The sequence below is a fragment of the Listeria weihenstephanensis genome (genome assembly GCF_003534205.1).
In the GTDB taxonomy this organism is placed as follows: domain Bacteria; phylum Bacillota; class Bacilli; order Lactobacillales; family Listeriaceae; genus Listeria_A; species Listeria_A weihenstephanensis.
Genome location: NZ_CP011102.1, coordinates 1 through 57,671, shown reverse-complemented (window position 1 = coordinate 57,671; position 57,671 = coordinate 1). Strand labels below are relative to the sequence as shown.

Genomic DNA, 57,671 nt, shown 5'->3' with positions numbered 1-57,671 from the left:
TCCGCACCCTTTCCATCCGTATGCAATGCCCAACCGCCAGCTGCAATCTCTGCATTTGTCGGCCATAGCCCTTTATTCTGCGTCGTCCAACTCGTCTTATTTCCAACATCAAATTCGACATCCTTTTTCCCGTCGAACATCGTCACGATATACCCTTCCGCATTCGCAACAGGTGCCCAGTTTACCTGTACATAGCCTGTATTCGTACCCGCCAAGTTGGCATAAGCCTTACCTGTCGGTGCTGCTGGCGTCTCAATCGGCATATACACATCCGTAACATCTGATGTCGGACTATCCCCACCCGGGAATGTCGCTAAAACACGTACGATATAGTTCTGTCGATTCCGGTAATCCGCGGTACTACCTGCCTGATAGCCATTGTCGTAGAGCTCTCGTGGATCATTCGCAAACTCCGAACCTTTTCCATCCGTATGGAACTCAAAGTCACCTTCATCCATTTCCGCCTGTGTCGGGAATATTTTCTTCCCTTTCGATGTCCAAGTGGTCACATTCCCAACTGGGATATGCTCATAATTGTAACCATTCCAAATCAATAGTCGGTATCCCGTTGCACCCGGCACCGCATTCCACGTCAAATCCATGTAACCCGTGCCAGTTCCCGGTCCATTCGAATACGTTTTCGCAACCGCTTTTTCCGGTTTTGCATACGTATATGTCACTTCCAAATACGGTACATTTTTCCCCGTTTCCGTTGCCGTGAACTTTTTCCAAAAACCTTGCGTGTTCGTCGTGTGCATCATGAAACCGTAGTTCACCCGCGTGCCCTGCGCCCATGCCTGCACCGTATCTTTCACGTTAAAACTAGCCCACTGCCCACGTCCGACATTCGTTTCTGCAATATTCGTCGCTGTCGGTTTCGTATTCCACGTCACCGCACCTGGCGTCCAGGCACTCTTCACCTCATCCAATTTCACCAAGTTCGGCGTCGATGGATAGTAATGCCATTTCGCATACGCCTTAAACGTCGCCGATTCAATCGAAGCTTTCGCTAGCGACGACACATCCGGCTTAATATACGCGTAATTAATCCCCGTCGTGCCATCATACTGACCAACCGACATCGTATACTCGCCTTGACCCGCGTCCCACAGCTTGCTTCCCGAATAATTCGCCGTCGGGTAAGCGCTCGCAATATGCGCATCCGTCACCTTCTTCAGCTGCACACTCGGATCAATATACACCGGGTACTCCCGATCTTCCGCCTTCAACCAGTCCGCATCCGCCACAATCTGCAGCGAATAAACCGTACTCGTCAAAGCCTCCAACTTAAACTCTACAGCATCCGAACTCACCGCGATGCCCGATTTCTCATCGATTTTCGAATCCGACATCACCGGCTTCGGCAATTCAAACACCACCGCGCCCTTGCGATTCGTAAAGCTGATCGAACCGTCTTCCAATTGTTCCACTTTCAATTTCGTGTCCAATCGGAAATTATAAATATTGAATCCATTATATTCATTAACCACGATGTCTTCCTTCACAGACGTGTTAAAATGCAAATTCCGCAAATCCGTGTTCGGTAACACCTCTTTAAATCGCGCTTCATTGCCGCCGACGCTAGCTTCCACGTCCGTCACAGCCGTTTTTTCCTTCTCACCTTCCGCAGATTCAAAACCAAACGTAATCGCTTCGTTTCCCTCTCCAAAAGTACTATATTTTCCTTTTTCCATCTTCGGCAGGAATTGCGCTTGAATCTCTGTATGTTCCGCCTCAATGACATCCTCATCCGTCGTCACCAAGTCATTGGAAACCCGCTCCCACTCGCCATCTTCCTTCACATTCACCGGTTCCGTAAAAATCTGTTTCGTGAAAGAACCGTTCTGATTATCAAAAACAAGCTCATTCTCCGTGCGTTCCTCGACCACTTCCACTGGCTTCGCTTCCGCCGTTGTTTTTGGTGTTGGTGCCACATCCCCCTTTGTTTCCTCCGCGCGTGGTTCAAATGCTGGCAATGTTGAAACAACCAACGCAAAAACCAACCACACTAATAACCCTTTTTTCAGCCACGTCTTCATGCAAAAACTCCTCCGCTTTTTGTATTTGTCTTACCATCTCTTTTTTGGTGAACGCTTTCACCAAACTACAAAATAACATAATTAACCTTGGAAAACAATGCTTTTTTCGTTTTTTTCTAATAAATTATTTTTTTCTTGCATTTCTAACTATGAATCTATTCAATCCCGCTATACCAAGCTCTCACCGTGCCAAATTGGCATCCCCACCTTTCTCGACCTCTTACCCATTATACGAACATATGTTTGAATTGTAAATAGCAAAAGTCTCCCAAGTTGAAAAGCTGAAACGGCCCGTTAGATCCGAAAAAATTTGTTAGGGGGCGCAGTAAAAGTCCTCTTTTGACTTTTTCGGAGGCACCGAAAATTTCGAGGATCTGGCCGTTGAAGCTGGATCCGAAGGCGCCAAACCCGACAGATAACACGATCCCCCGCCCCAATTTCACGCCCAAAACCCATTTAACAAACGACCACCCTTCAAATCCACAACAATTTTATCACAAAAAATAGTTGAAAAACCGTTTTAGTCCTAAACGCTTGATTTTTGATCCTGAACGCTTAATTTACCGCTGCGAATCCGATTTTTTAGCATCCCTTTATATAGTTTCTTCTTAGTTTAGCGCTCCATCCCAACTAATGGATGGCATGCTCGCTTTGCTCTCATGCATATTGAGGCTCTAATTCAGCACAAGACGCTTCATAAGACCCACAACAAAACATCATGTTTCACAAGTGAAACATATTCCAACTCACTGAAACATCAACCCAATTCCCCAATTCATATTTACATTTCACCCGAAACCGTTTACATTAATATCATACAGAAAGCCCGCAACACCGCTTTCTAATCAAGCTCGATAATTTTTCGGAGGTGCATTATGCAACACAAAACGTTAAAACCATTCCCAAAAGATTTTCTTTGGGGCTCGGCGTCCGCGGCTTACCAGGTCGAAGGTGCTTGGGACACAGAGGGTAAAGGCCCGTCTGTCTGGGATGAATTTGTCCGCATTCCTGGCAAAACTTTTAAAGGTACGAATGGCGATGTGGCAGTCGATCACTATCACCGCTTTAAGGAAGACGTTGCGCTGATGGCCGAACAAGGTCTGAAAGCTTACCGCTTCTCGATTGCGTGGAGTCGTATTTTCCCGAAAGGCCACGGCGAAGTGAACGAAGCTGGTCTCGCGTTTTATGACGCACTGGTTGATGAGCTCGTAGCAAACAACATTACGCCGATTATCACGCTTTACCATTGGGATATCCCGCAAGCCATTCAAGACGAGTACGGTGGCTGGGAATCGCGTCGTATTATCCAAGATTTCACCGACTACGCCGAGGTTTGCTTCAAGCGCTACGGCGATCGCGTCAAATACTGGGTTACGCTGAACGAACAGAACGTTTTCATCTCACACGGCTACAAATTGGCGCTACACCCGCCTGGCCTGACCGATGACAAACGGATGTTCCAAGCCAATCACATCGCCAATCTTTCCAACGCATCAGCTATCGCAAAATTCCGCGAACTAGGCATGGACGGCAAAATCGGTCCAAGTTTTGCATACGGTCCTAGTTACGCGATCGATGCTAAGCCAGAGAACGCCCTGGCAGCCGATGATAGCGAAGAATTCAACGCGCATTTTTGGATGGACGTTTACACTTGGGGCGAATATCCGATCGCCGTTTGGAATTGGCTTGAAGAGAACGGTTTTGCGCCAGAAGTTGAACCAGGCGACACCGAACTCCTCAAAAAAGGCAAACCAGATTTCATGGGTGTCAATTACTACCGCACAATGACGAACGCGGCGAATCCGCTAGATGGCGTTGGTGTTGGTAAAATGAACACTACTGGTGAAAAAGGCTCCACACAAGAAAGTGGACTTCCTGGCGTTTATCGTCACGTGAATAATCCATATCTTGAAAAAACAAACTGGGATTGGGATATCGATCCGACCGGTCTTCGCGTTGGCCTTCGCCGTATCGCAAGTCGTTACCGTTTGCCAATACTTATTACTGAGAACGGGCTCGGCGAATATGATACATTAGAAGAAGGCAACGAAATCCATGATGAGTACCGCATCGACTACATTCGCGCCCATTCCATTGCGATTCAAGAAGCAATTACCGATGGCGTGGAAATGCTTGGCTACTGCACATGGTCGTTTACAGATCTACTCAGCTGGCTCAACGGCTATCAAAAACGTTACGGCTTCGTTTACGTCGACCGCGATGAAAATGATGAAAAAGAGTTAGCACGCTATAAAAAAGACAGTTTCTACTGGTATAAAAAGACGATTGAAGAAAATGGGGCAAATTTGATTACAGAGTAAAAGTTAGAGAGTCAAGTTTGCGAAACGTATCTATGGTGGGTTTCGTGGACTTGATTAATAGTTAATTAAAGAAAGCGTTAACAAGGGGTTGTGTCATGTGGGGCGTCGAGTGAGGCGCCTTCGGATCCAGCTTCAGAAGCCAGACCCTCGAAATTTTCGTGGCCTTCGCAAAAGTCAAAAGAGGACTTTTACTGCGCCCCCTAACAATTTTTTTCGGGTCTAACGGGCTTCTTCAGCTTTTCAAATTGGGAGGTTTTCAAATGAGTTTAATGACAAAGTTCGAACATGGTATGGAAAGAGCGTTAGTACCTATTGCCAACAAATTGAATTCACAGCGGCATATTGCTGCCATTCGTGATGCATTTATTTTAGTTTTCCCTTTAATCATGGCAGGTTCGATTATTCTTTTAATCAACTTCGCGGTGCTTAGTCCAGATGGCTTTATCGCCAAAATACTATTCTTAGGTAAGATTTTTCCAAACTTAGCAGATGCGCAGGCTATTTTCGCGCCAGTTTTGCAGGGTTCCACCAATATTATGGCCATACTTATCACCTTTTTAGTAGCACGGAATCTTGCCATCTTCTTCCAACAGGATGATCTTCTATGTGGTTTGACAGCTGTGGGCTCATTCTTCATTATTTACACGCCTTATGTTGTTATCGATAACCAAGCTTTCATGACTACAAAATTCCTAGGAGCGCAAGGTCTGTTCGTAGCGCTTATCGTTGGTATTATTACTGGGGAAGTTTTCAGCCGTCTTGCACGTGCGCCGAGACTGACCATCAAAATGCCAGCCCAAGTGCCACCAGCAGTTTCTCGTTCTTTTAAAGTTCTAATTCCAGTTATTCTTGTGATGATCTTGTTCTCCGTTTTGAACTATTTGATCACTTTAATTGCTCCAGAAGGCTTGCATGACCTCGTTTATACGGTTATTCAATCGCCGCTAAAAGATATGGGTACGAATATTTATTCTGTCCTATTACTTGGCTTTATTTCCAACTTACTATGGGTTCTCGGGATTCACGGTCCGAACACGATCGCTGCAATCCGCGATACCATTTTCACAGAGCCTAACTTGGCAAACTTAAACTACGTTGCAGCGCACGGTTCTTCATGGGGCGCGCCTTACCCAACAACTTGGGCAGGTCTAAATGACGCTTTTGCAAACTACGGTGGTTCTGGGATGACGCTCGGTCTTTTGATCGCGATTTTCCTTGCTTCCAAACGTGCGGATCATCGTGATATCGCCAAACTATCGATCGCGCCAGGGCTTTTCAACATCAATGAACCGGTTATCTTCGGTCTGCCAATCGTGCTGAATCCGATCATGGTTATTCCGTTCATCTTTGTACCAGCGATCAATACGTTAATCGGTTATTTCTTCATTCACTTCAAAATTATCCCGCCAGTAGCGTATCAAGTGCCTTGGACAACTCCAGGACCGCTGATTCCGTTCCTTGGTACCGGAGGAAATTGGCTCGCATTACTCGTAGGTCTGCTATGTTTGGCCGTCGCGACCATCTGTTACCTACCGTTCGTTCTCGTATCCAATAAAGTAGCAGCAAGTGACGCGCAAATGGACGCAAACGCGACGGAATCTGCAGCAGCTACAGAAAAATAGGAGTTGAAAAAATTGGAAACCATTGCGGCATTTGATATCGGCGGAACAACCTTAAAAATGGGACTTGTTTCGAGTGAAGGCGATATTCTCCAACACGAAAAAATGACAACCCCTGATTTTGACGGTGAACTGATATTAGCAGGGATTTCAGAGTATACAAAAAAACATGATGTGGCGGGCGTTGCAATCAGCGCGCCCGGCTACATCAATCCAAAAACCGGTTTCATCACGATGGGTGGCGCGATTCGTGCCTTTGATAATTTTCCCATCCGTGAATATTTAGAAGAAAAAACAGGTCTTCCCGTCACCGTTGAAAATGACGCCAATTGTGTCGCCCTATGCGAAAAATGGGTTGGCGGTGCGCAAGACTTAGATAACTTTTTATGTATGACAATCGGAACTGGCATCGGCGGTGGTATTTTCATTGATGGCAAGCTTTACAGCGGCTCCAGATTCCGCGCTGGCGAGTTCGGTTACCTATTTAGCGACCGACCTGGCAGCTACGAGCCTGGTTCCTATACGATGAATCAAACCACAACCATGCTCGTTTTGCGTCGTCAATACGCGGCACATACAGGTAAAAGCCTGAACGAGGTCACAGGTGAAGAAATATTCGCAGCCTACGACAATCATGACCCTATTGCTGGGAAACTGATTCACGACTTCTACACAGGGCTTTGCACTGGCCTATACAATCTGATTTACTGCTTTGACCCAAGCCACATCTTCATCGGCGGCGGCATCACCGATCGACCAACATTCCTAGATGAGCTCAAACATCACATGGAATTCTTCGGTCTACGTGACACCAAACTTGAACTCGTCTCACACAAAAACCAAGCAGGCTTGCTCGGCGCGGTATATCATCATTTACTACTGACTGAAATCTAAAAATAAGGCGGAAAACTCCTAGTTTGGAGTTTTCCGCCTTATTTTATATTTGATGCCTATTATACGTCTTCTTCGCCATCGCTTCCAGCAAGAACAACACAGGAATTTGCGTCGTAATATTCGTTTCATGAATCATTTCCTGCGTCACATAATAAGGAATATTAATATCCGATAATCCCGCCAACGTATTTTTGCTTGAATTCGTAATACTAATGATCTTGCTACCGAACTCCCTCATGTTCTGCGCCTGCAAAATAACCTGCGGCGTCTCACCCGATACCGACAGAATCACCATCACAGCATTATCAAACTGTTGCGCTGCATTCGGATAAAATGGATCTTTAATATAAAACGTCCGCTTCTGCAAATTCGAGAAAAATCGCGATCCATATTCCGCCAAAATCCCTGATGTCCCGATCCCAACAAACACAACCAACTGCGCATCATCTATAATATCTACAGCCTTATCCAAACTCACATCATAATCCCGACGCAACGTCCGCTCAAAAAATTCCTCCAGAACTTCAATCGTGTCCGCCGTCTTCTTCTTACCCTTTTCCTTTGATGCCTGTTTCAACTGCACCTTAAACTCCGAAAAACCGTCATAACCCAGTTTTCTCGTAAACCGAACAATCGTAGCCGCTGACACATGCGTTTCATCCGCCAATTCGCGGACCCGCATGTACATCACCTTTTCAGTATTGTCCATTATGTATCTGTATAAATGCAACTCTGTCTCAGTAAACTTACTCACTACTTCATAAGGAAACATTCGTCATACACTCCTTCTATATAAAGGCTTCACGAATTTATTATGTCATACTACAAAACGAAAAGCTAGCCGTCCAGAAAGAAATAACACGATATTTCCCGGGAAATATTCAAAAATCACTGCACAAAAAAACAGCTCCTCCAACAAGAAGAGCTGCGTATCCTTCATGTATTTAGCTCACACGACCACTTTCAACTGGTTCAGCCTTACTTGCAATCTCGCTTTCAAACTCACGCTTCGTTTTAACATCGCTCACATTAAGATTGACTTCAACAACTTGTAAGCCAGTCATTTGTGCAATAGCTCCCTCAATTTTTGCAACTACAGCCTCAAAAATTGCTGGAATACTTTTGCCATATTCAACAGTAGCAACAAGATCAATCGCCACTTGTTTTTCGCCAACTTCTACATTAATACCCTTCGTAATGTCGCCTTTAGATTTGAATTTATCCGTTAAGCCGCTAATAAAACCGCCTTCTAAAGCTAGAATCCCGTCAACATCATTTGCAGCAATACCAGTAATTTTCTTAATCACTTGATCATCAAACGTTAGCGAATTTTTGTGTACTTCAACCTCATTATTTTTAATTGCTTCTACCATTTCAAATCATTCCTCTCCTATTTAGTTAAAAATTTCAACCAATCATTTATATCCAATTGGCCGTCTTTCCATTTACCAATGAGAAAACCAATTCCAGCAATAAGTAGTAGTAATAGTGTGTACCCGAAACCAATCGTCATAAACAAAACAGCGATAACAAGTCCTACAATGACACCAATTATACGCCATTTATACGGTTGTAAAAGCTCTGGTAAATTCATTGTATCCCTCCTATATCACCCGTGCATGGCTACCTTTAGCCTCACGTTTATTTGTTTTATGAATTTTGATATCCGCCTCAACCATTTCAATCTCCAACATATCCTTTAACTTCTCTTCAATCTTACTTTGCAGCTCGGCACCGTTCGTTTGGAGCCTTGATGTTTGGATCGCATCTCCCATCACAAAAACCTTGACTGCCTTTTTACGATTAAATAATTTCGCAGACACTACCGGATTTCGTAACATATTTTCTTCCACAACAACATACATAACTGTCGATTCAATTGTCCTATCCGTAATTTCTATCTCACCGTACTTGGTCGGCAACACAATCGATCGCTCATTTCTCTTCGTCAAAAGCCCAATAAAAAAGAACAAGAAGAAAATAATAAACATGAGGATACCAACAAAAATCGCGACATTAGAAAACCACATTTTTTCCTGATATTCCGTGACGACATCGGAGAACACGCCAAGTTGATAAGCCATCCCCGCAAAAACCGCGCTTCCAATCATCCCAATAAGGCCGACAAGGACAAAAAGTATCTTTGCTAAACCATTCATCGTAAACCTCCCTTCTGCTTTGCTTGGTACATTAAGTATCACGTAGCGCCAACTTTTACTGCCTGAATGAAAAATAGGCGTATATCGTTTTAGAACATAGAATCTCTACAATCTTTCCAACAATAATACCCCATCGTAATTCAATATAAATAAAAAATCGGCCTACGTGACTATATCCTTAAACTGGATCGTCGAAACATAGACCGATATGAATATATTTTCCTAATCTTGTCATTATCACAAAATATTCCGTAACTCCATCGCCTTCACTAATTTCCCATAATAATCATTTTCCTCTAACGTAAATTGACGCATACCAAGAATCTCGTTCACAATCTCAATTCCAGTATCGCCCAATTTAAATCCTTCCACGCGAAGCCCATCTGACTCACCCGTGAAAAATGCGCGAAACTCCTTTAAATCAGCCGTCACCATTCCGCCAACTTCTTCTTTCTGCAATCTAAAATCGGCTAAAGGTCCTCCAAATTTATATAAAAACACATGGCAAAATTCGCGATCAACAAAACCTGGTGAAACATAGCTCGTATCAATCACACCAAGCGATATGAGTTCATCAAAAGCCACATCTACTCCAAGCTCCTCTTTCACCTCACGAATGCCGTCTTGCACCGTCTCGTCCACCGTCAAATGCCCCGCCGCCGTGATATCATAGAGCCCCGCAAAATCCTTCTTCCGCTCACTCCGATACTGAATAAAAATCCGCGTCAAATCCGCCGACACAAACCAGCAGTGAAACGTCTCATGCCACAGCCCCTTGTGGTGCACATCATCCCGACTCGCCGTCCCAATCTGCTGATGCTCCAAATTAAAAATCTTCAATTTTTCTACCATTAGAATCATCCTTTCTATCAAAAGATGCTGTTCCTAATTAAGAAACAGCATCAACATCATTTATAAATTCGGGATATTTTTCTTTTTCTTCATATAATAGCGTAAAGCTAGAAGCAACGCACCAACAATAACAGTCGGATACGGATCCAACGCAATATTCCATTTCGCCGGAACAAGCACTTGCACCAACGTCATAATCGTCATCCACACAAGAATAACAACCATCGCAATCGCTAGATACTTCCACGTTCCACCTTTTTCACCTTGACGCATTGCACCAGCATATTTACGCAATACCATCATTGCGCCACCACCGACAAGGAACGTCACGAATAACACAGCGAGTCCTAGCGTTTGTCCTTGGAAAATCGCGCTCACACCGCTGATTAGCATCATCGCACCAAGTACGAGCAAACCACCATCTAACGCGATCCACCATTTCCCAGCAACTTCACCAACTGGCGCCGCTTTCACTGCTAAAGCTTTCACATATTCTGTAGGCGTCACGTCGAATAATTTCCGAGCCGTCACACCTTGTTTTTGATTCTCAAGTACTTTCTCCGTCATTTCATAAACTAACTCCGCCTGTTGCGCCTCACCGTACTGACCTAACTCGCGGAGATGTTTTTCCACCTCTTGGACATATTGCAAATTACGTTTCGTCAAATTCGCCTTCAACTCATCAATTTGCGGTTTTACTGTTTCTGCTTCTGTTGTCACCGATAAAATCCTCCCTCAAACATACTATTTCTATTATAACCTAAGATAGTTCCCAGAAGAAATATAATTATAAAAAATTAAAAACGTTTCCCGTAAATAAATCGAATCCCGACAATCACAGAAGCCATTACGCTCACACCAAATATCGCTAAAAATCCAACAAAACCGGCCGTTCCAGATAGTTTCACAAAATCCTGAACCATATTCGCCACCAACATCCCAATCAAAATCGCTGTAACACCAATTCCCCATGCCCGCATTTTTTGGAAAACAAATAATCGTCCATTCGTCTCAAGTGACTCCCTCTCTGCGACAATACCCGCAAAAATCAACGCTCCAATCAATAATCCCACTTGCAAAATGAGTGGTCCGTAAGCTGGCCGAATGAATCCCAACGGCTCCAAAATCCGACAAAAATCGCTCCAATACGATAAATCACCCGAGGCACCCTTGTTCATAAAATGCTCCATGTGAGCCACAAAAGTCAAAATGGTACTTGGCAACAATACTAATCCCGCCGTCGCAAGGATACCACCCAGCGGAGAACCAATCACATAACCCACAACAATCGGCAGCAAGAATAACAATAGATACGCCAGCCAACTCCCCAGCACATCCATGATTAATTTTTGGTGGTGAAAATCAATAAACTCTGCTGGCACTTGCGACGTAAAGTACCACACACCCAACCCCAAACTCACAAAATAACTCACTGTGATGACCGCAAAACCAAGCAGTACCTTCACGCCAAGAATCGCTTTCTTAGAATAAGGCATCACCGCCGTAAAATGGTTCCCGCGCGTATACCGCTCCAAAATCACCGAACACATCCCCAGAATCACAGCCAGCACAAGCGTCAACGTAAACGGCACACTCACCGTAAAACTAAAGAAAAAATATGTATACTGATCCACTTTATCCGACAACTTCGTCTCATACGCCAAGTAACGCACCGTCAAATCATCCCGAATCTCCTGTTTCGTCATCGCAAAATCCGGATCAAGCTCCTGCTCCACCTGGAAATCCTCCGACTTATAATGCGCCTGACTCTTATTCCAAGCATCCGACTCATTCACCAATCCCACAAAAAAAGCTAACAAAAACACCAGAAAAACAAGCGGAACAACCCACCTGATTCCCCGCCATTCCTTATACCAAAGTCCCTTTTGCCACATAAAAGCCCTCCTATCTCCGCACCCACGCATTTCTATAAAGCACCATATAACAAATAATTAAGCACCCAATAAATGACCCGATACTGATAATGAATAAACCTGTTAACGCTGGACCATCCACTGATCCTCCGCCCATCCAAAAATTGGTGATCAAAACCGCCCCACCGAACGATACCAAAATCGCACTTGGAATACGCAAATACGAGAACGCCAAAACCTTTCCATTATTCTCAATCGAATACCGCTTATAGAAAAATACCGAACCAACTCCAAACAAAATAAGCAAAATCATCTGCCAAATAAACGGCCCGTACTCAAATTCACTATTTCCAAAAACAAGAAACACATTCGTGTAGGACGTCCAATTAGAAAATTTCTCCGAACCAATATCAGGATGCAATAATTGCATGAAAGTCCACCAAACCACGTAAACATACCGCGGCATAATCATGATAATCAGTAACGCAATAACCATCGACAATAATTCTCCCATAACTGTTCCAACAAAAATAGTTACCACAAAGAGCAATAAAAAAGCTCCCAAATTACCAAGCAGTCCTAAATACACCTTTTGCATATCCAAATCTATAAATTCGCTTGGAATTACCTGAAATAAACGCATCAATCCCAACCATAAGCTAACCCCATAGGCCACAGTAATCGCCAAAAAACCAAGCAACAGCTTCGTTCCAATCATACTACTACGCTTAAACGGTGCCGCCAACGCAAAATGATCCTTCCTCGTATACCGTTCCCAGCCAACCATCGCCAGCCCCAAAATAACGACCAAAATACTTAGCGTAAAGTAAGGTTGAGACATCGTGTACTGCGTCGAAAATACATCACCAGGAAAACCCGTTGTCAAATAACGAAACGTGAGCGTTGTTTTCACATCATTCGGAGACATTTTTGCATCGCCAGCCGCCTGTTGCTCTTTTTGAAAACCATCCGACTGATAATAATCATATCGCGTTTGCCAAGTCTCTGCATCCGAGTAAAGTCCACCAGTTTGCGCATAAAGAAATAACAACATCAAAACAACCACAATCCACCTTACACCGCGCCATTCCTTCAACCATAAATGCTTATTAAACAATGTCCCTCACCCCTCACATCTCGTAGTAATCGACCTTATCATCCGCCAATCGAATTGTAAAAACATCCTCAATCGTAATCGCCATTTCCTGATACAAAATCGGTTCTTCCATCTTAATCTTACTAACGAAATCATCCGTATTTTCAGTCACCAACAACGTATAAATCCGCCCATTACGCTGCAAAAGCTCTGATTCCTCCTTCACAAACACCGGCACATGCTTCGCTTTAAAAGCCACTTGAAGCTTCAACGCCGTATCACGCAACGACTCCAAATAATAATCCAGCTCTAGCGTCGTCCCCTTCAAAACCAGTACTCGATCCGCCACCATTTCCAGCTCATCCAAGCGATGCGAGGCAATCAATACACTCGTTTTCCGATCCGCCACCGTCTCCAAAATAAACTGCAACAACTGTTTCTTCACAATCACATCCAGCCCATCCATCGGCTCATCCAGCAACAAATAACGCACATCCAAAGAAAACGCCAAAATCATGAAAAATAACGCCTTACGTCCCTTTGAGAACGACATCACTTTCGCTTTTTTCGGCAATTCAAAGCGTTCCATCAACGTATCAAAAAATGCTTCATCAAACGTCGCGTATACATTTTTATAGATTTTCACAACCGATTTCACACTATAAGAATTAAAATAGTTCATATTATCTTCCAAAAAGAAAATATTCTTCTTGAGCGCCGGATTCTTGCGTAAATCTTGCCCATCCACCGTCACTTGACCAGCGTCCGCCAAATACATCCCCGCGATAATTGAGAATAGCGTCGTCTTACCAACACCATTCCTCCCAATCAGCGCCGTAATTTCACCCGATTTCAACTCAAAAGAAATATCCTCCAACACCAAGTTGCCCTCAATACGCTTCGTTACACCGTCAATAATCATCTATTCTCTCCCTCCAAACTTCTATAATGCTGCTTCACAAAGTTTTGAAGCTCCTGTTCCTCAATCCGTAAATAATTCGCTTCCAAAACCAATTCCTCTAAATTCCGTCTAAATAAAGCAAGCGCCTCTTCGTTCGGCCTATTATCACTAGCATACGCTACATACGAACCTCTTCCAAGCTTGGTCTCAATAATCCCCAGTCTCTCTAATTCCTTATACGCCTTACCCACCGTATTTGGATTCACTAAAAGATGCGTCGACATTTCACGCACACTCATTAATTTTTCTCCTGGTTGCAAAATTCCGCTGATGCAATAGCTTCTAATTAAGCCCACAATCTGCTCATAAATCGGAACATGGCTTTGAGAATCTAACGTATACATCCCCATCACTCTCCTCATGTGTCCTATTATAACTAGTACACTCAAAAAAGTAAAGAATTTATATTACAAATGTTTCAAAAATGTTTCTTTTAAGTTTCAAATCGAAATATTGGTAATCTAAAACCATTTTCTATACTATTGACCATAATTATTGTAAGATAAACCTATTGAACAAAATGGACTACAAGAAGGTGAAATCGTGTTATATAAAAATGACAACCTGTTTCCAATACTAGAACAACATGCCGATTTGAAAAAAAGGCTGTTTAATGGAAACTTTGGACTTGAAAAAGAAAATGTGCGAGTAGATGAAAACGGAAATTTATCGCTTACACCACACCCCGCCATTTTTGGCCTAAAAGAAGAAAATCCTTATATCAAAACCGATTTTTCAGAAAGTCAAATTGAAATGATCACACCCGTTAGCAGTTCTGTTGACGAAGTATATACATCCATGGAAAACTTGCAAAATATCGTATCAGATCGAATTCGCGACGAATATCTATGGCCAAGTAGCAATCCGCCAATCCTTCCAGCAGAACAAGTTATCCCAATAGCCGTTTACCAAGATCCGAATTCGGCGAGCAGACTCTATCGTGAGCATCTAGCCCGCGAATACGGTAAGAAGATTCAACTTTTCTCCGGTATTCACTATAATTTCTCGTTCTCAGATGACTTTTTAGAGCGACTACACACAAGCATGGGCGGCGAAAAAACACTACAAGACTTCAAAAACCAGATTTACCTCAAAGTCGCGAAATACTTCATGCAAAATCGCTGGTTCCTACTCTATCTTACAGGAGCAAGCCCAGTTTACCTGCCAAATTTTCTGAATAAAACTCCCGACAACGAAGTTTCACGTGAAACATCTGACCTCGCGCTTAACAACGGTATCTCATTGCGCAACAGTCACGCCGGGTATAAAAATAAATGCTCCCTCCACGTCGACTACGACAGCTTTGACGGCTATATCTCAAGCATCGAGTCATGGATCGACCAAGGTAAAATCGACAGTATGCGCGAACTCTACAACCCCATTCGGTTGAAAAATGCCCATACCGATCAATCACTCGCAGGCCTTGCCAAAGCTGGCGTCGAGTACATTGAGATCCGTTCGTTGGACTTAAACCCATTCGATCCAAACGGTATCACAAAAGAAACGCTGCATTTTATCCAGTTACTCCTAGTTACAGGCCTACTGTCCGAGAGCACCGCTTTTGACAAAATACAGCAAGAACAATCCGACCAAAACGAAGAGAGAATCGCGAGTAACGGCTTAACCAAGCCAGATATATACGTTAACGGCACAGAAATCCCATTCGACCAAGCAGTTGAAAAACTCCTAACCGAAATGGAACACGTCGCAAAACTAACGGATACAACCGATTTCCAAAGTATCATCAACGCACAGCGCGATATCAGTAAACATCCTGAGAAAACAATCGCGTCACAAATAACAGCAACATCCGAATCATTCGTATCCTTCAACCTTGAAAAAGCAAAAACCTACCTAGAAAAGAGCTTGCAGAACGCATACAAGCTCATCGGTTACGAAGATATGGAACTCTCAACCCAGATCGTTATGAAGTCCGCGGTAACAAAAGGATTATCGGTTGAACTCCTAGACCGCGAAGAAAACTTCATTCGCCTCGAAAAAGGAAATCAAGTCGAATATATCAAACAAGCAACAAAAACCGCTCGTGACAGCTACATCAGCGCTCTCATCATGGAAAATAAAGTTGTCACGAAACAAATTCTAGCCGAACACGATATCGAAGTTCCACAAGGTCAGAATTTTTCAGACATTGAGATTGCGCGTGCGAGCTTCGAACTATTCGCTGATAAACCAATCGTTATCAAGCCAAAGTCAACCAATTTTGGCATCGGAATTAGTATTTTCAAAGATGGATTCACCCAAGAAAACTACGAAGAAGCCCTGAAAATCGCTTTTAGCTACGATTCATCTGTCATCATTGAGACCTATATTCCTGGTGACGAATACCGCTTCCTAGTTATCGACGGCAAAATCGCGGGTATCCTAAAACGCGTGCCAGCCAATATTACAGGTGACGGTACTCGTACTATTGCCGAACTCATCGATGAAAAGAACCTAGATCCATTGCGCGGTACCGATCATCTCAAACCTTTAGAAATAATCCAAAAAGGTCCAGAAGAAACGCTCATGCTTTCCATGCAAGGATTCAGCATGTCGGACGTTCCAGATGAAGGCCAAATCGTGTACCTACGTGAAAACTCCAATATAAGTACTGGCGGTGACAGCATTGATGTTACTGATCTGATTCATCCCTACTATCAAGAGTTAGCGATTAAATGTGCCAAAGCCGTTGACGCGAATCTTTGCGGCGTTGATATCATTGTTTCACGTGAAACAACCCCAAACGGCCCTTACGCTGTGATTGAGCTCAATTTCAACCCAGCAATACAAATCCATTCCTTCCCCTACCAAGGCGAAAATCGGCGGATTGGTGACATTATTCTAGACTTTCTATTTAAAGAAACAATTTAATACATGCATGCCTCATATCTCAATCGATATGAGGCATTTTTCTATCCTTGTCTCAATTGATTTTTATATAAATTATATTTAACAAACAACAACTCGGCGACTATATAAAGTGTCGCCGTAGCTTCAAATGAATGTGTACTCTGGTTGTCAAAATGTATTTCTGACGTTGAAATATAAATATTCTCCGCACTCAGCCTTGCCAGCGTACTATTTTTCATTTTTGAAATCGAGATCACCGGTACACCCATTAATTTCAACTCCATAGCCGTCGAAACAATCGCCTCAGACTCCCCATTTAGCGAGATTAAAATCACTAAATCATTTGGTTTCACGATCTTAAAAAACTCCTTATTAATCGTAATCGAATCTACATCGTATAAACAATCCCCACCATGCAAAAATAGACGCTTCAAATGCTTTGCCGCAGCCATCTGAAAATCTCCTGAACCAAATACAAAGATACGCCCAGCCCCATAAATTAATCTACAAATCGGCTGGAAATCTTTTTTCGTTATTTCATTAATGACATCGATATAACCCGCGCTAATTACCTCTGTTACTTCGTCCGCCATGTTAATACTGTACTCTAAATCCCATTTCAAATGCACCTTTAACTCACTATAACCCTCTAAAGAAAGCTTCTTTGCAAAGCGAAGAATCGTTGTACGAGAAACGTTGCACAGCTTAGCCATTTCGTTAATACTCATACTGCTACAAGCTTTTTTATGTGCCTGAATATACTTCCAAATATGCAAATCATTTTGGTTCAGCAATTCGTAATTTTTATTCACTAGTTCCTCTAATCTCATTACACTCATTCCCCACTCCATCAATTATGTCAGCGTTTTCATACATATTGTATCACTAAAAACTTAACCGTGCGACCCGATTGTGAAATATCACAGTTTTTGTGAAAGATTCCTGTTCTTGTAACTAGGAGATAAAACGCCTAAAGGGATTGTAAAGCGCCAGACTAGTCGCTAGAATAAAACACATAGACGTCTTAAAAAATAAAAAGGAGGTTTTCAAAAGATATGATGAAAAAGATTCAACGTTTTGGAGGCGCGATGCTAGCCCCAGCCCTTCTGTTTTCTTTTGCAGGTATTGTGGTTGGTTTCTCAATCTTGTTTATGAATCCTGATATCATGGGAGGACTTGCCAACCCAAATGGCTTATGGTTTAAAATGTGGAATGTCATCGCCGAGGGAGCTTGGGCGGTATTCAGACAAATTCCCCTACTATTCGTCATCGGTTTACCAATCGGCCTTGCAAAATCACAAAGTGGGCGCGCTTGTTTAGAAGCTTTGGTTACCTACGTCACATTCAACTATTTTCTATCAGCTATACTCACAACTTGGAGTTCATTTTTCGGTGTAGATATGACACAAGAAGTGGGCGGTACCAGTGGTCTTGCTAACATCGCCGGCATCAAAACACTAGATACAGGTATGGTTGGTGCACTTATTATTTCCGGGATTGTCGTTTATCTTCACAATCGCTATTTCGACAAAGAATTACCCGAAGTACTCGGCGTTTTCCGCGGCACATCCTTTATCGTTATTTTAGGATTCCTAGTTATGTTACCGGTTGCATTTCTATTCGCCTTCATCTGGCCGCACTTCCAATCAGTCATGCTAGATATGCAAAAATTCTTTATCTCATCCGGCGTATTCGGCGTTTGGATATATTCCTTCCTGGAAAAAATTCTGATCCCGACCGGTTTACATCACTTCATTTATTCTCCTTTTGCCTACGATAATGCCGTCGTTCCAGGTGGTATGGCCGCTTACTGGGCAACACATTTAGGAGAATTCCAAACAACTGAACACACACTAAAAGAGATGTATCCTGCAGGCGGTTTCGCACTATCCGGCATGTCGAAAGTATTCGGCTCTATCGGAATTACACTAGCCTTCTATAAAACCGCTAAACCAGAAAAACGCAAAGCCGTACTCGGTTTAATGATCCCCGTCGCTGCAACAGCCGTTTTCGCGGGAATCACAGAGCCACTTGAGTTCACATTCCTATTTTTTGCACCAATTTTATTCGTCATTCATGCCCTACTCGCCGCAACCATTTCTACAGTCGCCTATGCATTTGGCGTCGTTGGTGATTTCGGCGGTGGTCTCATTAATTGGTTCGCCATCAACTGGTTACCGCTTTGGAAATACCACTGGCCTACCTACCTTACGCAAATTGCCATCGGTATCGTGTTCATCTTCATCTGGTACTTCATTTTCAGTTTCCTCATCAAAAAAATGGATCTGAAAACGCCAGGTAGAGAAGACGAAAGCGATGAAATGAAGCTTTACAGTAAGTCCGACTACAAAGAGAAGAAATCTGGAAAAGGCAATGCTAACGCGGATAAAGCAGCGCACTTTCTCGAATACCTTGGAGGAAAAGACAACATTGTAGACGTGACAAACTGCGCTACAAGACTCCGACTGACCGTTAAAGATCCCGATCTTGTCGCCTCCGATGCCGTATTTAGACAAGTCGGAGCCCAAGGTTTAGTCAAAAACGGAGGCGCTATTCAAATTATTGTAGGCCTATCCGTCCCATCCTTACGAGATGAATTCGAAAAACTATTATAAGAAGAGGAGTTTTTAAAAATGAAAAAAAGTTCTGTTTTAATCGCCGGTGGAGGAAGTACTTATACTGCAGGAATCGTAGTTATGCTTCTAGAATCAGTCAAGGAATTCCCAGTACGCAAAATTAAATTATATGATAACGATGCAGAACGCCAACAAAAAGTAGCCGAGGCCTGCGCTATCATCGTGAAAGAATACGATCCAGAAATCGAGTTTTCTTATTCTACAGATCCCGAAGAATCCTTCACAGATGTAGACTTTGTCATGGCACAACTACGCGTTGGAAAATACGCCATGCGCGAACAAGATGAAAAAATACCATTCAAGCACGGCGTCGTAGGACAAGAAACATGCGGACCTGGTGGAATTGCATACGGCCTGCGCTCTATCGGTCCAATTATCGGACTAGTCGACTATATGGAGAAATACTCTCCCGATGCTTGGCTGCTAAACTACTCGAATCCCGCTGCCATTGTTGCAGAAGGAACTCGCCGTTTAAGACCGAACTCTAAAATCATCAACATTTGCGATATGCCAATCTGTTTGGAAGACATTATGGCTCGGGCAATCGGGCTGCAAAACAGAAAAGCGATGGAAGTCCGTTATTTCGGCCTAAATCACTTTGGTTGGTGGACAAGCATTAAAGACCACGACGGCAACGATCTCATGGAAAAAATTAAAGCTCACGTTGGCAAACAAGGCTACACCGAAAACACGCCAGCCGGTCAACATAAAGAAGCAAGCTGGTTAGACGCCATGCGCGCTGGGAAAGAATTGCTTGATATCGAGCCTAAGTTCCTTTCGAACACGTATTTAAAATATTATTTGATGGCTGATGAAACAGTAGCACACGCTAACAAAGAATATACACGCGCAAACGAAATTATCGACGGTCGCGAAAAAGAAGTATTTGCAGAATGCGCCCGAATCGTCGAAGCAAAAACCGCGAAAGGCACAACACTGCACTCTAACGAACACGCATCATTCATTGTCGACCTAGCCAAAGCACTCACTTTCAACACTAAAGAAAGAATGCTACTCATCACAGAAAACAATGGCGCAATCAGCAATTTCAGCGATGACGCAATGGTTGAAGTCCCATGTATCGTAGGTAAGAACGGCTACGAACCACTGACAATGGGCAAAATTCCTACTTTCCAAAAAGGCTTAATGGAACAGCAAATTGCCTCCGAAAAATTAGCAATCGAAGGCTGGATTGAAGGCTCATATCAAAAAGTTTGGCAATCCCTAACAATGAGCAAAACCGTCCCAAGCGCGAAAGTAGCCAAAGATATTTTGGACGACTTCATCGAGGTAAATAAAGAATTCTGGCCTGAACTAAAATAAAAGAATAAGCATCCCGTCGACGTATTTTTCATCATTAAAATACGTCGACAGCTGGGTGTTACTATCACGAAAGGAAGTGTCGCAATGAAAACCATCGTTCTATCCAAATTCCAAACCTTAAAAATGCAGATTACCTCAACAAAAATTTTGTACGTCACAGAACTCCTTTTCATCATTTTCCCGTTGCTATTCCTGAGCTTATTGGGCTTTGTATCTTGGAAAACTGGCGCTGATATGATGGAACCTGTACGCTTAAATCCCGTTTACGCCCTCTATTTCATCTTATTTTTGAGCTTCTTCTTTTGTGCCTTTATTGTCAGGAATATGAAAAAATCATTTGCTAATACACAAAGTCAAGATCTCATTAAAATCGCTTTATTAGCCTTAATAGTCACAGAATTGCTCACGATGAACTTGATTTGCGGCTGGTTATTACTATGGTTCGCAAAAAAAGAATACGGCATGACTGTATTCCGAATTAGCTGGAATGGGCTAAAACAAGCACCACAAAAATGGTTGCTTCTATTCAGCGGATATACGCTTTTCATCTCACTATTCGTATGTATCATCCGATTTAGCTTATAAATTACATAGAAAGAAGGAATAAAGATGTTTTCATTCAAAAAAAAGAAACCAAAAACGACTATTCTACTCTCTCCTGTCACCGGAAAATGCATTTCATTAGAGGAAGTTCCCGATGAAGTTTTTTCCACCAAAATGATGGGTGACGGTATCGCTTTTGACCTAACTGATAGTAAAGTTGTAGCACCAGCGGATGGACAAGTAACTTTCATCGCAGAAACTAAACACGCAATCGGCCTGACACTCTCATCAGGAATGGAGATTTTAATCCATGTAGGTCTTGATACGGTGACATTGGCTGGAAAAGGATTCAATGTACTCGTCGAAAACGGTCAAAAAGTGACAGCGGGCGCAGTGTTGTTGGAAATTGACCTTGCCCTAATGGCGGAACATCATTTGCAGTTGACCACACCCTTGATTGTGATGTCAAACGATGCCGGAACGCTTGTACCAATGGCTCTCAATGAAATGGTTGTCGGCGGAGAAACTGCTGTACTGACTTTTAAATGAGGTTTGCCCGTTCCATATTGAATCGATAACTTAACCAGAATGGAGATTTTCTCTGTGAATCCAGAAAGAGAACGAAGACTTTTTAGCTGGCTTTATGTATGCATGTATATGGCTTTTTCCTTTGGTTTAACGCAATTTACTCCGTTTTTATCAAAGATTGGCTATGATGAAATGGAACGCGGTATTTTATTGTCTTCCTATGCCTTAATTACGATTTTTTTACAGATGTTCATCGGTTTTTTCGCGGACAAATATCAGACGATTAAGCGATTCATTGTCGTGCTGATGATCATCTATTTACTAACTACCTGCCTGTTTTATCTAACGGAATCCAAGCTCTTTTTCCTGCATCTATTATTGCTAGCAATAAGTGGTGGCCTCATTAATACTTGCACTGGACTAAGCGACACCTGGATTTTGAAAAGTAGCCCTTACCTACGAAATAACTTCCCATTTATCAAAGCATTCGGCTCCATCGGCTGGGCTTGCGGTAGTATTTTATTGTCTTTTTTAATCGCAAAAGCTGGTTATACAGGGCTTAGTTTTGGGATTTTTATATTATCCATGTTTAGTTTAATACTCATTTTCTTTTTGAAAGACGTTGGTAAATCTGCCCAACATAGCGCAAAAGTAACGCTGGCTGATTTCAAGGAAATTATTTTTAATAGGGACTACCGTTTGTTAGTCTTTATCTTATTTTTACTTTACAGCGTCATCATTGCGAACAACATCACCGTGGTCGATAAAATGTTGCAACTCGGTGCCTCCGACTTACAAATCGGTTATAAATGGTCGATTCAATCGTTGCTTGAGATACCGGCCTATTTATTCGGAGCTACTTTTTTGCGCAAGTATAGTAATTTTACCTTGTTGATGATTTGTGCCGTAGCGCTTACAACGCAATTTATTGGTTTTTCACTCACAGAGAACGTCTGGGTCATTATTTTGCTGAGTGGGTTGCAATTCTTAACCACGCCGATCATCATGATTGCATCGAAACAGTTAATTTTCCACATGACGACAGAACGAATGCAGTCGACCAGCCAATTATTTGCGCTAAGCATCTTCACCGGGCTATCCTCGTTACTCGTGCCGATTGTTGCTGGATCGCTCATAAAATACTTGAACGTAAATCTGACTTTACTATTATTAGCGCTACTCCCCGTCATTGCCTTCGTATGCATCTTCTTCTTGAAAAAACGGGTCATTATTCACACATAAAAAAACGGATTCACTAGTCTATGATGCTGACCAGTGAATCCTGTTTTTGTGGTTCTATAATAAATGTTGGGGTAGAAAATAATCTACCTCAGCATTTTTTTGTTCTCATTTCAAGACAAAAAAATACACAGTAATATCAACATCCTTTAAGATAAAAGTGACGAAACCCAATCCAAAGGAGCGATATTACCATGCCAGACCATTTTATCATACAACTCATCGGTTTAGAAAATAAAAACATCCAACTTCTTGATTATTCGATTGAAAATCATATCTGCCACATTCATATCCAACTAAAACGAAAAAAACATGCCTGCCCCTCTTGTAAAACACGGACAGATCGCATTAAAGACTATCGTACGCACACTTTCCAACATCTAAAAGTCGCAGAAAAACGTGTCTATGTGTACTATCGAAAACGCAGATATGTTTGTTCCTGCGGAAAATCATTTGATGAAAAAAATCAAGGACTTGTGGCACGCTATCAGCGTTTTTCAACGCTTTGGCACCAAGCGGCCCTTTTTCATAGTATTTCCGCTCCGTCCTTTACCTATACTGCTAAAACATTTGGAACAACCGCACCTAAAATTATGCGCCTATTCGACGCGCGCACAGAAACCTTTTCCTCGCCTCCCGTCGCTCTTCCTAAGGTGATCGCTATCGATGAGTTCAAGGGAGATACCGACAAAGGTAAATTCCAACTCATTATCGCTGCCCCCATGACTCGTCGCCCCATTGATATCTTAGAAAACCGTCGCGCCAAAACCATTCAACGTTATTTAAGAGAACGCGGGCAGCAGGTAGAGATGGTTATCATGGATTTGAGTTCGACCTTCAAAAACGCTGTGCAACAAGCCCTTGACAAACCAGTTATTATTGCCGATTCTTTCCACTTCTCTCGCTACATCTATTGGGCACTGAATAAAGTCCGCATTCGTGTTCAACAACATTTTTCAGAAAAAGATCGCAAGCACGGCAAACGCATACAAAAACTCCTTTTTAAGCGATCTCACAAGCTGGACACAGCGCAAAAAAGCATCATTCGCCGTTACTTAAGCTTGCACCCTGATCTACAAACCGCCTACACCATCAAGGAAGCCTATCAGGCTTGGTTTGATGCCAATAAAGCACAAGAACGCCACGACGTTCGTCAATCCTTACACGATTTCTATCAACTCGTACAAGACAAACAGCTTCCAGAATTCATAAAAGCTATCGGCACTTTTCGACGCTGGGAAACAGAAATCATCAATGCCTTCATTTACCCACATCTGTCCAATGGCTTCGTAGAAGGAATTAACAACCGAACCAAAGTTATCAAGCGCACTTCTTATGGCTATCAAAACTTTTCACGATTCCGCGCCAAAATACTTGCCCAGCACTTTATCAAAGATTTTGACATTTCTGTAGGCTAAAAAGAGATACAAGCCATTGTTCCCCTAGCTTGTACCTCGATATTTCACCCCAACAATTGACAAAGAGCCGTTTTTGTTTATACGTTGAATAGGAAATGAACGACGTCTCCATCCTTCATCACGTACTCTTTACCTTCCGAGCGCAGTCGACCAGCCACTTTTGCGGCTTGTTCAGAACCATGCTCTAACAAATCATCATAAGAAACCACTTCGGCACGGATAAATCCACGTTCGAAATCGGTGTGAATAACGCCAGCACAGGCCGGAGCCTTCATGCCATTGCGGAATGTCCAAGCACGAACTTCTTGAACACCAGCCGTAAAGTAAGTAGACAAGCCAAGTAGCGTATACGCCGCACGAATCAATTGATCCAGGCCAGACTCTTCAATTCCTAGTGCTTCCAAGAATTCCGCTTTATCTTCATCATCAAGCTCCGCAATTTCTTCCTCCGCACGCGCACAAATAACGATAACCTCAGAACCTTCAGAAGCTGCGAATTCACGTACTTGTTGCACATATTTATTGTTCTCTGGATCGCTAACCTCATCCTCAGCAACGTTCGCTACATATAAAACCGGTTTACGAGTCAATAAGAACAATCCACGAACAATTTTATCCTCATCTTCATTAAATTCTACCGAACGCGCTGGCTTTTCATTTTCCAACGCCTCTTTTAATTTCAAAAGAACGTTATATTCCGCGATCGCGTCTTTATCTTTTTGCTTCGTTGCCAGCTTTTCAACACGGCTAATACGCTTATCAACCGTCTCTAAATCTGCCAAAATAAGCTCTAAATTAATAACCGAAATATCGTCCAGTGGATCAATTCGGCCTTCCACGTGCGTAATGTTTTCATCTTCAAAACAACGCGTTACGTGACAAATCGCGTCCACTTGGCGAATGTGAGATAAGAACTGGTTACCAAGCCCCTCACCTTTACTCGCGCCTTTCACAATTCCTGCAATATCCGTAAATTCGAATGTTGTCGGTACTGTTTTCTTTGGTTTTACAAGCTCCGTCAATTTATTCAGACGCGCATCAGGAACCTCAACAATTCCCATATTCGGTTCAATCGTCGCGAAAGGATAGTTTGCCGCTTCCACTTTTGATTTCGTAATTGCGTTAAAAAGTGTCGATTTCCCAACGTTCGGAAGACCAACAATACCAGCTGTTAATGCCATTTAAATGAACTCCTTTGATCGAAAAGCACAGTCGCTTTCCTCATTTTATAATACACTCATGTCTCCATTATAAAGGTTTTCCCACTAAAAAGACACAAGAATTTGCCATACGTCACCTAAACCGTATTTCCGATATCATTCAGCTTGTTAATCTCCGCATTCATACTCCCCAACATATCAATCGACAGCTCGTCCATCACCTGCACCAACCGCTTCACGACCGCATTATAATTATCCAACTCCTTGCGAAACCCCTTCGCATCCCCGACCAAAAGCTCATGTTCCATCGTGCTCAAATATTTATTGCTATAATTAAACGTCGACACAATCAACTTCACCTTCTCCAAATCATCCGGAAAATAAATACTCATCAACTCAATCTCATGAATATATTTCTCCGTCTCATTCCGATTCTCAATCAACCGCGCCCGCAACTTCTCACTATCTAAAATCTGCCCAATATCCTTAATAAAACGCATAATTTCCTCATTCTTATAAATCGCCGTGTTCAGCAATCCATACGTCTTCTCTATCTTCTGAAAAAGCAATTCCTTGTATAAAAATTCAGCCTGAATCTGCCGCTCTTTCCGCGCGTTCAAATCAATCTCATCCCGTAACGCCTTATTCTGCTGCTTCGTCTCACTAAAAGCAAGCATCACCGCACCGATAATTCCAAAAAACGAGCCGATAAAGTTATACATACCATCAATCGTCAGCTCATTATCAATACTCCGCGTCAAAACAGGCACAATAATGAAGAGCAACCCAACGATCATAATAATCAGCATTAGCCAATGGTCTTTTAGAAATCGAATCATATGCCTCATCTCCCTTTTGCGTTCCCTATCTTATTCCCCAGAAAGATACGACAAAAACTAGTTTAATATTAGATTACTGACCTCTTCCTTACCATGGAAGTGCTCTTATATGTAAGAAAAACCGACAGAGCATCACGCCCCATCGGTCCATCCTATATTATTTCAAATCAGCAATATGTTTCTCCAAGTCAACGCCAGTTCCTTTTGCTACGCGTTCTGCAAATACCGGCTCCACTTGATAGAAATTGCGCAGGTTACGGATTTTGATATCCTCACGAACGCCTTCCCAATCACCAACAATATTGTTCACTAGCGCATCACGTTCGCCGTCAGAATAACGGTTCCAAACTTCGCGCGCATGGCCAAAGTTATTCGGTTTCTCTTGCTCCAAACGTCCAACTTTACCAGCGATCAAATCTTGCTCATCTTCCACATAACGTGGCTTCTCTTTTGGCGTCGTATCATAACTATTTGGCTCATAGTTAATCGAGCTCGTTTGCTGCTTGAACGGCATCGCGCCATCACGCTGATTGTTATTCACATCCACTTTTGGACTATTAATCGGCAATTGCAAGTAGTTCGGGCCAACGCGGTGACGCTGCGTATCCGAATACGAGAACAGACGACCTTGCAACATACGATCCTCCGACGGCAAAATTCCAGGTACAAGTACGCCAGGATTGAAACCAACCGATTCCGTTTCCGCAAAAATGTTCTCCGGATTGCGATTCAACACCATTGTCCCAACGTGCTCATATGGGAAAACATCCTCAAACCAATCTTTCGTCGCATCAAGCGGGTTGAAATCATAGTTATCGATGTCAGCAGGGTCAAGCACTTGAATGTAAAGCTCCCACTCAGGGAAATCACCGTTTTCAATCGCTTCATAAAGATCGCGAGTCGCATGGCTAAACTCTTTCGCTTGGATTTGCGCCGCTTGGTCCGTCGAAAGGTTCACGATACCCGCTTTTGGCACCCAACGCATTTTGATGTAAACCGTTTTGCCCTCTTCATTTGTCCATTTAAAAGCATGAACACTCGAACCACGAATTTGGCGGAACGAAGCAGGAATACCCTCATCACTAAATAGGTATGTAATCATCGTCGTAGCCTCAGGAGTCAAGCTGAAAAAGTCCCAATAACGGTTCGCATCTTGCATGTTTGTACTTGGATCTGGCTTCAAAGAATGAATAACATCCGGGAATTTAATCGCATCACGAATAAAGAATACAGGCAAGTTATTACCAACAAAATCGTAATTTCCCTCTTCCGTGTAAAATTTAACCGCAAAACCACGTGGATCACGCAACGTTTCAGGAGAATGTAAGCCATGAATTACAGTAGAAAAACGAGCGAAAACCTCTGTCTCTTGCCCTTCTTCTTGTAAAAATGCAGCTTTCGTGTATTTCTTCATACTATTCTTAACTGTAAATACGCCATGCGCGCCGATTCCACGAGCATGTACCACACGTTCCGGAACACGTTCCCGATCAAAATGAGCTAGCTTCTCGATTAACACGTAATCTTCCAATAATGTAGGACCACGATGCCCAGCCGTCATTGAATTCTGATTATCACCGATTGGAACACCTTGGTTTGTTGTTAGTTTTTTTGTCATACACACATACCTCCGTTTTTATAATTATTATAAAGTAATACTAACTCCATTCTACAAAACATACGCTCGGAAAACAACTATTAGACCTTATCAATACAAGTTTTTGCAGAATGTAAACGAATCATTAATTGTATTTTGTTTCCACAAAAACACCATTATTTACATTAATATCACGCTTTCGTATACTTTCTTTCATTATCAGATCTGAACGCGAAATTTGTTCTCCAATCTGTCACCCCCTCCCCTAATTTTATATGTTATCTTTAAGATGTCTTTGTGATATGCTTAGAAATTTTAGATTTTACAGTATATTGCGCGCGACAAAAATCAAAAGGAGTGGTTACATTTATGAATAAGAACACAGTCAAATTAAGTTTATCAGTTTTAACAGCTGCAGCAGTTCTCGTGGCACCTTTACAATTATCTGCAGACGGAGGAGTAAAATCTCTTTCTAGCATTACAGCCCAAGCTGACACGTACACTGTAAACAGCTTTGCGGAACTAAAAAGTGCATTAGAACAAAAATCAACATCTGACACGATTGTTTTAGGTGCTGATATCAAAGCAACAGCCAACGTTTCTGTTACAACGAACCGTGCTGCCGTTATCGAAGGAAACGATTACAAATTAGACATGGGTGCCTACATGCTTAACTTTACACAAGGCGGTATGTACTATATTAAAGATCTAGACATTAGCTCGACTGGTAGTTACGGCGCTTTCCGTTCTGACGTCTTTGCTAACCTAACTTTCGACAACATCACTTTCACAGGAAAACAACTAGCTTACATTCCAAAAGGAGCTATCAATTTTGATAACACAAATACATTAGAAACAAACTCAACACTAGAAATCGCAAAAGTAAATAGCCTTTCTTTTAGTGCTGGATCCGTATTTAACGCTACTACAAAAGCAGATGCCTTCTTAATGGCACAAGCAAATCCACAAGTTACTGTAGATCAAAACGCTACTGTAAACATTACATCTGCGAAAAAAGCCTTCAACTTGACTGGCGCAACAGGAAAATTCCAAACAGCTACAGGATCTTCTTTGACAACAGATACAGTGGACGTAGCTTTATACATCAACGGCTCTCCGACATTTGGCGCCAATTCAAACACAGAGCTTTCACAACAAGCAACAGGTACGTTAGGCCTTATTTATGCATCAACAGGCTTGAATGTTGAAAAAGATGCTAACTTTGTTTTAAATGGTAGCGTAAAATCAACACAACTTATCAGAACTGCTAAAGCCGCTATTAATTTTAACGACGTAAGCAATGTATACTTGAAATCCAACAACACAAAAGGCAATATCTTCAGCCTAGGATCTGGAAGCTTGGTAACTTTTGATGCGCCACAAACACTAACTCTTGGCAAGAAAACAACAGACGATATCTATACAGCGACAAATCTACGCGCATCTTTAGCTGGATCTGGGACAAACCTATCCGTTCAATCATTCGCGGGCAATAACTCTATTGTCTCTTATGACTTCAAAACAATGGGTTCGTTCAAATTAACAAAATAAGGCCGACCTTGCGCTAGACATGAAATCATGCTATTCTAAAGGTAATTCATATTCTCGTTCCCGATAAGGGGAGTAGCAGCAATAGTAGAGTCGTCAGTACGGGGCAACCCCGGCTCTACTAGCAATGATGTCATTGTTTGCGAGACCTTACGTTTCTTACGTAAGGTCTTTTTTGCGTACTTTTTTCGGGAAACGCAGTCTATGAAAATCGCACAAAAGGAGACGATAGTATGGCTTTATTCGATTTTTTGAAAGATATGGCAACAGAAAAAGTAACAGATTTACTCGGCGGTGCAGGTGATGTCGTCAATCAAGTAACAGGCGGCGCAACAGATCTCACAGAGCAAGCACAAAACTTAACAGAACAAATCAACCCCGAAGAAATCACAGGTCAAATCAGCGAACAAGCTGGCGGCCTCGTTGACCAAGTAACAGAAAACGCAAATGTCACAGAATCTCTAGGTGATGTTGGAAATATCGTGAGTGGGATTAAAGATTTGTTTGGTGGGAAATAAGTAATTGGGCTTTTATGTAATTAGAAAATATAAAGGTACTATCGGAATTTGATAGTACCTTTATATTTTTTCTAGAATTTTGCGACTAATTCCTCATAATTTTCCTTGCTTCCAATTCTGGCTTACATTAACTGATACAAACAATCATCATAACCACCCATTTTTTCATTTTAATCTCTCTTTTCTACGTAAATTTATCAAATGTATGATACTATGTTCATATTAATACATTATCAAATATTACAGACGAGGGTGGATAATTTATGAAAAAATATATCTTTACGGGATTAATAATTATGGTCGTTGGGCTTGCTGCATACTTTACCTATCAATATTACCATACTAAAAATATGGCTATTGAATCTTATGAACAATACATGAAAAACCAAGGTGTCCCTAAATCAGACATAAAAGAATCCTCAACCACTTTGAATATACTTTCTGGGAATTTTGAGACAACAACATACTATACTAGCGATCCTGATTACAAATATGAATATATCTACTTTAAAAAATCCAATGAAACCATTCTTCTTGTATATTCCATTCCTCTTGGTGGAAATTCTGGTGTGGACAAGGGTATGAAATATAAAATTTTAGAAAATGAATAAAACCAGATACTTCATCAAAATTATAAGGAGTGCACTCATGTGAGTATTTCAAAAATAATTTCCAGTATTTTTCTAGTTGCATATGCTATCCTCTTTATAAATATAATGTATAGCATTATTCAAACACAAGAAGGCTTTGCGTATCCTATTTGGATTCAAATACTACTCGGCCTCTCCTTTTTAGCCGTAGCATTGCTAAATTTCACTAATAAACGCTACATTTTTGGCGGTGTCCTAGCAAGCGCAGTTCTCATGCTTGGAATTAGCATCATCGTTACTTCCATGCCATGACAAGAAGCATCTGGGACAAAACGCGAGATAGGGCAAAAACGCCCTTCCCTTTACTTCGGGTAGGACGAAAAATTTTGCTTTACACAAATCGAGCGAAAGCGTTTGTATTCAGGGAGTTTGGTGGAAGCCGGAAGCGGATCATACTTGTGTATGTGATGACTGAAAACAGGGAGAGGGTAGTTTCCTCGACCATGTAAGAAGTTACGCGAAGCGCAGCGTAGAAGAACCGCAAAGATGTAACGCATCCTTGTTCTAAGTCTCCTACAGGAACGCCTATTCGCGATGCTCGCTCATAGGCATATTGGGGCTGTAACTCACTCTGTTTCGTACAGCCCCAACAATGCGAACGCTTGCCGCCGATTTATCTGGGTTATGTCCCAGACCTTTCTATTTTATATCCACTATTCCTCCGCCTTCTCCAAAACTCGCTTCACTTTCTTCGTAAACTCGCGTCTTGGAATCATCACGCTATGTCCGCAACCTTCGCACTTTATTCGGATATCCATTCCGAGTCGAATAATACGCCAACGATTGGTACCACAAGGGTGAGGCTTCTTCATTTCTACGATATCGTTTAAATTAAAAGTATGCTCCATAACACTTAATCCTCATCAAATTTAATATCTAAAATATCTAAAATACGACCAAGATCATCCTCAGACAAGAACTCAATCTCGATTTTACCTTTATTATCGCGACGTTTAATCGAAACGGCCGTTTTAAATTTATCGCGTAATTGAGATTCACTTTCTTTGATAAAAATGGGTATTTTTTCTTGTTTCTTCGGTGTTTCACGTGAAACATTGTCGTTTAAATCTCCGACTAATTTCTCCACTTGGCGAACCGTTAAGCCTTCTGCAACCGCCTTTTTTGCAACTGGTTTGATATTTTTCTTATCTTTCAAACCTAGTAACGCACGCGCATGTCCCATTGATAAGGAACCATCGCGAAGCATCACCTGAACTTCTGCTGGTAAAGAAAGCAGGCGTACCATATTTGCAATATAAGGACGGCTTTTTCCTAAACGATCTGCTAATTTGGCTTGGGTCAAGTCTAGGTTTTTCATTAGGAGATCGTAGGATTCAGCTTCTTCAAGCACAGATAAATCCTCGCGTTGTAAGTTTTCTAAAACGGCTAATTCCATCATTTCACGGTCGTCCAGGGTACGAACAACGGCTGGAATGGCTTCCAATCCCGCTTCTTTTGCAGCTCGGAAACGGCGCTCACCGACAACAATTTCGTAGCCTTTAGGTTCTGACTTGCGCAGGATGATTGGTTGCAGGATTCCATGAAGCTTGATTGAATCACGAAGTTCGCGAAGAGCTGTAGGATCAAATGTTTTACGTGGTTGATATGGATTCGGGCGTATTTCGCTGACAGGAATGTTTTGAACTGCTTCTTCATTCTGATCGACGTTGTTGAACAACGCGCTAATACCTTTTCCTAATCCTTTAGCCATGTGCAATCACTTCCTTTGCAAGATCTAGGTATACTTCTGATCCGCGAGATTTCGCATCGTATAAAATAATTGGTTTGCCGTGACTTGGCGCTTCACTCAAACGGATATTACGCGGAATAATTGTTTCAAAAACTTTATTTTGGAAGTATTTCTTCACTTCGTCAATGACTTGAATTCCCAAATTGGTTCTGGCATCAAGCATTGTCAGTAAGACTCCTTCTATTTGTAAGTCTGCATTCAGATGTTTTTGCACGATTCGAATTGTGTTTAATAGTTGGCTCAAGCCTTCTAAAGCGTAATACTCGCACTGAACTGGGATTAAAACTGTGTCAGAAGCGGTAAGAGCGTTTAGCGTAAGCAAGCCCAAGGATGGCGGACAATCAATAATCACATAATCATAGTTATCACGCACGGAATCGATCGCCTTTTTCAGACGGATTTCACGTGATATCGCAGGAACAAGTTCAACCTCTGCACCAGCAAGTTGAATCGTCGCAGGAACCACTTCTAATGTTTCCATCGCTGTTGGTTTAATAACATCTTTGAGGGCAACGTCATCCACAAGTACATCATAGATACAATGCTCGATCTCACCTTTATTAATGCCAACTCCGCTCGATGCATTCCCCTGAGGATCAATGTCCACAAGTAGTACTTTTTTACCTAGAAACGCAAGACTGGAACTTAAGTTAACCGATGTCGTCGTCTTGCCTACGCCACCTTTTTGATTTGCCAGTGCGATCACTTTGCTCAATCTATTTCACCAACCCTCACATATTAATTTTATAACACCAGAACGAGGAAAACTTATTCCATGATTCATAAACGTGTCAATGCGCTTAATTTTACTACGCTTCTCATACTCTATTCTATCAAAAAAAGAAGCTTTAGTCTTACTTTAAGCGAAAATAAATTTTTAAGTATGAAAAAGCTGCACCTAAATATGAAAGGTACAGCTTTTTTCTTATGCTTTTTTGCGAATAAATAAGGCAATAACTAAGCCGATAATCGCCATCACAAGTCCGAAAGTAAAGGCGCTACGTGCTCCTTCAACGAGTGATGCTGCTACATCTTGTGGTCCTGGATTCGTCACAGCGGCCATATAAGATTTTTGTCCTGCCGACATAATCGTGATCGCAACTGCCGTACCAATTGCTCCTGATACTTGTTGCAGCGTGTTCATTACCGCTGTACCATCTGGATACATTTTTGGTGGTAGTTGGTTCAAACCGTTCGTTTGCGCTGGCATCATGATCATACATACGCCGATCATTAGTGCGCTGTGCAAGAGAATGATTGTGCCCGCAGATGTGTCGAGTGTGATTTGCGTCAGGAACCATAGCGTGATCACTGACACGATAAAACCTGGAATAACGAGTACACGCGCTCCGAATGCATCGAATAAACGCCCTGTAACTGGTGATAGTAAGCCGTTTATGACCCCACCTGGCAAAAGTACTAACCCCGCCGAGAATGCTGCTAAGGCGAGCCCTGTTTGCAAATAGATCGGTAACAAAATCATCGTGGATAGGATAATCATAAACGCGATGAAAACGATCAAAAGTCCGACCGTGAACATTGGAAACTTGAAAACGCGCAAGTCCATCATCGGCTGATCCATTGTAAGTTGGCGCCATGCAAATAGGCCTAGGCTGACTAAACCAATGATCATCGTCGTGATAACAAGTGCGCTACCCCAACCACTTTCACCAGCACTACTAAAGCCATATACAATTCCCCCGAAACCAAGCGTCGACAATACAATCGATAAAATATCAATGCGCGGTCTCGTTACTTCTGATACATTTTTCATATAACGTAGTCCGAAAAGTAAAGCAAAGATGAGGAACGGTAATGAAATCCAGAAAATCCAGTTCCATGTTAAGTTTTCGATAATAAGACCTGAAATTGTTGGTCCAACAGCTGGCGCGAACATGATAACGAGGCCAATTAACCCCATTGCCGATCCGCGTTTATGCTCTGGAAAAATGACTAAAATCGTGTTGAACATAAGTGGTAGCAAGAGTCCTGTTCCAATCGCTTGGATAACCCGAGCGATTAATAAAATTCCGAAATCTGGTGCTATTGCTGCTATAAATGTTCCGACAATTGAAAATCCAACTGATGCAAAAAATAGTTTCCTCGTTGTGAACCATTGTAAAAGTAGTCCTGATACTGGTACTAAAATCCCTAATGTAAGCAAATATCCAGTCGTTAACCACTGAATGGTTGCTGGTGTTACATCAAAAACGCGAGTCAAATCGGTAAGTGCCATATTTAAAGCTGTTTCACTGAACAAGCCTATAAATCCTGCAATTAGAAAAGCCGTGACGATTGGTACTGTTTTAAATCCTTGTCTTTCTTCTGCTGTTACTCTTCTACTCAAAGAAATTCCCCCTTTTCACCTCAAATGCGTGAAGGTTTAATTTTAAAGGTTTTATCGAGTAAAGTCAAGCAAACAAGAACATACGTTTTTACTTAGATACTTGCATGCTTACCTCTTCAACAAAAAATAAAGCATTTAAAAAGCAGCCATACATGATACTTCGCTAAAATTCAGCGCGTCGGAAAATTCTTACTATAGTACTTATCTACTTCCACAATAATTAAAGATAGCTCCTAATTTAATTAGAAGCCATCGCCTTGCTTATTATACTATGTTTAGTGAATCGTCAAATGATCCTCTTTGAAATCCGTTGATACATCTAGCACTTCACATGCTTTTTGATACATGCGCACTGTCATATCAGGATCACCCGCTTCTAATCGCGAAATAACAAGTGGTGATAAATCTGATTTCAGACCTAAATCAAGCTGCGACCATTTCTTCTTCACTCGTTTTGCAAAGATAAATTGACCTAAGCGAGCTGAGAAACTTTCTAAGTAATGCACGATTGCCTCGTTCTTCCACGCTAAATCTTTCAGCGTTTCGAATTCGTAATCGTCTTTTCCAATGCTTAATTTCGCTTCAGAACGGCGCAAAAAGATACGTTTTACTTCTTCACGATACGCTCCCATGTTGTCATTAAACGGGTTACGATCTTTAAAATAGCCTTTTACAAAGCAATAATATGTTTCTGTCTCTGAAAAAGCGGTGAAGTAGAGTAACCGACAATTTTTATCTTTAAAATGCACTTTCATTTCTTGAATTGGTTGATCCACCGATGTTTCAATTTTATTTGTTTGCAGAGAATAGGATTGATTTTTACCGATTGTTAAATGTATTTCAGGTAGAATCTGCTTTCCGGTGGTTAATTTTCTCGTTTCTGCCTTTTCGAGTTGTAGTAATCCTTGAAGCAGTAAGGTCGACATTAAAGGTTGTTCGCTGATTAGATTGTGTAGGAAATCATATGCTTGAAATTCATCTTGTTCATCTCTTACAAAAATTATTTTCGCCATATTGTTCGCAGTAACATTTCACATGCACTGCTACCCTCCTTTATCTATCGTTCTACCTTTATTGTATCGGTTTTCATAAAAAATTGCACCTTCCATGCGTGACTAATCGTAATTCTTCATTTTAAGTAGAAATAAAAAAACAGAAATTCTATGTCGAAAATCTGTTTTTGAAGAATTATTTTGCTTTTTGCTTCGGGATTTGGATAGTGATTTGGTAGAAATCATCGGATTCTTCCTCTTCTACTTGTAGATCCATTCCGTTATCTTGCACCATCGTAACAGACTGCTTGATCGTGTTAACTGCGATTCGCACGTCTCGACTGATTGCCTGGCGTTTTGGTTTTGCTTTTTTGGGTTTTGGCTTCGCGGTCAATGTCTGAATATGCGCTTCCGTTTCTTTCACGTTCCATTTGTTTTCGATCACTTTTGCGAGGACATCCAGTTGCTGTTCTTCGGTTTCGAGTGCAAGCAGGGACCTTCCATGTCGTTCTGAAATTTGCTTGTCTAAAACGGCTTGCTGTGCGGCTTCTGGTAACCGTAGCAGACGTAATTTATTCGCAATTGCAGACTGACTTTTACCCACGCGTTGAGCCAGCGCTTCTTGTGTGACATCTTGCATATCGAGCAAACTCTGGTACGCTTTAGCTTCTTCAATTGGCGTGAGCTCTTCGCGTTGAAGGTTTTCAATGAGAGCAATAGACGCCACTTCGTCATCCGTTAAATTTTGAACGATAGCTGGAATACTGTCCCATTCTAGTGAAGAAACTGCGCGAAACCTACGTTCACCAGCGATAATCTCGTATTTTTCAGGCTCATATTCGCGCACAACAATCGGCTGAATAACACCATGAATACGAATTGTTCTGGCCAACTCCTCAATTTTGGACGCATCAAAGACTGTTCTAGGTTGGTAACGATTCGGAATGATTGCTGCAATAGGAAGTTCCACGATTTGCTGTAAAAACTCCTCTACTTTTTCTTCCGTTTCAATCTCAATATATTCCTTATCTTTCTTTCCGAATAAGCGCGAAAAAGGCATTTCAATCATCCCTTCTAAAGTTAAACGTGAGCTACATCACGCTCTATCTACTTCTCTATTCTAGCAGAAAGTTATGCATAAATATATCCTTTTCATTCAATTGGTTGCTTATTTGGCGTCCCAGCTTTGCGCGGATACTTATTCGGCGTCTCTTTGACTTTTTCAATCAAATATAAATTGCGCTCGCTCTCCTCGATCGGTAGCAAGAACTCATAGTGATCTTTGACTTTTCCGCCAAGTGTTGCGATCGCTTTTGCACCAATTTTCAGCTCCTGCTCAGCTTGCATACCTTTCATCGCTAAGAAAAATCCGCCTTTTTTGACAAGCGGTAAGCATAATTCTGCGAGGACGCTCATTCTCGCCACAGCACGCGCTGTCACAAGATCAAACTTGCCGCGAAACGCTTTGTTCTGGCCAAATTCTTCGGCTCTTGCGTGGTGGAAATGGACATCGCTTAACTTCAATTCCGTCGCCAAAGCATCTAAAAAAGTCATCCGTTTTTGCAAGGAATCCACGATCGTCACATCCAAATCAGGGAAACAAATCTTGATTGGGATACTCGGAAAACCAGCTCCAGCTCCAACATCACAAACCGTTCGTACACCTTTAAAATCAACATAAAAAGCCGCTGAAATCGAGTCATAAAAATGTTTCAAATAAACCTCATCACGCTCTAAAATTGCCGTCAAATTCATTTTTTCGTTCCATTCTACAAGCATCTTAAAATACAGATCAAACTGTGCCATTTGTTCATCAGATAACTCGATGCCTTTTTGCAATAATTGCTCTCTAAACTGTTCTGGATTCACGTTTTTCCCTCACTTCGTTTTTGCGATTTTGCCTTGCTCAATATATACTAACAAAATGGAAATATCGGCTGGATTCACACCTGAAATACGGCTAGCTTGGGCGATCGATAGGGGTTGGATTTTTTTCAATTTCTCCAAAGCTTCCGTTGCTAAGCTCCCAATCGCGTCGTAATCGATGTTTTCAGGGATTTTCTTGTTCTCCATACGTTTCATTTTATCCACTTGGTTCAGTGATTTTTCGATATAACCTTCATACTTAATCTGAATTTCCACCTGTTCTTCAATGTCAGGAGTTAGCGATGTTTCACGTGAAACAATTCCCTTCAAAATATCATACGTGATCTCCGGACGGCGTAAGAAATCCGCTGCCAAAACACCATCTTTGAGCTCTGTGCTACCCATATCGACAAGCATTTTTTGCACGTCCGCAGTTGGCTTAATCCGCGTCGTTTTCAAGCGTTTTTTCTCTGCTTCAATGGCTTCTCTTTTCGCGACAAAACGAGCATAACGCTCATCACTGATAAGACCAATTTCGTGTCCAATTTCCGTTAAACGCAAGTCCGCATTATCATGACGAAGCAATAAGCGATATTCCGCGCGGGAAGTAAGCAAGCGGTAAGGTTCTTCCGTTCCTTTTGTCACGAGATCATCAATCAAAACGCCGATATAAGCTTGATCGCGACCAAGAACGATCGGTTCCTTCCCAGAAGCACGGCGAGCCGCATTGATTCCAGCCATCAGGCCTTGCCCTGCCGCCTCTTCATAACCACTCGTGCCGTTTAATTGGCCCGCTGTATATAAGTTTTCGATCCGTTTCGTTTCAAGCGATGGCCACAATTGCTCCGGCATCACCGCGTCATATTCAATCGCATAACCAACGCGCATCATTTCAACATTTTCCAAGCCAGGAATCGTCGACAACATTTCGCGTTGCACGTCCTCTGGCAAACTCGTCGACAAGCCTTGTACATAGACTTCTTCCGTGTTCCGACCCTCAGGCTCTAAGAAAATTTGATGGCGCGGCTTATCATTAAATCGCACAATTTTATCTTCAATCGACGGACAATAACGCGCGCCGGTTCCTTTTTTAGTAGCCGTAAACATCGGTGAACGATGCAGATTTTTCTCGATAATTTTATGTGTTGCCTCGTTCGTATACGTCAACCAACATGGCAACTGATCCATGATAAAATCTACCGTTTCATAGCTAAATGCACGCGGAACATCATCTCCAGGCTGTTCTTCCGTTTGCGAATAATCGATCGAACTTGATTTCACGCGTGGCGGGGTCCCCGTTTTAAAACGACGAAGCTCAAAACCTAGCTCCTCCAAATGTTCCGAAAGCTTGATCGATGGCTGCTGATTGTTCGGGCCACTCGAATAACGCAGTTCCCCAACAATAATCTCCCCACGTGAAAAAGTTCCAGTCGTCAGTACAACGGTTTTAGCATAATAAATCGCGCCGCTGTTCGTGATAACACCTTTACAAACGCCATCTTCTATCACAAGACGATCTACTAAACCTTGACGTAGCGTGATATTTTTCTCTTTTTCAATCGTATGCTTCATTTCGTGTTGATAATCCCATTTATCCGATTGCGCACGCAAAGCACGAACCGCAGGACCTTTTCCGGTATTTAGCATTCGCATTTGAATGTGCGTTTTATCCGTATTTCGTCCCATTTCGCCACCAAGCGCATCGATTTCACGCACAACCACGCCTTTTGCAGGGCCTCCAACAGAAGGATTACACGGCATGAACGCCACCATATCTAAATTAATTGTGAGCATCAACGTTTTCGCGCCAATTCGACCACTTGCCAAGCCCGCTTCCACGCCCGCATGTCCCGCACCGACCACAATCACATCGTAATGTCCCGCATCATAAGTTTGCATATTTTAACACATCACTTTCCTAAACAAAATTGATTAAATAATTGATCAAGCAGTTCACCCTGCACTGATTCTCCGATAATTTCTCCAAGTAAATCCCAAGCTCGCGTCATGTCAATCTGAACAATATCCACTGGCATTCCAGCATCCACGCCATCAATAACCGCGTCAATCGCCCCAATCGCCTCATGTAAAAGCGCAATATGACGTGCATTCGACACATACGTCGCATCCCCAGCATCAATCTCTCCCGCGAAAAATAAATCCCGAATCGCGACTTCAAGCTGCGCAAGTCCCGCATCATTCACAAGCGATGTCTCGACCACCGGATTCTCCCCAGCAAGCTTCCGAACCCGCACCACATCAATCTCCTGCGCCAAATCCGTCTTATTCAAAACGACCACAAAATTATGTCCCGCGACCGCCTCAAACAACGCTTCATCTTCCACACTCAGCGGCTCATTTTGGTTCAATACCAGCAAAATAAAATCCGCATCCTGCAAAGCTTTGCGCGAACGCTCCACGCCAATTTTTTCAACAATATCTTCCGTCTCGCGAATACCGGCCGTATCAATCAGGCGTAATGGAACCCCGCGAACATTCACATACTCTTCAATAATATCACGCGTCGTACCCGCAATATCCGTCACGATCGCCTTTTCCTCCTGAATCAACTGGTTCAAAAGCGATGATTTCCCAACATTCGGCCGACCAATAATCGCCGTCGCCAGTCCCTCACGCAAAATCTTGCCCTGTTGCGCCGTCAACAATAACTGCTCCACCGAAGCTCTCACCAATTGCGCCTTCTCCACCAACATCCGCTGCGTCATCTCTTCCACATCGTCATATTCCGGATAATCTATGTTCACTTCGACCTGCGCCAAAGCATCTAAAATTTCCTGTCTTAAATTACGAATTAAGCGCGACAAACTACCGTCCATCTGCTGTAGCGCAACACCCATCGCACGGTCCGTTTTCGCCCGAATCAAGTCCATCACGGCTTCCGCTTGCGACAAATCAATCCGTCCATTCAAGAACGCCCGTTTCGTAAATTCACCAGGTTCCGCCAATTTCGCCCCATTTCGAAGCAATAATTGCAACACCCGATTTACCGAAACTATCCCGCCATGCGCATTAATCTCGACCACATCTTCCCGAGTAAACGTCCGCGGCGCACGCATGACCGTAACCATGACCTCCTCGACCGTCTCCTCCGTGCTCGGATCCACAATATGACCATAATGAATCGTGTGACTCTCGACCTCACGTAACGATTTCTGCGCATAAAAAATACGATCCGCTATCTGAATCGCCTCAACACCGCTCAAACGAATAATAGCAATGGCTCCTTCGCCGGGCGGTGTTGAGATCGCAGCAATTGTATCAAATTCCATACTTTACCCTCTCTTTCCTAGGAAAATTCCGCTCACAAATAAGCCCGACTTCCTAACTCGAATAAATTTTGGCACATGACCTGTGCGTATCATCAACATTTGCTCCGCTTTCACCAAAGCTAATAATGATTGACCTTCTATAAAAAAAGTTATCCACATACCCGAAAACTTTTCTATTTTTAAAAATATCATATCCTTTATTTTAACTTATCCACATGTGAATAACAATAGTTTTGGATTAAGTTCTTTAGTTATCCACAATTTTTATATGTACTATATTTAAAACAAACGCAGTCCAAATCCTACTGCGCTTGTTTATACACAACTTTCAATAAAATACTATGGCATAACAACCATTTTACCTGTACCCCAATAACCTACTAGTTCTCGCCATGCTGTTTCTTTATCATTTCTACTATGTTCACTAAATGCGCCTAAAAATCCTTTTGGCTTATAGTTATACGAAACACTTACATTGACTACTGATCCATAGGTATTTCCTACAAATGATTTTGTATACGACGATCCTTCGCCATAACTACTTCCATACCTTGCATTTGCCTTTGTCCACTCTGTATTATTGCTACTCCAAGATACCCGATCTACTGTTGTACCAGCGACAAAATACTCATATCCTCTTTGATTATTATACCAGTAGTTCATTCCTTGAACTCCACCATCACGATTCCCTAAATAACGAAAACTCTGCCAATCTGCCTCTCCTTGAATTGGTATTAAAAGCGTAATTGAAATCACCAGTAAACAAATTATCGCCCCAACTTTTTTCATTTTTTTCTTCATAAATGTTACCTCCATTTTTTTTATATAAAATCATTTACTCACCTTTTAGTTTTTTTGTAAAAGTTCCTGGAATTTCAAGCCAAGCTGTTTCCTGATCATTCCTACTATGCTCACTATACGCACCTAAAAAACCTCTAGGATTTATGTCATATCGCATTATCACAACAGCATAGTGATCTCCAGGGCTATTATCTGTATAAGATGATCCTTGCCCATAATATGAACCATACCTAGCATGTGCCTTAGTCCAAGGATCGTTATTACTACTCCAGCCTGCATATTTTATTTTGGTATTGGCTTCAAAAATCTCACTACTAGAACCTGGAGAAACTTCCCAATTGTTTCTCCCTACAACACCAGCCCCTAAATCTTGATAATCTTTAAAAGCAGCCTGAGCGCTTATAGGTATTAACATCATGCTAACCAATAATAAAATGACACCCATTCGCTTAAACCTTATGAATCTCCTCTTCATATTTTACTCTCTCCTTTTTACCATTACCAACGTCCCGCAAGCTCTCTCCATGCGGTTTCCTTGTCATTTCGACTATGCTCAGAATAAGCTCCTAAAAAACCTTTAGGGTGATCTTTATAATAGATCTCAACAGTTGGAATACACCTTGCCGCATTCCCTTTAAATTCCACAGAATAAGATGACCCTGCACCATATGTCGAACCATATCTAGCATGCGATTTAGTCCACTGTTCATTATTACTACTCCACTTTACACTATCAACTTTTGTAGAACCTCCAAAATACTCTGTTCCCCAGTTGTCTGTATACCAAGAATTCGATCCTTGTACCCCAGCATGATCTGTTCCAATGTATAAATATCTATAATCATTCTGAGCAGCTTTCCCCATAGTTGGAGCCAACACAGCAAGGACTACCAACACAGCCGCAACAATCAAAAGCCCAACTCGCTTCATTTTTCTCCTCATCTCTTCTCCTCCTTTTCAACTTTCCCATCTAACAAATAAATCATCCTGCTTGAATACTGCTTTGCCAACCCAATATCGTGTGTTACCAACAAAACTGTATGCCCTCTCTGGTGATATTTCCTCAACAATTCCATCACAATCAATCCTGCCTTACTATCCAAAGCCCCAGTTGGTTCATCTGCTAGTATAATTCTCGGCTGATTCACCAATGACCTAGCAATTGCTACACGCTGTTGTTCACCACCACTCAACTTTGAGGCCAGCACTTCCTTCTTATCTGCTATCTCTAAGTCAGATAAGATCGCGTTAACTACCTCTTCACCTCCCTTCTTTCGTTTTGCATATTCTAAAGGCAATTGTACATTCTCAAAAACACTATAATCAGGAATCAATCCAAAATTTTGCAATACAAAACCAATATTCTTATTTCTAAATTTCGCTTTTTTCCGATCCGTCAATTCTGCCGTATTTTGTCCATCAAAATGATACGAACCACTTGTCAAATTATCAAGTAATCCTAGCGTATAAAGTAGCGTAGACTTGCCGCTACCGCTTGGGCCAACAATCGTAACGAATTCTCCTTCTTCAATAGTTAATGAAATATTATTCACCGCCTTAATACTATCAACGCCATTACTAAATTCTTTCATCATCTTATCGCATGTAATCAAGCTCATTTTGTCACCCTTTCGTTATTAAATTAATCGCGTGTTCTCTTATCACTTTCCGAGCTATTAAAAGCATAATTACAGTAATTAGTACTACATTAAAAGTCATGAATTGTAGCATATGACATGTTGAAAAATTCACAATAATTGGCTCAATTACTACCTTAAAAGTAGTCTTACTAATCATAATATAGGCCATACTTATCGCAAGCGCTGTACCAAAATAACTAAGTAATTCATATCCCAGACGCCGAATAATATCCCCCTTGCTCGCACCACATAGCAAATGAATCCCGTTCTCTTTTCGTTCTAAATCCAACTTTCTATAGAAAAATTGAATAACAACTAGAAAAGTAAAGGCAACAAATATCAAAGCTTGCACAAGTTCAAAATAAATCGCATCCTGCATACTTTCATTACTAAAACTTACATCCAAAGCTTTATTCGTCTTACTTAAGTCATAATCTGAGCCAAAAAGTTTCTCCTCATACTGAGATAATAATTTCTGAGCACGCTTGTTTACTTGAACTGTAAAACTCGTATCATTCAATGGTATATCCCTATCAGGCATTGCAACATATATGTTATTAATACTAACCATTCCACTACTATTCATTGTCGGAAACGCGCTATTTTTCTCAATGTAGCCCACAATTTTGATACTTATATTTTTCTTAGACCCATTTTGAGTGGTTAGTACCGCCGACATCTTTTGACCCAACACTGTTTTATCCATCAATGTTTCATCTAGAATAGCTGCAAAATTCTCCGCTTTTTTAAAATCATCATTTTTAAAGTTTCGTCCATCCGATATCGAAAGCTTACTCAACTCACTGTTATGTTGTAAAGATACCACTTGATAAGAATCGTTCAAATCAAGTTCTGCTAACAGATAATTAGATTTTGTATAAACGATATCATGCTTTAATAAGTATGCTTCAAAATCAGAAGGCCTCTTTTTCCCATCCCGATCGGGTAATAGAGCAAATTGATAACCCCACACACCATCTAATCGTTCCACTTTGTCTACTTTCATATTCTCATACTCTGTAAACTTGAATAAAAAAACATATACTTGTACCATCATGAATGAAATAAGAATGGTGATAAGGATAGCTAGCAACGGATGTCTACTTATTTTTGCGAATACATGCATAACTTACATTCTCTCCCTTACACACTCAACTGCACTAATTCTCCTAAAAATAAGAGAAAGTAAAGCTGCCAAAGTTGTTGCAAATAGAATACTATATATTAAGAATATCGGATAAAAATTCAGTCTCACTTGGTTTAAAAATGGTAAATCAAAGAAAATCGCTAGCATATGTACACAACTCCCTATAGCAAATGCAAGCAATGCGATCACAATCATTTCTTTCAATGTCCTCCAAAACAGTGATAAGTTTGTTGAACCAACCAATTTTCTAACAGCAAACTCCATCCTATGTTCTTCAATCCAAAAATAAGAAAGCATAATAACCGAAATGAACAACATAATAAACATGCTAAACAAGAAATTCTTCATCCCAATCATCAATGTCTCAGAATCTTTCGTTTTCATATTTAAAATTTGAACTACATCAACACCTTCTTGGTAATTTTTGAAATAGGGTTGGACGATCTTTATTACTGCATCATTGTTGTTAGTGCCGTACACCGAAATATTATTCGCAGCGCTTGTATAACTATACTCATCAGGTACATACGCCTCATAAGGAATAACAATACTAGCATCAAAAGATCCATTTATTACGCCTTTCGCTCCTAAAGTACCAATGACTTTATACATGATCCCATTGATATCTATACGTTCCTTATTCGCCAATTTATTCCTTACATTTTTTCCAACTAGAGCTACTTTATTTGTATAATTTAAAATAGATTTCCCCCTCAAAATTGGAAAATTAAAATATTGTACTTGTTTGGAAGGAACCATTAGGAGCTCCATCCTTTGATTATTTATATTTGCCTCTTCTTGAAAAATAGTAGCATCGAATTTATTTAACACCTCTTTATATAGCGCTTTCTTTTTTTCTAAATAAGCAACTTTCGTATCATTCCTATCTCTGGTGAAATCAATAGAGCTAATAGGTCCTTCATATAAATTCTGCTGATGCTTCGTGACAAAATACATACGGTCATTATAATTAATAAATTGAATGGCTACTAAAAATAGTATAATAAGAACAAATAATAAAAATTTATTTTTTTTTATAGTATGCATATGTGTCCTCCAAATCCCTCTAATTAGAAATATAATACAGGTATTTATTTGTATTATATACTATTGTTAATTTATGAGCAAGTCGATATATATATTTGAATCAATTTCATAACTCCGCTTTTGTTTTTGAAGGAATAATAATCCATTTTATTTTGAAATAGCTCAGGCAAAGAGATTTGAAAACCTCGCATTAGTGATTTTATGGTATTCACATGAATGACATGGGAGGTAGACTTTTTTGACGTTCTGAAAGTCACTGTGCCGCAACGCTTTTGAATTATGAAATTGGTTCATTTATTATTTTACATGAATATTCATTTTTTAATGGGGACTGTAGTACACATAGGTCAGACTCAAACAAAAATAGAGCAGTATCCAGTATATCCAGATACTTACTCTATCCACCTAAAATTATTCTTCTGTTATATCATTCTCTACATCTTCAACTGGTGTTGTTTCCACCGCATCATCTTCCTCATCCACAAACTCGTCCTCTTCTTCTTTCGGAACTTTTGCTACTGTTGCAACAAATTCCTCATCATCAAGGCGAATCAGTTTCACACCCATTGCGCTACGGCCGGTTTGTGAAATATCTCCAACTGAGAAGCGAATCAGAACGCCACCAATAGTCATCAGCATCAAGTCTTCCTCGCCAGTTACGGTTTTAAGAGCGACAAGATTTCCGTTTTTCTCCGTGATAGTTACGGTTTTAACACCCATACCGCCACGATTACGAAGCGGATACTGTGCAGCTAACGTTTGCTTGCCATAGCCCTTCTCCGTCACGACAAGCACTTTCTCGTCGTCTTCAAGGATTTCCATACCAATAACCTCATCGTCTTCACGAAGGCGTATACCACGCACACCAGCCGCTGTACGACCCATGACACGGATATCCGTTTCCTCAAAGTAAATCGATTGGCCAAATTTCGTTCCAATGATGATTTTCTTGCTACCATCTGTCATTTGAACAGAAATCAACTCATCATTTTCGCGAAGTTCAACGGCACGCAAACCACTTTGACGAATTTTCGCGAATTGCGTTAACGTACTACGCTTCACGACGCCAAGTTTTGTTGTAAAGAACAGGTACTGATCATCTGTGAACTCACGCAAGTTAATCACGGCATTCACTTTTTCCTGACTCTCAATTCCTAGCAAGTTAATGATCGGAATCCCTTTTGCAGTACGGCTATATTCAGGAATTTCATACCCTTTCGCGCGGTAAACTTTCCCAGTATTCGTAAAGAATAGCAGCGTATCATGCGTACTCGTAGCAACAAGATGCTCTACGAAATCATCTTCATGCGTGCCCATTCCTTGCACACCACGACCACCACGGCGCTGACTACGATAAGTAGAAAGTGGCAAACGCTTGATATAGCCTTTATTCGTAAGTGTAATCGCAACTTCCTCTTCAGGAATCAAATCTTCATCTTCCAAGCTTACCAAATCACCCGCCAAAATTTCTGTACGGCGTTTATCAGCATACTTCTCTTTGATTTCCGTTAGTTCTTCACGAATAATCTCTAAAATGCGCTCTTCATTTCCTAAAATTTCTTTTAGATCTGTGATAAGAGCCATCAAACTATTAAATTCGTCTTCAATTTTATCGCGTTCCAAACCTGTTAAACGTTGCAAACGCATATCAAGAATCGCTTGTGCTTGTTTATCAGAAAGATTAAATTGTGTCATCAAACCTTCTTTGGCAACATCTGCTGTTTTCGAAGCACGAATCAATTTTATAACTGCATCAATATTATCAAGAGCAATTCGCAAACCTTCAAGAATATGTGCGCGAGCCTCAGCTTTACGCAGTTCAAATTCCGTACGGCGGCGAATAACGATTTTTTGATGCTCTAAATAATGATATAAGATCTCTTTCAAGTTCAGCACTTTTGGATGATTCGCAACCAGCGCCAACATGTTAATACCAAAAGTCGTTTGAAGAGCTGTCATTTTATACAAGTTGTTAATAATAACGCTAGCACTAACATCACGACGAACCTCGATAACCATCCGCATACCAGTACGATCAGACTCATCATTTGCTGATGTAATACCATCAATTTTCTTCTCACGCGCAAGTTCAGCAATACGCTCAAGCAGACGCGCCTTATTCACTTGGTACGGAAGCTCCGTAATAACAATTGTTTCCTTACCATTGCTCTTCGTTTCAATCTCTACACGAGCACGAAGCGTGATAGAACCACGACCAGTTTCATATGCACGACGGATTCCAGAGCGTCCCATAATCATCCCAGCAGTAGGGAAATCAGGACCAGGAATATACTCCATCAATTCACGAATTTCAATATCAGGATCATGACTTAACGCGAGAACACCATCAATAACCTCACCAAGATGATGCGTTGGAATATTTGTCGCCATCCCAACCGCAATACCTGAGGAACCATTGACAAGCAAGTTAGGAAAACGAGCTGGCAAAATATTAGGCTCACGCTCTGAACCATCATAGTTATCAACATAATCGATTGTATCTTTATTAATATCACGCAAAAGTTCCATCGAAATTTTGGACATTCTAGCCTCTGTATAACGCATCGCAGCCGCCATATCTCCATCGACAGACCCGAAGTTACCATGCCCATCAACAAGCATATTACGGTAACTAAAATCTTGCGCCATCCGAACCATCGTGAAATAAACCGCCGTATCACCATGTGGATGATACTTACCGATAACTTCACCAACAATACGCGCTGATTTCTTATAAGCCTTATCAGACGTCATACCAAGATCATTCATGGCATATAAAATACGACGATGAACAGGTTTCAAGCCATCTCTAACATCTGGAAGAGCACGAGCAACAATAACACTCATCGCATAATCTAGAAAAGAAGTACGCATTTCTTTATTCAAATTGATTTCCGTCACTCTTGACTCTGGTGTTTCTGACATTTTTCAAGAAACCTCCTTCAAATTACAACACATATGATATGTATTCCCCGCATTATTTCCCGGGAAATATAATTATTTATTAAATCTCTTACCCCTTGTCTTGTTCTTGTCCCCCGACTTGAAACGGGAAACCTCAGCGCGCCAGCAAATGCTTAATTCCTAGGCAAAAGTGAGTACCGAAGCGGAGCGTTTGCTGGTGCGCTGAGAGATTAGACGTCGAGGTTTTTGACGTATTGCGCATTCTCTTCAATAAACTTACGACGCGGTTCCACATTGTCACCCATAAGCATCTCAAACGTTTCATCCGCCGCAATCGCATCATCAATATTTACTTGAAGCAATGTACGGTGTTCTGGATTCATCGTTGTATCCCACAATTGTTCCGGATTCATCTCACCTAGACCTTTATAGCGCTGAATACCATATTTCGTATCCGTATCTAAAGTCGCCAAGTAATCTTCCAACTGGCTATCACTGTAGACATACTCTTGCGTTTTACCATGCTTAATTTGATAAAGCGGTGGTTGCGCGATATAAATATACCCAGCATCTACCAAAGGACGCATATAGCGATAAAATAACGTCAGCAGCAACGTCCGAATATGCGCACCATCAACATCCGCATCGGTCATAATAATCAATTTATGATAACGCGATTTCGCAACATCAAAATCGCCACCAAAACCAGTTCCCATCGCGGTAAAAATCGTCCGAATTTCCTCATTCGCCAAAATTTTGTCTAAACGCGCTTTTTCTACGTTCAAAATTTTACCACGAATTGGAAGTATCGCTTGGAATAAGCGATCACGACCTTGCTTAGCAGAACCACCAGCAGAGTCACCCTCTACGATATAAAGTTCGCTGATAGCAGGGTTTCGCGAAGAACAATCGGCCAGTTTACCCGGCAGACTCGAAATTTCAAGACCACTGGATTTACGTGCCACTTCACGTGCTCGCTTCGCTGCAAGACGCGCACGGCTCGCCACAACGCCCTTGTCAACGATTTTTCTAGCGACCGTAGGATTTTCCATTAAGAACTTATCTAAAGCCGTAGAGAACAGCTTATCCGTTATTGTACGCGCTTCGGAGTTACCGAGCTTCGTTTTTGTTTGACCTTCAAACTGTGGATCCGGATGCTTGATCGAAATAATCGCTGTCAGACCTTCACGCACATCTTCACCAGACAAGTTATCATCACTTTCCTTGAACAACTTGTTACGGCGCGCATAATCATTAATAACACGTGTCAAAGCCGTTTTGAAGCCTGATTCATGCGTTCCACCTTCATACGTATGGATATTATTCGCGAATGAGATCAGATTGCTCGAAAAACCAGTATTGTATTGCATCGAAACTTCCACCATGATGCCATCACGTTCACCCTCAATGTAGATAGGCTCATCATGAATAACCTCTTTAGATTTGTTCAAATGCTCCACGTAAGACTTAATTCCGCCTTCATAATGATAATCTTGGCGTTGCTCTTGTCCCTCACGCTTATCTTCAATAGAAATTTGCAAACCACGGTTCAAGAAAGCAAGCTCTCTCGTACGCGTTCTAAGTGTATCGTACTCAAATTCCGTCGTTTCTTTAAAAATCTCTGGATCTGGCGTAAAATGAACAATCGTTCCGCGATAATCAGACTCTCCACGTTCCTCTAAGTCCATTACTACATCGCCACGCTCGAAACGTTGGTAATACTGAGTGCCGTCACGATGAACCTGTACTTCAAGGCTTGTTGATAGGGCATTAACTACAGACGCACCAACACCATGCAAGCCACCAGAAACCTTGTAGCCACCGCCGCCAAACTTACCACCAGCATGCAATACTGTGAAGATAACCTCAACTGTAGGGCGACCTATTTTTTCGTTGATTCCAGTTGGAATTCCACGACCATTATCGCGTACCGTGATGCTGTTATCTTTCTCAATCGTAATTTCAATCTCCGTACAAAAACCAGCCAATGCCTCATCGATACTGTTATCAACAATTTCCCAAACCAAATGATGCAAACCACGTTGACTAGTAGAACCGATATACATACCAGGTCTTTTACGAACAGCTTCTAGACCTTCTAAAACCTGAATCTGATCATCACTATACTCCGACGCATTTTCATTTACATTAGTCATATTTTCCTCAGACATCTAACATTCCACCGCGCTTTCTTTATCCGTTTACAAAACTATATTTTGATATCATTTCCTTGTTACCGTACCTTTTTCAACCCAAAATGTCGTCGCGTCCTTCAGCGTTTGATGATCTATACCATCAATGCTTGTCGTTGTTACAAACGTCTGCACCTTACCTTGAATCGCGGCCAACAAGTGAGATTGTCTAAAATCATCTAGTTCACTAAGCACATCATCTAACAGCAATACAGGATATTCGCCCGTTTCTTCAAAAATCAAATCAATTTCTGCAAGTTTCACAGAAAGAGCCGTTGTGCGCTGCTGGCCTTGCGAACCAAACACCTGCACATTTTGATCATTGACATAAAAGAAGAGATCATCTCGATGTGGGCCAATCAGCGTAACACCTCGATCGATTTCTCTTTGAGCGATAGATTCCATTTTTTTATATAAATTCGCTTGCCATTCCGCTATACTCGAACCCTCAAGCTCCACAGATGGCTTGTATTCTAATTTCAAATTCTCCAGTTCACGCGAAATCTCAAAATGGATTGGAACCGCGAATTGCTCCAACCTTTCAATGAAATCCGCCCGACGCTTCGTTAACTTTACCGCAACTTCAATAAATTGTTCGGTTAAAATTTGCCACATCGTTGGATCGTGTTTGCGCTTGATTTGCGCTTGCTTTAAAAAATGATTGCGTTGTTGCAGAATGCGTTGATACTGACTCAAATCATGCAAGTAAACCGGCTGCATTTGGCCGATTTCCATATTGATGAAGCGTCTTCTCACACCCGGCGCACCTTTTACAAGCGACAAATCCTCTGGTGCAAACATGACGACATTCAAATTCCCGACATATTGGCTTAGCTTCTTCTGTTCTAAATGGTTAACCTTAGCTTTCTTGCCTTTTTGTGTCAGCGTTAGCTCTAGTGGAACCGATTGCCCATGTTTTTCGACGCGACCTTCAATTTTTGCAGATTCGGCATCCCAACTGATGAAATCCTTATCATTTGTCGTTCGATGTGATTTCGCAACTGCGAGTAATAAAATAGCTTCCAAAAGATTCGTCTTACCTTGCGCGTTTTCGCCTAAAAAAACATTGACCTTGTTATCAAATGTCAATTCTTGTTCTTTATAGTTGCGAAATTGGCGCAATACTAGATTCTCTAAATGCATATAATCCCTTATCCTTCTTTGATCAGCCTTGTTGGATCTGGATTTTACCCTCACCAGGAACTAAGACTACATCACCGTTTCGTAATTTACGACCGCGACGATTATCTTCTTCTCCGTTTATATACACCATGTTTTCACTTAAAAAAGCTTTCGCCATGCCGCCGCTCGAGATAACGTCCATCATTTGAAGCAGTTGCCCAAGTGTAATATATTCGGTATTGATTTTAATACTTTCCGCCATTTTTTTCACGTCCAATCTTAATAAGCCCTATTCCTCTATTTTACTAGAAAATCAGCCAGAACACAACGAAATTATTTATATATGCGTTTTTTAGCCGATTTTATCAAAACTAGGAGGGGGATATTATTTTGGTTTATAAATAAATATGGGGCTTCTCAGCGGGTTTTTGTTCTTAAAGCACAAAACATCTTCATTTTCCTTTTTCCAACCAGCTTCTTTAAACCCGACGGATAAAAATAAATTCTTCGCAATTAAATTTTCTGGAGACACGCTCAACTTCACTTCAATACTTTCCGGATTCTTCACAAATACAAAATCAACTAATTGTTCCAAAGCGCGACGTCCGACACCTTGATGTTGATAATCTTTATCGATCAAGAAGCCAGATATCCAATGATTATCCTTGGAATCTTCCTCATACGTATACAAAATAAAGCCGACCAAATCGTCTTCCGAGTAAACACCGTATGGATTATAGACGATATTCGAATCTTCCGGTTCATCATCAATCCGTATTAAAGAATCCGCAACAGAATCTACATACGCCTTTTGTTCCCTAAAAACACCTAATTCCGAGGCTTTTTCCCATTTTTCTAAAGGTAGTTTTCTTATAAACATTATTTCTACTCCTTTGTTTTCACTTTCTATATTCCACTTCTTATTCTACTATAGATCTTTCTTGATAACAGCTTTTCGCATCCATTTCCCCGACTTATAACGCCCAAGTCCAAGCAGCGTAGCACTTACCCAAGCCACCGGAGTCGCCCACCATAAGCCCATGTACCCTAAAAATTGAGATAAAATAAAGCCAATTGCAAGTCGAGATGCTAGCTCAAAAATTCCCATCCAAAGCGGCACAATCGCATCACCCGTTCCACGCAATGTTTCACGAACAACGAATAAAATGCCGACGACAACGTAGAAAAGTGACACAATTTTCAAATAACCTGTTCCGATAGATAAAGCTTCCGTGGCAGAACTGTCTAAAAACAATGTTAAAAATTGGTGCGCGAATAACTGTACTAATACAGTTATCGCTAAGCTAACAACGGTAACTACTTTTATCCCAGACCAAAAGCCCTGTTTCACGCGATCAATTTTGCCAGCACCCATATTTTGACCAGCAAACATCGAAGAAGCCGCACCAAAAGCAATTCCTGGCTGATATGTGAGCGAATCAATCCGACTCGCCGCGGTATATGCAGCTACAACCGTCGCGCCAAAACTATTAATCAAGCCTTGAATCGCCATATTTCCAATCGAAATAAAGGAACCTTGCAGCGCCGATGGAAAAGCAATCCGGAAAATTTCTTTAAAAATCAGCAGATCAAAATGAATATCTTGCTTTTTCAAACGCATAAAAGGGACATGCCGATAAGCATAAATAATACACAGGATGGCAGCGACAAGCTGACTGACAACGGTTGCTCCAGCTGCACCGCCAACTCCTAAATTAAATCCAACAACGAACCAAAAACTTAGCGCGATGTTAAGCAGTGATGAAAGGATAAGAAAATAAAGCGGTGTCACTGAATTTCCGAGTGCCCGCAAAATCGCCGAAACCCCATTATAAAGCCCCATTGGCAAAATCCCGATAAATAAAATCGTCAGGAAAAGGTGGGAATCATCTAATATTTCCGCTGGCGTTCTTAAAAGAAGCAATAACGGTTTAGCGAGTAAAATTCCAATAACCGTCAAAACCACTGATACCGCAACAATCATAATACTCGCAGTGGCAATAACTTGTTTTAATTTATGATAATCCTGAAATCCAAAATATTGCGCCACAACAACTGAAACCCCACTCATCAAGCCAATTACTAGCGAGATGATGAAAAAGTTAAGCGCATTTGTCGCTCCAACAGCAGCAAGCGCATTCACACCAACAAATTTTCCTACAATCATTGCATCAACCATCGTGTAAAATTGCTGAAATAAATTCCCAAGCAGCATCGGCATCGCAAAATAAAAAATGGTTTTTGTCGGATTTCCTTTGGTCATATCTTTAATCATGCCAGAACTCCTTCCAAACTAATGGCCCAGACTCCATTTCTCTAAACTATGTATTGCATCAAACACAAAAACCCACCCAATTTTCACTGAGCGGGCAAGTAATTTGTTAGTACGTACGAACAGGTGTAATCAATTGCAGAATTTCATTTGGATTTTCAGCATCTTTTGGACGTAATACGAACGGACGCATTGTTCCAGAAAATGAAATCTGAATATCGGCACCATCAAAGGCACGCAGAGCATCCATCATGTATTTTCCGTTAAACGAAATCTTCAATTCTTCACCAGTAAAGGTTTGGCTAAATACTTTTTCCGAAACATTTCCGACCTCAGGAGAATTCGAGGAAACTTCCACTTGACCATTTTCTAACGTCATTAATTTGATCACGTTATTTCTATTTTCACGAGCAAGTAGGGAAGCACGATCGATCGCCTGTAAAAATGATTTTGCGTTAATAATTAGATCAGACTTGGTTTCAGTAGGGATAAGCCTCGATGTATCAGGATAACTACCTTCCAATAAGCGCGAATAAAACAGCAAATCTTTGAGTTTAAATAAAATTTGGTTGTTAGCAAGTACCATTTCGATTGATTCTGTACCTTCATCTAAAATTTTATTTAGTTCAGATAAGCTTTTTCCAGGAATCACAATATTGTATTCCTCATCGATTTCCGTTGCAAGTGGAATTTCGCGCAAGGCAAGACGATGGCTATCCGTTGCAACAGCAGTTAAGACATTATTCTTAATAATCCAGTTCACACCAGTTAAAACAGGACGAACTTCAATCGCAGAAACAGCAAAAACGGTCTGGCGAATAATATTTTTAAGTACTGAAATAGGAATTTGAATACTTTTACCAGCAGTAACTTCCGGTAATTTAGGATATTCTGCAGGATCAAGTCCGATAAGATTAAACGAGGCTTGACCAGAACGAATATTGGTTTGATAGTTTGTTGTTACTTCCAGTTCAACGTTTTCGTCAGGTAAACGACGAACAATATCACCAAAATAACGAGCTTGCAGAACAATACCGCCAAAATTTTCAACTTCGACTAAAACTTCATCATTTTCAATCAAAGGGATAAATGCTTCAATAGAAATATCTGAGTCACTACCAGTTAATGTGACACCTTCGTCATTTACAGTGATTTTAATTCCCGTCAAAATTGGAATAGTAGTCCTTGAAGAAATAGCACGCGTTACTTCGTTTACCGCTTGAACAAGACGATCGCGCTGAATTACAAATTTCATGAGAATTCCCCCATCTTTAATTTCTTTTTCTAAGTATAGCATTTCTAACCAAATATGTTTAATTAATTAATAAAAAAATAGTAGTAATAGTAATAGGGCCTGTGGATTTGTGGATAAGTAGGTTGTAGCCTATGAACCGCAAAGTTTTCCACATGTTGATAACTTGTTGGTAAGTGTGTACAACTTATCCACAGTATCCACAGAGTTGTTGAGACATTACTTGCTGATTTAGAGCATGTATTCCATTTATAGTTCTAGAACAAATTCTTAGGTTTCCTCAAATTTTTCTCTATCTCCGCCAGGTCATTTTTTAAATTCTGATCTATTTTCAGCAGTTGCGAAATTTTTTCGTGTGCGTGAATAACTGTTGTATGGTCGCGTCCACCAAATTCTTCTCCTATTTTTGGTAGGGAAGCATCGGTTAGTTCTCGGGATAGGTACATCGCGATTTGTCTAGGGTAGGCAATGCTTTGCGTCCGTTTTTTTGCTTTGAAATCTTCTAAACGAACGTGATAATATTCGCCGACTGCTTCTTGAATATCAGGAATTCGGATCACATGGGATTTGGAATTTGGAATGATATCTTTCAGCGCTTCTGCAGCTAAATTAGCATTGATATCCTTGTTCACAAGAGAAGAATAAGCAACAACGCGAATAAGTGCACCCTCAAGCTCACGAATATTCGAATCAATTTGGTTCGCGATATAAAGCATAACCTCATTCGGAATATCAAGTCCATCAGCTTTTGCTTTTTTGCGCAAAATCGCGATTCTTGTTTCTAAATCTGGTGGTGTAATATCTGTGATGAGACCCCACTCAAAGCGCGAACGTAAGCGATCTTCAAGGGTTGGAATTTCTTTTGGCGGGCGATCACTTGAAATAATAATCTGTTTTTGCTCATCGTAAAGCGTATTGAATGTATGGAAAAATTCTTCTTGCGTTCCTTCTTTTCCAGCTAAAAATTGAATATCATCAATCAATAGTACATCGACGTTACGATATTTATTCCGAAATTCTTCTGCTTTATTTTCTCGAATAGAGTTAATAAATTCATTTGTAAATTTCTCACTAGAAAGATACATCACTTTTGCGTTGGTTTTATGCTCTAAAACATAGTGACCGATGGCGTGCATTAAATGCGTTTTTCCAAGACCAACGCCACCATAAATAAAGAGTGGATTATACGCTTTGGCCGGTGCTTCCGCTACTGCGAGTGAAGCTGCGTGGGCAAAACGATTTCCAGAACCAATGACAAAAGTATCAAAAACATAACGTGGATTTAACATATGCTTGGAATTTTCTTCATCCAATTCATCTTCTAAATTACGCGGTTTTGGCGGAATGTAATTATCAAATACCTCATCTTGCTCACCATCAATAAAGCGGACATCAAAATTTTCTCCCGTAATTTCCTGCAGGATATTAGCGATAAATTGCGAGTAACTTTTTTCAAGCCAATCTCGAACAAAATTGTTTGGAGCGGTAACGATAAATGTACTTCCTTCAAGCGAATGAGCGGTGGTAGATTTCATCCAAGTATCATAACTCGGCTTGCTCATATTTTGTTTGACGATGCGTAAGGTTTCGTTCCATATGTCTTCCATTGTTTGCACTAGTATTCCCCCCTTTTTAAATAGACGTAAAAGTTATCCACAGAGGATTAAAGCCGTGGATAAAGTTATACAGGGGTTGTTTAGAAGTTATCCACAAAGCAAAAGCTAACTGTGGATAAATAATGTTATCCCCAAATATTTTTCTATTCGACAATTGATATAATATCAGAAAAACATCACAATCGCAAGGGATTTCAAATTCTATCCACAAAGTTATGAAGATGTTGAAAAAAGATGTCCACAGGATATGAGCTTGTGCATAACTTGTGAACTAGGACTGTATAAGAAAATAAGAGTATTTTAGTTATCCACAAGCACCTGTGGTTAACTACCCCCTAATTGTGCATAACTTTTAGTGAATATCGATAGTTATCCACAAAAATAGAGCTATTTTAGGGCTTTTTGATTATATTTCACGTTATCCACAGAATAAAATAGTTAAAAAAAATCATAGGAATGGGTATATATCAGTTTGAAAATATGGTATTATGGAAGATAGAGTTTTTATATTTTGCTTTATTAGGAAGTATATTGACAAATCTCGTATATTTCTGTACAATGTCTAAGACTGTCTATACGAGTAAATTTGTAGTAGACCCTTATTAGGAGGTGTAATTAATGAAAAGAACATATCAACCAAGTAAACGTAAAAGAAAAAAAGTACATGGTTTCCGTCAACGTATGAGTTCTAAAAACGGACGTAGAGTTTTAGCTAGTCGTCGTCGTAAAGGAAGAAAAGTTTTATCTGCGTAGACCACTGAAAACGACT

General features: G+C 41.2%; 53 protein-coding genes (1 of these 53 running past the window's edge). 15 read left to right on the top strand and 38 right to left on the bottom strand.

What is annotated here, in order from left to right; all coding sequences use genetic code 11:
- On the bottom strand, positions 1 to 2,039 hold the beginning of the coding sequence (locus UE46_RS00275; protein WP_118907323.1) for a DNRLRE domain-containing protein. It extends 4,600 nt beyond the left edge of the window; 2,039 of the gene's 6,639 nt are visible here — the first part of the coding sequence; it begins with the start codon at positions 2,037 to 2,039; its stop codon lies beyond the left edge, outside the window.
- Between the two features lie 875 nt (positions 2,040 to 2,914).
- On the opposite strand from UE46_RS00275, the gene UE46_RS00265 reads away from it, so the two are divergent.
- The 3 genes from UE46_RS00265 to UE46_RS00255 all read left to right on the top strand — a co-directional run bounded on the left by UE46_RS00265 (position 2,915) and on the right by UE46_RS00255 (position 6,873).
- Positions 2,915 to 4,360: a glycoside hydrolase family 1 protein gene (locus UE46_RS00265; RefSeq protein WP_036060537.1), complete on the top strand. Its 1,446-nt coding sequence runs from the start codon at positions 2,915 to 2,917 to the stop codon at positions 4,358 to 4,360.
- 260 nt (positions 4,361 to 4,620) lie between these two features.
- Positions 4,621 to 5,982: a PTS sugar transporter subunit IIC gene (locus tag UE46_RS00260; protein ID WP_036060535.1), complete on the top strand. Its 1,362-nt coding sequence runs from the start codon at positions 4,621 to 4,623 to the stop codon at positions 5,980 to 5,982.
- Positions 5,983 to 5,994: 12 nt separating this feature from the next.
- Entirely contained in the window at positions 5,995 to 6,873 is an 879-nt protein-coding gene (locus UE46_RS00255; protein WP_036060534.1) for an ROK family protein, read from the top strand.
- Positions 6,874 to 6,916: 43 nt separating this feature from the next.
- On the opposite strand, the gene UE46_RS00250 is transcribed toward UE46_RS00255, so the two are convergent.
- The 10 genes from UE46_RS00250 to UE46_RS00205 all read right to left on the bottom strand — a co-directional run bounded on the left by UE46_RS00250 (position 6,917) and on the right by UE46_RS00205 (position 14,159).
- Positions 6,917 to 7,645 carry a MurR/RpiR family transcriptional regulator gene (locus tag UE46_RS00250; RefSeq protein ID WP_036060533.1) on the bottom strand — a complete coding sequence of 243 codons (729 nt, stop codon included), beginning with the start codon at positions 7,643 to 7,645 and terminating at the stop codon, positions 6,917 to 6,919.
- 172 nt (positions 7,646 to 7,817) lie between these two features.
- On the bottom strand, positions 7,818 to 8,246 hold the full coding sequence (locus UE46_RS00245) for an Asp23/Gls24 family envelope stress response protein (RefSeq protein ID WP_036060530.1): 429 nt from the start codon (positions 8,244 to 8,246) through the stop codon (positions 7,818 to 7,820).
- Between the two features lie 17 nt (positions 8,247 to 8,263).
- A complete protein-coding gene (locus tag UE46_RS00240; protein WP_036060529.1) occupies positions 8,264 to 8,467 on the bottom strand; it encodes a DUF2273 domain-containing protein in 204 nt (67 codons plus the stop codon).
- 10 nt (positions 8,468 to 8,477) lie between these two features.
- Positions 8,478 to 9,032, bottom strand: a complete 555-nt coding sequence (amaP, locus tag UE46_RS00235) for an alkaline shock response membrane anchor protein AmaP (RefSeq protein WP_036060528.1) — start codon at positions 9,030 to 9,032, stop codon at positions 8,478 to 8,480.
- Between the two features lie 237 nt (positions 9,033 to 9,269).
- The gene (locus tag UE46_RS00230; protein ID WP_036061431.1) at positions 9,270 to 9,884 is read right to left on the bottom strand and encodes an NUDIX hydrolase; all 615 of its coding nucleotides are present in this window, start codon (positions 9,882 to 9,884) and stop codon (positions 9,270 to 9,272) included.
- Between the two features lie 60 nt (positions 9,885 to 9,944).
- Entirely contained in the window at positions 9,945 to 10,604 is a 660-nt protein-coding gene (locus tag UE46_RS00225) for a DUF1129 domain-containing protein (protein WP_036061432.1), read from the bottom strand.
- A gap of 77 nt (positions 10,605 to 10,681) precedes the next feature.
- A complete protein-coding gene (locus tag UE46_RS00220) occupies positions 10,682 to 11,779 on the bottom strand; it encodes a hypothetical protein (protein WP_118907321.1) in 1,098 nt (365 codons plus the stop codon).
- Between the two features lie 10 nt (positions 11,780 to 11,789).
- Entirely contained in the window at positions 11,790 to 12,875 is a 1,086-nt protein-coding gene (locus tag UE46_RS00215) for a hypothetical protein (protein ID WP_036061434.1), read from the bottom strand.
- 13 nt (positions 12,876 to 12,888) lie between these two features.
- Positions 12,889 to 13,776 carry an ATP-binding cassette domain-containing protein gene (locus UE46_RS00210; protein WP_036061435.1) on the bottom strand — a complete coding sequence of 296 codons (888 nt, stop codon included), beginning with the start codon at positions 13,774 to 13,776 and terminating at the stop codon, positions 12,889 to 12,891.
- Complete coding sequence (locus UE46_RS00205; protein ID WP_036061436.1) at positions 13,773 to 14,159, bottom strand: GntR family transcriptional regulator; 387 nt, start codon at positions 14,157 to 14,159, stop codon at positions 13,773 to 13,775. Before UE46_RS00205 ends, UE46_RS00210 begins: the two co-directional genes overlap by 4 nt.
- Before the next feature lie 199 nt (positions 14,160 to 14,358).
- Between UE46_RS00205 and gshAB the strand changes: the two genes are divergently transcribed.
- Positions 14,359 to 16,686 (top strand): bifunctional glutamate--cysteine ligase GshA/glutathione synthetase GshB, encoded by a 2,328-nt coding sequence (gene gshAB, locus UE46_RS00200; protein WP_036061437.1) that lies wholly within the window; start codon positions 14,359 to 14,361, stop codon positions 16,684 to 16,686.
- Between the two features lie 41 nt (positions 16,687 to 16,727).
- On the opposite strand, the gene UE46_RS00195 is transcribed toward gshAB, so the two are convergent.
- Complete coding sequence (locus tag UE46_RS00195) at positions 16,728 to 17,504, bottom strand: MurR/RpiR family transcriptional regulator (protein WP_233230953.1); 777 nt, start codon at positions 17,502 to 17,504, stop codon at positions 16,728 to 16,730.
- A gap of 216 nt (positions 17,505 to 17,720) precedes the next feature.
- Here UE46_RS00195 and UE46_RS00190 point away from each other — a divergent pair, with 216 nt between their 5' ends.
- The 6 genes from UE46_RS00190 to UE46_RS00165 all read left to right on the top strand — a co-directional run bounded on the left by UE46_RS00190 (position 17,721) and on the right by UE46_RS00165 (position 24,352).
- Complete coding sequence (locus UE46_RS00190; RefSeq protein WP_036061439.1) at positions 17,721 to 19,280, top strand: alpha-glucoside-specific PTS transporter subunit IIBC; 1,560 nt, start codon at positions 17,721 to 17,723, stop codon at positions 19,278 to 19,280.
- A gap of 18 nt (positions 19,281 to 19,298) precedes the next feature.
- The gene (locus UE46_RS00185) at positions 19,299 to 20,624 is read left to right on the top strand and encodes a 6-phospho-alpha-glucosidase (protein ID WP_036061440.1); all 1,326 of its coding nucleotides are present in this window, start codon (positions 19,299 to 19,301) and stop codon (positions 20,622 to 20,624) included.
- Positions 20,625 to 20,708: 84 nt separating this feature from the next.
- The gene (locus tag UE46_RS00180; RefSeq protein ID WP_051492968.1) at positions 20,709 to 21,209 is read left to right on the top strand and encodes a hypothetical protein; all 501 of its coding nucleotides are present in this window, start codon (positions 20,709 to 20,711) and stop codon (positions 21,207 to 21,209) included.
- 24 nt (positions 21,210 to 21,233) lie between these two features.
- Positions 21,234 to 21,716: a PTS sugar transporter subunit IIA gene (locus tag UE46_RS00175; RefSeq protein WP_036061441.1), complete on the top strand. Its 483-nt coding sequence runs from the start codon at positions 21,234 to 21,236 to the stop codon at positions 21,714 to 21,716.
- A 54-nt stretch (positions 21,717 to 21,770) separates the two neighbouring features.
- Positions 21,771 to 22,937, top strand: a complete 1,167-nt coding sequence (locus tag UE46_RS00170; protein WP_118907320.1) for an MFS transporter — start codon at positions 21,771 to 21,773, stop codon at positions 22,935 to 22,937.
- Positions 22,938 to 23,128: 191 nt separating this feature from the next.
- Positions 23,129 to 24,352 (top strand): ISL3 family transposase, encoded by a 1,224-nt coding sequence (locus UE46_RS00165; RefSeq protein WP_118907319.1) that lies wholly within the window; start codon positions 23,129 to 23,131, stop codon positions 24,350 to 24,352.
- A 77-nt stretch (positions 24,353 to 24,429) separates the two neighbouring features.
- Here the strand turns inward: UE46_RS00165 and ychF are convergent, their stop codons facing one another.
- The 3 genes from ychF to UE46_RS00150 form a co-directional block, all read right to left on the bottom strand.
- Positions 24,430 to 25,533, bottom strand: coding sequence for a redox-regulated ATPase YchF (ychF, locus tag UE46_RS00160; protein ID WP_036061050.1), 1,104 nt, complete (start codon positions 25,531 to 25,533; stop codon positions 24,430 to 24,432).
- A 116-nt stretch (positions 25,534 to 25,649) separates the two neighbouring features.
- Positions 25,650 to 26,351, bottom strand: coding sequence for a hypothetical protein (locus tag UE46_RS00155; protein WP_036061049.1), 702 nt, complete (start codon positions 26,349 to 26,351; stop codon positions 25,650 to 25,652).
- Between the two features lie 157 nt (positions 26,352 to 26,508).
- Positions 26,509 to 27,969, bottom strand: a complete 1,461-nt coding sequence (locus UE46_RS00150; RefSeq protein ID WP_036061047.1) for a catalase — start codon at positions 27,967 to 27,969, stop codon at positions 26,509 to 26,511.
- Positions 27,970 to 28,317: 348 nt separating this feature from the next.
- Between UE46_RS00150 and UE46_RS00145 the strand changes: the two genes are divergently transcribed.
- The 4 genes from UE46_RS00145 to UE46_RS00130 all read left to right on the top strand — a co-directional run bounded on the left by UE46_RS00145 (position 28,318) and on the right by UE46_RS00130 (position 30,916).
- A complete protein-coding gene (locus UE46_RS00145; RefSeq protein WP_036061046.1) occupies positions 28,318 to 29,499 on the top strand; it encodes a pectate lyase-like adhesive domain-containing protein in 1,182 nt (393 codons plus the stop codon).
- A gap of 230 nt (positions 29,500 to 29,729) precedes the next feature.
- Positions 29,730 to 30,014, top strand: a complete 285-nt coding sequence (locus UE46_RS00140) for a hypothetical protein (protein ID WP_036061045.1) — start codon at positions 29,730 to 29,732, stop codon at positions 30,012 to 30,014.
- A 263-nt stretch (positions 30,015 to 30,277) separates the two neighbouring features.
- Positions 30,278 to 30,625 carry a DUF3139 domain-containing protein gene (locus tag UE46_RS00135; protein ID WP_036061043.1) on the top strand — a complete coding sequence of 116 codons (348 nt, stop codon included), beginning with the start codon at positions 30,278 to 30,280 and terminating at the stop codon, positions 30,623 to 30,625.
- Between the two features lie 105 nt (positions 30,626 to 30,730).
- On the top strand, positions 30,731 to 30,916 hold the full coding sequence (locus UE46_RS00130) for a hypothetical protein (RefSeq protein WP_143812855.1): 186 nt from the start codon (positions 30,731 to 30,733) through the stop codon (positions 30,914 to 30,916).
- Between the two features lie 401 nt (positions 30,917 to 31,317).
- On the opposite strand, the gene UE46_RS00125 is transcribed toward UE46_RS00130, so the two are convergent.
- The 23 genes from UE46_RS00125 to dnaA all read right to left on the bottom strand — a co-directional run bounded on the left by UE46_RS00125 (position 31,318) and on the right by dnaA (position 56,902).
- Entirely contained in the window at positions 31,318 to 31,512 is a 195-nt protein-coding gene (locus UE46_RS00125; RefSeq protein ID WP_036061040.1) for a DUF951 domain-containing protein, read from the bottom strand.
- 5 nt (positions 31,513 to 31,517) lie between these two features.
- The gene (locus UE46_RS00120; RefSeq protein WP_036061038.1) at positions 31,518 to 32,375 is read right to left on the bottom strand and encodes a ParB/RepB/Spo0J family partition protein; all 858 of its coding nucleotides are present in this window, start codon (positions 32,373 to 32,375) and stop codon (positions 31,518 to 31,520) included.
- Positions 32,368 to 33,129: a ParA family protein gene (locus UE46_RS00115; protein ID WP_036061036.1), complete on the bottom strand. Its 762-nt coding sequence runs from the start codon at positions 33,127 to 33,129 to the stop codon at positions 32,368 to 32,370. The genes UE46_RS00120 and UE46_RS00115 overlap by 8 nt, the downstream gene beginning before the upstream one ends.
- A 210-nt stretch (positions 33,130 to 33,339) precedes the next feature.
- Positions 33,340 to 34,761 (bottom strand): DHA2 family efflux MFS transporter permease subunit, encoded by a 1,422-nt coding sequence (locus UE46_RS00110; RefSeq protein ID WP_036061034.1) that lies wholly within the window; start codon positions 34,759 to 34,761, stop codon positions 33,340 to 33,342.
- Positions 34,762 to 35,036: 275 nt separating this feature from the next.
- Positions 35,037 to 35,774: a helix-turn-helix domain-containing protein gene (locus UE46_RS00105; RefSeq protein ID WP_036061031.1), complete on the bottom strand. Its 738-nt coding sequence runs from the start codon at positions 35,772 to 35,774 to the stop codon at positions 35,037 to 35,039.
- 175 nt (positions 35,775 to 35,949) lie between these two features.
- Positions 35,950 to 36,813, bottom strand: coding sequence for a nucleoid occlusion protein (noc, locus tag UE46_RS00100; protein ID WP_077912519.1), 864 nt, complete (start codon positions 36,811 to 36,813; stop codon positions 35,950 to 35,952).
- A gap of 92 nt (positions 36,814 to 36,905) precedes the next feature.
- Positions 36,906 to 37,622 carry a 16S rRNA (guanine(527)-N(7))-methyltransferase RsmG gene (rsmG, locus tag UE46_RS00095; protein WP_036061029.1) on the bottom strand — a complete coding sequence of 239 codons (717 nt, stop codon included), beginning with the start codon at positions 37,620 to 37,622 and terminating at the stop codon, positions 36,906 to 36,908.
- Positions 37,623 to 37,631: 9 nt separating this feature from the next.
- Positions 37,632 to 39,518: a tRNA uridine-5-carboxymethylaminomethyl(34) synthesis enzyme MnmG gene (gene mnmG, locus UE46_RS00090; protein ID WP_036061028.1), complete on the bottom strand. Its 1,887-nt coding sequence runs from the start codon at positions 39,516 to 39,518 to the stop codon at positions 37,632 to 37,634.
- Positions 39,519 to 39,529: 11 nt separating this feature from the next.
- On the bottom strand, positions 39,530 to 40,909 hold the full coding sequence (gene mnmE, locus UE46_RS00085; protein ID WP_036061026.1) for a tRNA uridine-5-carboxymethylaminomethyl(34) synthesis GTPase MnmE: 1,380 nt from the start codon (positions 40,907 to 40,909) through the stop codon (positions 39,530 to 39,532).
- Between the two features lie 339 nt (positions 40,910 to 41,248).
- Entirely contained in the window at positions 41,249 to 41,710 is a 462-nt protein-coding gene (locus UE46_RS00075; protein WP_036061025.1) for a hypothetical protein, read from the bottom strand.
- Between the two features lie 34 nt (positions 41,711 to 41,744).
- A complete protein-coding gene (locus tag UE46_RS00070) occupies positions 41,745 to 42,155 on the bottom strand; it encodes a hypothetical protein (protein ID WP_143812853.1) in 411 nt (136 codons plus the stop codon).
- A gap of 53 nt (positions 42,156 to 42,208) precedes the next feature.
- A complete protein-coding gene (locus tag UE46_RS00065; protein WP_036061022.1) occupies positions 42,209 to 42,652 on the bottom strand; it encodes a hypothetical protein in 444 nt (147 codons plus the stop codon).
- On the bottom strand, positions 42,649 to 43,305 hold the full coding sequence (locus UE46_RS00060) for an ABC transporter ATP-binding protein (RefSeq protein ID WP_118907787.1): 657 nt from the start codon (positions 43,303 to 43,305) through the stop codon (positions 42,649 to 42,651). The genes UE46_RS00065 and UE46_RS00060 overlap by 4 nt, the downstream gene beginning before the upstream one ends.
- A 28-nt stretch (positions 43,306 to 43,333) precedes the next feature.
- Positions 43,334 to 44,476 carry an ABC transporter permease gene (locus UE46_RS00055; RefSeq protein ID WP_036061021.1) on the bottom strand — a complete coding sequence of 381 codons (1,143 nt, stop codon included), beginning with the start codon at positions 44,474 to 44,476 and terminating at the stop codon, positions 43,334 to 43,336.
- A gap of 3 nt (positions 44,477 to 44,479) precedes the next feature.
- A complete protein-coding gene (locus UE46_RS00050) occupies positions 44,480 to 45,544 on the bottom strand; it encodes an ABC transporter permease (protein WP_118907318.1) in 1,065 nt (354 codons plus the stop codon).
- Between the two features lie 411 nt (positions 45,545 to 45,955).
- The gene (gene gyrA / locus UE46_RS00045) at positions 45,956 to 48,469 is read right to left on the bottom strand and encodes a DNA gyrase subunit A (RefSeq protein ID WP_036061019.1); all 2,514 of its coding nucleotides are present in this window, start codon (positions 48,467 to 48,469) and stop codon (positions 45,956 to 45,958) included.
- Positions 48,470 to 48,678: 209 nt separating this feature from the next.
- On the bottom strand, positions 48,679 to 50,619 hold the full coding sequence (gene gyrB / locus UE46_RS00040; RefSeq protein WP_051492933.1) for a DNA topoisomerase (ATP-hydrolyzing) subunit B: 1,941 nt from the start codon (positions 50,617 to 50,619) through the stop codon (positions 48,679 to 48,681).
- A gap of 51 nt (positions 50,620 to 50,670) precedes the next feature.
- Positions 50,671 to 51,783, bottom strand: a complete 1,113-nt coding sequence (recF, locus tag UE46_RS00035) for a DNA replication/repair protein RecF (protein ID WP_036061017.1) — start codon at positions 51,781 to 51,783, stop codon at positions 50,671 to 50,673.
- A gap of 22 nt (positions 51,784 to 51,805) precedes the next feature.
- Complete coding sequence (yaaA, locus tag UE46_RS00030; RefSeq protein ID WP_036061057.1) at positions 51,806 to 52,024, bottom strand: S4 domain-containing protein YaaA; 219 nt, start codon at positions 52,022 to 52,024, stop codon at positions 51,806 to 51,808.
- Positions 52,025 to 52,147: 123 nt separating this feature from the next.
- Positions 52,148 to 52,642 (bottom strand): GNAT family N-acetyltransferase, encoded by a 495-nt coding sequence (locus UE46_RS00025; protein ID WP_036061015.1) that lies wholly within the window; start codon positions 52,640 to 52,642, stop codon positions 52,148 to 52,150.
- A gap of 48 nt (positions 52,643 to 52,690) precedes the next feature.
- A complete protein-coding gene (locus UE46_RS00020) occupies positions 52,691 to 54,037 on the bottom strand; it encodes an MATE family efflux transporter (RefSeq protein ID WP_036061014.1) in 1,347 nt (448 codons plus the stop codon).
- Positions 54,038 to 54,143: 106 nt separating this feature from the next.
- Positions 54,144 to 55,289: a DNA polymerase III subunit beta gene (gene dnaN, locus UE46_RS00015; RefSeq protein WP_036061013.1), complete on the bottom strand. Its 1,146-nt coding sequence runs from the start codon at positions 55,287 to 55,289 to the stop codon at positions 54,144 to 54,146.
- A gap of 254 nt (positions 55,290 to 55,543) precedes the next feature.
- Positions 55,544 to 56,902 carry a chromosomal replication initiator protein DnaA gene (gene dnaA / locus UE46_RS00010; protein ID WP_036061011.1) on the bottom strand — a complete coding sequence of 453 codons (1,359 nt, stop codon included), beginning with the start codon at positions 56,900 to 56,902 and terminating at the stop codon, positions 55,544 to 55,546.
- A gap of 618 nt (positions 56,903 to 57,520) precedes the next feature.
- Here dnaA and rpmH point away from each other — a divergent pair.
- A complete protein-coding gene (gene rpmH, locus UE46_RS00005) occupies positions 57,521 to 57,655 on the top strand; it encodes a 50S ribosomal protein L34 (RefSeq protein ID WP_036084822.1) in 135 nt (44 codons plus the stop codon).
- Positions 57,656 to 57,671 lie beyond the last annotated feature (16 nt).

Excerpts from the sequence above, each read along its gene's own strand:
- UE46_RS00260 (WP_036060535.1), top strand. The coding sequence starts at position 4,621 with ATGAGTTTAATGACAAAGTTCGAACATGGTATGGAAAGAGCGTTAGTA.
- UE46_RS00240 (WP_036060529.1), bottom strand. The coding sequence starts at position 8,467 with ATGAATTTACCAGAGCTTTTACAACCGTATAAATGGCGTATAATTGGT.
- ychF (WP_036061050.1), bottom strand. The coding sequence starts at position 25,533 with ATGGCATTAACAGCTGGTATTGTTGGTCTTCCGAACGTTGGGAAATCG.
- UE46_RS00060 (WP_118907787.1), bottom strand. The coding sequence starts at position 43,305 with ATGATGAAAGAATTTAGTAATGGCGTTGATAGTATTAAGGCGGTGAAT.
- rpmH (WP_036084822.1), top strand. The coding sequence starts at position 57,521 with ATGAAAAGAACATATCAACCAAGTAAACGTAAAAGAAAAAAAGTACAT.
- UE46_RS00155 (WP_036061049.1), bottom strand. The coding sequence starts at position 26,351 with ATGATTCGATTTCTAAAAGACCATTGGCTAATGCTGATTATTATGATC.
- amaP (WP_036060528.1), bottom strand. The coding sequence starts at position 9,032 with ATGAATGGTTTAGCAAAGATACTTTTTGTCCTTGTCGGCCTTATTGGG.
- UE46_RS00145 (WP_036061046.1), top strand. The coding sequence starts at position 28,318 with ATGAATAAGAACACAGTCAAATTAAGTTTATCAGTTTTAACAGCTGCA.
- mnmE (WP_036061026.1), bottom strand. The coding sequence starts at position 40,909 with ATGGAATTTGATACAATTGCTGCGATCTCAACACCGCCCGGCGAAGGA.
- UE46_RS00025 (WP_036061015.1), bottom strand. The coding sequence starts at position 52,642 with ATGTTTATAAGAAAACTACCTTTAGAAAAATGGGAAAAAGCCTCGGAA.
- UE46_RS00020 (WP_036061014.1), bottom strand. The coding sequence starts at position 54,037 with ATGATTAAAGATATGACCAAAGGAAATCCGACAAAAACCATTTTTTAT.
- UE46_RS00050 (WP_118907318.1), bottom strand. The coding sequence starts at position 45,544 with ATGCATACTATAAAAAAAAATAAATTTTTATTATTTGTTCTTATTATA.
- UE46_RS00175 (WP_036061441.1), top strand. The coding sequence starts at position 21,234 with ATGTTTTCATTCAAAAAAAAGAAACCAAAAACGACTATTCTACTCTCT.
- UE46_RS00055 (WP_036061021.1), bottom strand. The coding sequence starts at position 44,476 with ATGCATGTATTCGCAAAAATAAGTAGACATCCGTTGCTAGCTATCCTT.
- UE46_RS00230 (WP_036061431.1), bottom strand. The coding sequence starts at position 9,884 with ATGGTAGAAAAATTGAAGATTTTTAATTTGGAGCATCAGCAGATTGGG.
- UE46_RS00210 (WP_036061435.1), bottom strand. The coding sequence starts at position 13,776 with ATGATTATTGACGGTGTAACGAAGCGTATTGAGGGCAACTTGGTGTTG.
- yaaA (WP_036061057.1), bottom strand. The coding sequence starts at position 52,024 with ATGGCGGAAAGTATTAAAATCAATACCGAATATATTACACTTGGGCAA.
- UE46_RS00195 (WP_233230953.1), bottom strand. The coding sequence starts at position 17,504 with ATGAGTGTAATGAGATTAGAGGAACTAGTGAATAAAAATTACGAATTG.
- UE46_RS00185 (WP_036061440.1), top strand. The coding sequence starts at position 19,299 with ATGAAAAAAAGTTCTGTTTTAATCGCCGGTGGAGGAAGTACTTATACT.
- UE46_RS00140 (WP_036061045.1), top strand. The coding sequence starts at position 29,730 with ATGGCTTTATTCGATTTTTTGAAAGATATGGCAACAGAAAAAGTAACA.
- gyrA (WP_036061019.1), bottom strand. The coding sequence starts at position 48,469 with ATGTCAGAAACACCAGAGTCAAGAGTGACGGAAATCAATTTGAATAAA.
- UE46_RS00165 (WP_118907319.1), top strand. The coding sequence starts at position 23,129 with ATGCCAGACCATTTTATCATACAACTCATCGGTTTAGAAAATAAAAAC.
- dnaN (WP_036061013.1), bottom strand. The coding sequence starts at position 55,289 with ATGAAATTTGTAATTCAGCGCGATCGTCTTGTTCAAGCGGTAAACGAA.
- UE46_RS00265 (WP_036060537.1), top strand. The coding sequence starts at position 2,915 with ATGCAACACAAAACGTTAAAACCATTCCCAAAAGATTTTCTTTGGGGC.
- UE46_RS00220 (WP_118907321.1), bottom strand. The coding sequence starts at position 11,779 with ATGTGGCAAAAGGGACTTTGGTATAAGGAATGGCGGGGAATCAGGTGG.
- UE46_RS00250 (WP_036060533.1), bottom strand. The coding sequence starts at position 7,645 with ATGTTTCCTTATGAAGTAGTGAGTAAGTTTACTGAGACAGAGTTGCAT.
- UE46_RS00190 (WP_036061439.1), top strand. The coding sequence starts at position 17,721 with ATGATGAAAAAGATTCAACGTTTTGGAGGCGCGATGCTAGCCCCAGCC.
- UE46_RS00070 (WP_143812853.1), bottom strand. The coding sequence starts at position 42,155 with ATGGGTGTCATTTTATTATTGGTTAGCATGATGTTAATACCTATAAGC.
- UE46_RS00075 (WP_036061025.1), bottom strand. The coding sequence starts at position 41,710 with ATGAAGAAAAAAATGAAAAAAGTTGGGGCGATAATTTGTTTACTGGTG.
- UE46_RS00180 (WP_051492968.1), top strand. The coding sequence starts at position 20,709 with ATGAAAACCATCGTTCTATCCAAATTCCAAACCTTAAAAATGCAGATT.
- recF (WP_036061017.1), bottom strand. The coding sequence starts at position 51,783 with ATGCATTTAGAGAATCTAGTATTGCGCCAATTTCGCAACTATAAAGAA.
- UE46_RS00135 (WP_036061043.1), top strand. The coding sequence starts at position 30,278 with ATGAAAAAATATATCTTTACGGGATTAATAATTATGGTCGTTGGGCTT.
- UE46_RS00150 (WP_036061047.1), bottom strand. The coding sequence starts at position 27,969 with ATGACAAAAAAACTAACAACAAACCAAGGTGTTCCAATCGGTGATAAT.
- UE46_RS00105 (WP_036061031.1), bottom strand. The coding sequence starts at position 35,774 with ATGGCGAAAATAATTTTTGTAAGAGATGAACAAGATGAATTTCAAGCA.
- gyrB (WP_051492933.1), bottom strand. The coding sequence starts at position 50,619 with ATGTCTGAGGAAAATATGACTAATGTAAATGAAAATGCGTCGGAGTAT.
- UE46_RS00125 (WP_036061040.1), bottom strand. The coding sequence starts at position 31,512 with ATGGAGCATACTTTTAATTTAAACGATATCGTAGAAATGAAGAAGCCT.
- noc (WP_077912519.1), bottom strand. The coding sequence starts at position 36,813 with ATGCCTTTTTCGCGCTTATTCGGAAAGAAAGATAAGGAATATATTGAG.
- UE46_RS00065 (WP_036061022.1), bottom strand. The coding sequence starts at position 42,652 with ATGAGGAGAAAAATGAAGCGAGTTGGGCTTTTGATTGTTGCGGCTGTG.
- UE46_RS00120 (WP_036061038.1), bottom strand. The coding sequence starts at position 32,375 with ATGGCTAAAGGATTAGGAAAAGGTATTAGCGCGTTGTTCAACAACGTC.
- mnmG (WP_036061028.1), bottom strand. The coding sequence starts at position 39,518 with ATGCAAACTTATGATGCGGGACATTACGATGTGATTGTGGTCGGTGCG.
- UE46_RS00245 (WP_036060530.1), bottom strand. The coding sequence starts at position 8,246 with ATGGTAGAAGCAATTAAAAATAATGAGGTTGAAGTACACAAAAATTCG.
- UE46_RS00205 (WP_036061436.1), bottom strand. The coding sequence starts at position 14,159 with ATGTATACGTTAGATTCTCAAAGCCATGTTCCGATTTATGAGCAGATT.
- UE46_RS00130 (WP_143812855.1), top strand. The coding sequence starts at position 30,731 with ATGTATAGCATTATTCAAACACAAGAAGGCTTTGCGTATCCTATTTGG.